The 56,102-nt window shown below is 64.7% G+C and carries 53 protein-coding genes (1 of these 53 running past the window's edge); 33 read left to right on the top strand and 20 right to left on the bottom strand.

From position 1 onward, the window contains the following. Nucleotides 1-74: 74 nt before the first annotated feature. From C167_RS0105620 to rpsU, 4 genes are all read right to left on the bottom strand, one after another. Complete coding sequence (locus tag C167_RS0105620; RefSeq protein WP_017517282.1) at nt 75-3,809, bottom strand: bifunctional diguanylate cyclase/phosphodiesterase; 3,735 nt, start codon at nt 3,807-3,809, stop codon at nt 75-77. A gap of 104 nt (nt 3,810-3,913) precedes the next feature. Continuing rightward, the gene (rpoD, locus tag C167_RS0105625) at nt 3,914-5,767 is read right to left on the bottom strand and encodes an RNA polymerase sigma factor RpoD (RefSeq protein WP_026078826.1); all 1,854 of its coding nucleotides are present in this window, start codon (nt 5,765-5,767) and stop codon (nt 3,914-3,916) included. Nucleotides 5,768-5,845: 78 nt separating this feature from the next. Beyond that, nucleotides 5,846-7,879 carry a DNA primase gene (gene dnaG, locus C167_RS0105630; RefSeq protein ID WP_017517284.1) on the bottom strand — a complete coding sequence of 678 codons (2,034 nt, stop codon included), beginning with the start codon at nt 7,877-7,879 and terminating at the stop codon, nt 5,846-5,848. 202 nt (nt 7,880-8,081) lie between these two features. Beyond that, the gene (gene rpsU, locus C167_RS0105635; RefSeq protein ID WP_003085057.1) at nt 8,082-8,297 is read right to left on the bottom strand and encodes a 30S ribosomal protein S21; all 216 of its coding nucleotides are present in this window, start codon (nt 8,295-8,297) and stop codon (nt 8,082-8,084) included. Between the two features lie 200 nt (nt 8,298-8,497). On the opposite strand from rpsU, the gene tsaD reads away from it, so the two are divergent. Further along, nucleotides 8,498-9,523, top strand: coding sequence for a tRNA (adenosine(37)-N6)-threonylcarbamoyltransferase complex transferase subunit TsaD (gene tsaD, locus C167_RS0105640; RefSeq protein ID WP_017517285.1), 1,026 nt, complete (start codon nt 8,498-8,500; stop codon nt 9,521-9,523). 94 nt (nt 9,524-9,617) lie between these two features. Here the strand turns inward: tsaD and plsY are convergent, their stop codons facing one another. Further along, nucleotides 9,618-10,187: a glycerol-3-phosphate 1-O-acyltransferase PlsY gene (plsY, locus tag C167_RS0105645; protein ID WP_017517286.1), complete on the bottom strand. Its 570-nt coding sequence runs from the start codon at nt 10,185-10,187 to the stop codon at nt 9,618-9,620. Nucleotides 10,188-10,267: 80 nt separating this feature from the next. Between plsY and folB the strand changes: the two genes are divergently transcribed. Continuing rightward, complete coding sequence (folB, locus tag C167_RS0105650) at nt 10,268-10,621, top strand: dihydroneopterin aldolase (RefSeq protein ID WP_015475255.1); 354 nt, start codon at nt 10,268-10,270, stop codon at nt 10,619-10,621. Continuing rightward, nucleotides 10,612-11,148, top strand: coding sequence for a 2-amino-4-hydroxy-6-hydroxymethyldihydropteridine diphosphokinase (gene folK, locus C167_RS0105655; RefSeq protein ID WP_017517288.1), 537 nt, complete (start codon nt 10,612-10,614; stop codon nt 11,146-11,148). Before folB ends, folK begins: the two co-directional genes overlap by 10 nt. Nucleotides 11,149-11,251: 103 nt before the next feature. Here the strand turns inward: folK and C167_RS0105660 are convergent, their stop codons facing one another. The 12 genes from C167_RS0105660 to C167_RS0105715 form a co-directional block, all read right to left on the bottom strand. Beyond that, entirely contained in the window at nt 11,252-12,481 is a 1,230-nt protein-coding gene (locus C167_RS0105660; protein ID WP_017517289.1) for a multifunctional CCA addition/repair protein, read from the bottom strand. A gap of 175 nt (nt 12,482-12,656) precedes the next feature. Further along, nucleotides 12,657-13,166 (bottom strand): DUF4136 domain-containing protein, encoded by a 510-nt coding sequence (locus tag C167_RS0105665; RefSeq protein WP_017517290.1) that lies wholly within the window; start codon nt 13,164-13,166, stop codon nt 12,657-12,659. Between the two features lie 58 nt (nt 13,167-13,224). Next, nucleotides 13,225-14,778 (bottom strand): SpoVR family protein, encoded by a 1,554-nt coding sequence (locus C167_RS0105670; protein ID WP_017517291.1) that lies wholly within the window; start codon nt 14,776-14,778, stop codon nt 13,225-13,227. Next, the gene (locus C167_RS0105675; protein WP_017517292.1) at nt 14,775-16,046 is read right to left on the bottom strand and encodes a YeaH/YhbH family protein; all 1,272 of its coding nucleotides are present in this window, start codon (nt 16,044-16,046) and stop codon (nt 14,775-14,777) included. Before C167_RS0105675 ends, C167_RS0105670 begins: the two co-directional genes overlap by 4 nt. Before the next feature lie 103 nt (nt 16,047-16,149). Next, nucleotides 16,150-18,072: a PrkA family serine protein kinase gene (locus C167_RS0105680; RefSeq protein WP_017517293.1), complete on the bottom strand. Its 1,923-nt coding sequence runs from the start codon at nt 18,070-18,072 to the stop codon at nt 16,150-16,152. Between the two features lie 288 nt (nt 18,073-18,360). Beyond that, nucleotides 18,361-18,690 (bottom strand): thiosulfate sulfurtransferase GlpE, encoded by a 330-nt coding sequence (glpE, locus tag C167_RS0105685; RefSeq protein WP_017517294.1) that lies wholly within the window; start codon nt 18,688-18,690, stop codon nt 18,361-18,363. A gap of 42 nt (nt 18,691-18,732) precedes the next feature. After that, nucleotides 18,733-19,557, bottom strand: a complete 825-nt coding sequence (locus tag C167_RS0105690; protein WP_017517295.1) for a symmetrical bis(5'-nucleosyl)-tetraphosphatase — start codon at nt 19,555-19,557, stop codon at nt 18,733-18,735. Next, a complete protein-coding gene (gene apaG / locus C167_RS0105695; RefSeq protein WP_017517296.1) occupies nt 19,557-19,937 on the bottom strand; it encodes a Co2+/Mg2+ efflux protein ApaG in 381 nt (126 codons plus the stop codon). The genes C167_RS0105690 and apaG overlap by 1 nt, the downstream gene beginning before the upstream one ends. Further along, nucleotides 19,934-20,761, bottom strand: a complete 828-nt coding sequence (gene rsmA / locus C167_RS0105700) for a 16S rRNA (adenine(1518)-N(6)/adenine(1519)-N(6))-dimethyltransferase RsmA (protein WP_017517297.1) — start codon at nt 20,759-20,761, stop codon at nt 19,934-19,936. The genes apaG and rsmA overlap by 4 nt, the downstream gene beginning before the upstream one ends. Nucleotides 20,762-20,877: 116 nt before the next feature. Continuing rightward, on the bottom strand, nt 20,878-21,879 hold the full coding sequence (gene pdxA, locus C167_RS0105705) for a 4-hydroxythreonine-4-phosphate dehydrogenase PdxA (protein WP_017517298.1): 1,002 nt from the start codon (nt 21,877-21,879) through the stop codon (nt 20,878-20,880). 130 nt (nt 21,880-22,009) lie between these two features. Continuing rightward, nucleotides 22,010-23,302, bottom strand: coding sequence for a peptidylprolyl isomerase (locus C167_RS0105710; RefSeq protein ID WP_026078827.1), 1,293 nt, complete (start codon nt 23,300-23,302; stop codon nt 22,010-22,012). Further along, nucleotides 23,283-26,051, bottom strand: coding sequence for an LPS-assembly protein LptD (locus C167_RS0105715; RefSeq protein WP_026078828.1), 2,769 nt, complete (start codon nt 26,049-26,051; stop codon nt 23,283-23,285). The genes C167_RS0105710 and C167_RS0105715 overlap by 20 nt, the downstream gene beginning before the upstream one ends. 129 nt (nt 26,052-26,180) lie before the next feature. Here C167_RS0105715 and C167_RS0105720 point away from each other — a divergent pair, with 129 nt between their 5' ends. The 3 genes from C167_RS0105720 to C167_RS0105730 are packed head-to-tail and all read left to right on the top strand — an operon-like array spanning nt 26,181 to nt 28,640. Next, nucleotides 26,181-27,203: an aminoglycoside phosphotransferase family protein gene (locus tag C167_RS0105720; protein WP_017517301.1), complete on the top strand. Its 1,023-nt coding sequence runs from the start codon at nt 26,181-26,183 to the stop codon at nt 27,201-27,203. Then, nucleotides 27,200-27,874, top strand: coding sequence for an N-acetylmuramate alpha-1-phosphate uridylyltransferase MurU (gene murU / locus C167_RS0105725; protein ID WP_017517302.1), 675 nt, complete (start codon nt 27,200-27,202; stop codon nt 27,872-27,874). Before C167_RS0105720 ends, murU begins: the two co-directional genes overlap by 4 nt. Nucleotide 27,875: 1 nt before the next feature. Next, a complete protein-coding gene (locus C167_RS0105730) occupies nt 27,876-28,640 on the top strand; it encodes a DnaJ domain-containing protein (RefSeq protein WP_017517303.1) in 765 nt (254 codons plus the stop codon). Here the strand turns inward: C167_RS0105730 and C167_RS0105735 are convergent, their stop codons facing one another. Next, entirely contained in the window at nt 28,641-29,690 is a 1,050-nt protein-coding gene (locus tag C167_RS0105735; protein ID WP_017517304.1) for an alpha/beta hydrolase family protein, read from the bottom strand. A gap of 154 nt (nt 29,691-29,844) precedes the next feature. Between C167_RS0105735 and C167_RS0105740 the strand changes: the two genes are divergently transcribed. The 10 genes from C167_RS0105740 to trpE all read left to right on the top strand — a co-directional run bounded on the left by C167_RS0105740 (nt 29,845) and on the right by trpE (nt 42,196). After that, nucleotides 29,845-32,256: a PAS domain-containing sensor histidine kinase gene (locus C167_RS0105740; protein WP_017517305.1), complete on the top strand. Its 2,412-nt coding sequence runs from the start codon at nt 29,845-29,847 to the stop codon at nt 32,254-32,256. A 39-nt stretch (nt 32,257-32,295) separates the two neighbouring features. Then, a complete protein-coding gene (locus C167_RS0105745) occupies nt 32,296-32,931 on the top strand; it encodes a response regulator transcription factor (RefSeq protein WP_017517306.1) in 636 nt (211 codons plus the stop codon). A 164-nt stretch (nt 32,932-33,095) separates the two neighbouring features. After that, nucleotides 33,096-34,133 carry an ABC transporter substrate-binding protein gene (locus C167_RS0105750; RefSeq protein ID WP_026078830.1) on the top strand — a complete coding sequence of 346 codons (1,038 nt, stop codon included), beginning with the start codon at nt 33,096-33,098 and terminating at the stop codon, nt 34,131-34,133. Between the two features lie 179 nt (nt 34,134-34,312). Next, complete coding sequence (locus tag C167_RS0105755) at nt 34,313-35,422, top strand: ABC transporter ATP-binding protein (protein WP_017517308.1); 1,110 nt, start codon at nt 34,313-34,315, stop codon at nt 35,420-35,422. Between the two features lie 68 nt (nt 35,423-35,490). Continuing rightward, nucleotides 35,491-36,540, top strand: coding sequence for an ABC transporter substrate-binding protein (locus tag C167_RS0105760; protein WP_017517309.1), 1,050 nt, complete (start codon nt 35,491-35,493; stop codon nt 36,538-36,540). 131 nt (nt 36,541-36,671) lie between these two features. Next, nucleotides 36,672-37,919 (top strand): ABC transporter permease, encoded by a 1,248-nt coding sequence (locus tag C167_RS0105765; protein WP_017517310.1) that lies wholly within the window; start codon nt 36,672-36,674, stop codon nt 37,917-37,919. Between the two features lie 157 nt (nt 37,920-38,076). Beyond that, the gene (locus C167_RS0105770) at nt 38,077-38,904 is read left to right on the top strand and encodes an ABC transporter permease (protein WP_017517311.1); all 828 of its coding nucleotides are present in this window, start codon (nt 38,077-38,079) and stop codon (nt 38,902-38,904) included. Between the two features lie 189 nt (nt 38,905-39,093). Further along, nucleotides 39,094-39,768, top strand: a complete 675-nt coding sequence (gene rpe, locus C167_RS0105775; protein ID WP_017517312.1) for a ribulose-phosphate 3-epimerase — start codon at nt 39,094-39,096, stop codon at nt 39,766-39,768. Beyond that, nucleotides 39,768-40,586, top strand: coding sequence for a phosphoglycolate phosphatase (locus C167_RS0105780; RefSeq protein ID WP_017517313.1), 819 nt, complete (start codon nt 39,768-39,770; stop codon nt 40,584-40,586). Before rpe ends, C167_RS0105780 begins: the two co-directional genes overlap by 1 nt. A gap of 116 nt (nt 40,587-40,702) precedes the next feature. Continuing rightward, complete coding sequence (trpE, locus tag C167_RS0105785) at nt 40,703-42,196, top strand: anthranilate synthase component I (RefSeq protein WP_017517314.1); 1,494 nt, start codon at nt 40,703-40,705, stop codon at nt 42,194-42,196. A gap of 263 nt (nt 42,197-42,459) precedes the next feature. On the opposite strand, the gene C167_RS0105790 is transcribed toward trpE, so the two are convergent. Next, a complete protein-coding gene (locus tag C167_RS0105790; RefSeq protein ID WP_017517315.1) occupies nt 42,460-42,786 on the bottom strand; it encodes a pyocin activator PrtN family protein in 327 nt (108 codons plus the stop codon). Between the two features lie 120 nt (nt 42,787-42,906). Next, nucleotides 42,907-43,677, bottom strand: coding sequence for an XRE family transcriptional regulator (locus C167_RS0105795; RefSeq protein WP_017517316.1), 771 nt, complete (start codon nt 43,675-43,677; stop codon nt 42,907-42,909). A gap of 384 nt (nt 43,678-44,061) precedes the next feature. Between C167_RS0105795 and C167_RS0105800 the strand changes: the two genes are divergently transcribed. From C167_RS0105800 to C167_RS0105885, 17 genes are all read left to right on the top strand, one after another. Further along, nucleotides 44,062-44,271: a TraR/DksA C4-type zinc finger protein gene (locus C167_RS0105800; protein WP_017517317.1), complete on the top strand. Its 210-nt coding sequence runs from the start codon at nt 44,062-44,064 to the stop codon at nt 44,269-44,271. 19 nt (nt 44,272-44,290) lie between these two features. Further along, a complete protein-coding gene (locus C167_RS0105805; protein ID WP_017517318.1) occupies nt 44,291-44,650 on the top strand; it encodes a hypothetical protein in 360 nt (119 codons plus the stop codon). A gap of 83 nt (nt 44,651-44,733) precedes the next feature. Then, nucleotides 44,734-45,207, top strand: a complete 474-nt coding sequence (locus tag C167_RS0105810) for a GNAT family N-acetyltransferase (protein ID WP_017517319.1) — start codon at nt 44,734-44,736, stop codon at nt 45,205-45,207. Between the two features lie 316 nt (nt 45,208-45,523). Continuing rightward, nucleotides 45,524-45,868, top strand: coding sequence for a phage holin family protein (locus tag C167_RS0105815; RefSeq protein ID WP_017517320.1), 345 nt, complete (start codon nt 45,524-45,526; stop codon nt 45,866-45,868). Between the two features lie 17 nt (nt 45,869-45,885). After that, nucleotides 45,886-46,416: a hypothetical protein gene (locus C167_RS0105820; RefSeq protein WP_017517321.1), complete on the top strand. Its 531-nt coding sequence runs from the start codon at nt 45,886-45,888 to the stop codon at nt 46,414-46,416. Then, on the top strand, nt 46,413-46,976 hold the full coding sequence (locus C167_RS0105825; RefSeq protein WP_017517322.1) for a phage baseplate assembly protein V: 564 nt from the start codon (nt 46,413-46,415) through the stop codon (nt 46,974-46,976). Before C167_RS0105820 ends, C167_RS0105825 begins: the two co-directional genes overlap by 4 nt. Before the next feature lie 110 nt (nt 46,977-47,086). Further along, the gene (locus tag C167_RS0105830; protein WP_017517323.1) at nt 47,087-47,413 is read left to right on the top strand and encodes a GPW/gp25 family protein; all 327 of its coding nucleotides are present in this window, start codon (nt 47,087-47,089) and stop codon (nt 47,411-47,413) included. Further along, nucleotides 47,410-48,300 (top strand): baseplate assembly protein, encoded by an 891-nt coding sequence (locus tag C167_RS0105835; RefSeq protein WP_017517324.1) that lies wholly within the window; start codon nt 47,410-47,412, stop codon nt 48,298-48,300. The genes C167_RS0105830 and C167_RS0105835 overlap by 4 nt, the downstream gene beginning before the upstream one ends. After that, nucleotides 48,293-48,907 carry a phage tail protein I gene (locus C167_RS0105840; protein WP_017517325.1) on the top strand — a complete coding sequence of 205 codons (615 nt, stop codon included), beginning with the start codon at nt 48,293-48,295 and terminating at the stop codon, nt 48,905-48,907. The genes C167_RS0105835 and C167_RS0105840 overlap by 8 nt, the downstream gene beginning before the upstream one ends. Next, on the top strand, nt 48,898-50,823 hold the full coding sequence (locus tag C167_RS0105845; RefSeq protein ID WP_017517326.1) for a phage tail protein: 1,926 nt from the start codon (nt 48,898-48,900) through the stop codon (nt 50,821-50,823). Before C167_RS0105840 ends, C167_RS0105845 begins: the two co-directional genes overlap by 10 nt. A 100-nt stretch (nt 50,824-50,923) precedes the next feature. After that, nucleotides 50,924-52,084 carry a phage tail sheath family protein gene (locus C167_RS0105850; RefSeq protein ID WP_017517327.1) on the top strand — a complete coding sequence of 387 codons (1,161 nt, stop codon included), beginning with the start codon at nt 50,924-50,926 and terminating at the stop codon, nt 52,082-52,084. A gap of 12 nt (nt 52,085-52,096) precedes the next feature. Next, the gene (locus C167_RS0105855; RefSeq protein WP_017517328.1) at nt 52,097-52,600 is read left to right on the top strand and encodes a phage major tail tube protein; all 504 of its coding nucleotides are present in this window, start codon (nt 52,097-52,099) and stop codon (nt 52,598-52,600) included. Between the two features lie 11 nt (nt 52,601-52,611). After that, the gene (locus C167_RS0105860) at nt 52,612-52,953 is read left to right on the top strand and encodes a phage tail assembly protein (RefSeq protein ID WP_017517329.1); all 342 of its coding nucleotides are present in this window, start codon (nt 52,612-52,614) and stop codon (nt 52,951-52,953) included. Nucleotides 52,954-53,088: 135 nt separating this feature from the next. Further along, complete coding sequence (locus tag C167_RS0105870; RefSeq protein ID WP_020379900.1) at nt 53,089-54,909, top strand: hypothetical protein; 1,821 nt, start codon at nt 53,089-53,091, stop codon at nt 54,907-54,909. A gap of 9 nt (nt 54,910-54,918) precedes the next feature. Further along, nucleotides 54,919-55,788, top strand: a complete 870-nt coding sequence (locus C167_RS0105875; protein WP_017517331.1) for a phage tail protein — start codon at nt 54,919-54,921, stop codon at nt 55,786-55,788. Continuing rightward, nucleotides 55,757-55,969, top strand: coding sequence for a tail protein X (locus tag C167_RS0105880; protein ID WP_026078831.1), 213 nt, complete (start codon nt 55,757-55,759; stop codon nt 55,967-55,969). Before C167_RS0105875 ends, C167_RS0105880 begins: the two co-directional genes overlap by 32 nt. Before the next feature lie 55 nt (nt 55,970-56,024). Then, nucleotides 56,025-56,102: the start of a phage late control D family protein gene (locus C167_RS0105885; protein WP_017517333.1), read on the top strand. Its footprint extends 927 nt past the window's final position; 78 of the gene's 1,005 nt are visible here — the first part of the coding sequence; its start codon is at nt 56,025-56,027; the stop codon falls past the right edge of the window.

Below are 56,102 nucleotides of genomic sequence, written 5' to 3' on the forward strand. Positions count from 1 at the left end.
TGAACCGTGGACCAAAGGATTATGAGTCCTCTGCTCTAACCAACTGAGCTATAGGCCCCCAGAAGGCGGGCGGATTATACCGGGGCGTTCTGGCTTGCGCCAACCGGGTGCAGCGGGACCAGGAAGCGGTTGGCAAAGGCGTCGGCCGGCAGCGGTGCGCTGAGGGCGTAGCCCTGGATCTGGTCGCAGCCTTCGGCTTCGAGGAAGCGCTCCTGGGCTTCGTGTTCCACGCCTTCGGCGATCACCGTGAGGTTCATGCTGCGGCCCAGGGCGATGATGGCGCGGGCGATGGCGGCGTCGTGTGGATCGTCTGGCAGGCCGTGGACGAAGGACTGGTCGATCTTCAGGGTGTCCAGGGGCAGCTGCTTGAGGTAGCTGAGCGAGGAGTAGCCGGTGCCGAAGTCGTCGATGGCCAGTTGCACACCGAGGTGCTTGAGGCTGTGCAGGATCGACAGGGCTTCCTCGGTCTGGTGCATGAGGAAGCTTTCGGTGATTTCCAACTGCAGCCGCGAGGACTGCAGGTTGTAGTGGGCGAGCAGTTCGCGGATGCGTTCGACCAGGTTGGTCTGGCGCAGCTGCGCACCGGCGAGGTTGACCGACAGCGGGCCGAAGGCGGCGTGGCTGTCCTGCCAGTGGCTCATCTGTCGACAGGCTTCGCGCAGCACCCAGTCGCCCAGCGGGAGGATCAGGCCGTTTTCCTCGGCCAGGGGGATGAAGCGGTCCGGAGAAATCGCACCGAACTGAGGATGCTTCCAGCGGATCAGCGCCTCTGCTCCTACAAGTTGCCCACTGGCGAGGGAGAGCTTGGGTTGGTAGTAGAGCTGCAGCTGGTCGCTCTCCAGGGCGCGGCGCAGTTCGTGCTCCAGGGCCATGCGCTCGGTGGCCTGGAAGGTCAGCTCGCGGGTGTAGAACTCGACGCGGTTGCGGCCCTGGGCCTTGGCCCGGTACATGGCTGCGTCGGCGTTCTTCACCAGGGTGGCGACGTCGCTGCCATCGCCGGGATAGAGGCAGATGCCGATGCTGGCGCTGACGAAGAATTCCTGTTCGCCGGCGATGAACGGCTTGCCGAAGCAGAGCAGCAGCTTGTTGGCGACATGCTCGGCGTCCAGCGCGTGGTGCAGGCCGGGCAGCAGGATGATGAACTCGTCGCCGCCCTGGCGGGCCACGGTGTCGACGTCGCGAAGCTGCTCGCGCAGGCGGGTGGCGATGGATTTCAGCAGCAGGTCGCCCACCGGGTGGCCGAGGCTGTCGTTGATGTGCTTGAAGCGGTCGAGGTCAAGGAACAGCACGGCGCCCTGTTGATGGTCTTCCTGGGCTTCCTTGAGCGAGGCGGTGAGGCGGCTCTCGAACAGCAGGCGATTGGGCAGGCCGGTGAGCGGGTCATGATGGGCCTGGTAGTCGAGACGCGCCTGGGCGTACTTGAGGGTGGAAATGTCGGCGAAGACGCCGACATAGTGCGACAGTTCGCCATCGGCGTTGCGCACGGCGCTGACGGTCAGCCACTCCGGATACAGCTCCTGGTTCTTCCGGCGGTTCCAGATTTCGCCTTGCCAGTGGCCTTCTGCGTTCAACTGGTGCCAGAGGGCGACGTAGAAGCTGCTGTCGTGCTGGCCGGAAGCGAGCAGGCGCGGCGAGCTGCCGAGGGCTTCCTGTTCGCTGTAGCCGGTGATCTCGCTGAAGGCGCGGTTGACGGCAACTATCCGCTGACGAGCGTCGGTGATCATTACACCTTCGGCGGTGCTTTCGAATACGGTCGCGGCCAGCTGGAGTTTTTCCTGCATCTGCTGGCGCTCGGTGATGTCGCGGGCGACGGTCAGCATGCAATCGTCGTTGCCGATGGTGATGCGGTGGGCGGAGAGCTCGCACAGGCGCAGGCTGCCGTCACGGGTGCGAATCTGGGCGGTGAACTCCGGTGCGCTGGGTTCATTGGCGAGGATGCCCAGTAGCCTGGTGCGGTCGGCCGGGTTGGCCCACAGGCGCAGGTCCAGGGTGGAGCGCTCGGCGGCTTCTTCGCGGCTGTAGCCGGTGATTCGGCTGAAACCCCGGTTCACCTCCACCAACCGGCCATCGCTGATACGCGAGATGAGCATGCCGTCCGGGGAGGCGTGGAAGGCCTTGGCGAATTTCTCCTCGGAGACGCGCAGTTGCTCCTGGGTTTCCTTGACCTGGGAGATATTGCGCACTACCACGACCAGCGCCGGGGTGTCGTCGAGGACGATGTGCTGGGCCGAGAGCAGCGCAGTAAAGCGCGTGCCATCGCGGCGGTTGAGCGGGATCTCGACGTTGTTCAGCGGTTCGCCCTGCAGGCGCGCCAGCATCGCCGGGCCCATGCCCGGTTCGCCCCAGATGCCCAGTTCGGTGGAAGTCTTGCCCAGCGCCTCGCTGGCGGGAATGCCGATCTGCTGCTCGAAGGTGCTGTTCACCGCCAGCAGTTGCCCGTCGACGCGGCGGGCAAGGACGATGATGTCCGGGCAGTGGTGGAACACCGAGGCGAATTTCTGCTCGGACAGGCGCAGGGCCTGCTCGGTGGACTTGGCATCGGTGATGTCAATCATCAGGCCACGCAGGATCAGGTCGTCGCCGTGGCGGATCAGCGTGACGATGTCGCGAATCCACACCATGCGCCCGTCGGCCGCGAGCATTCGGTAGTCGAAGCTGTGGTTGCGCCCGGCCTGGCTTTCGCTGAGGCAGAAATTGATCGCGTGTTCGGCGTCTTCGGGGTGCAGCGTGCGTTGCCAGAAGCCTGGCTCGAGCCAGTCCTTGATCGGATAGCCAAGCAGGCGCTGGGCATGGGGGGAGACGTAGGTGAAGCGGTTTTCCGCCAGGCGCATTTCCCAGGCAATGGCGGTCAGGCTTTCGACCAGGCCGCGGTAATGTTGTTCGCTGTCGCGCAGGGCCTGTTCGAGCTTCTCGCGGCGCTGCATTTCGCCACGCAGTCGGCGGTTCATGGTGAACAGCACCAGCAGCGTGAGGGCGGTGAGCAGGACGATGGGGACGACCACCCGCAGCACGGCGGGCCAGATACTGCGGCTATCCACCAGGCCGCCGACCCAGGGTGCCTGGAGGGTATCGATCTGCTCGGTCGTCAGGTCGGCCAGGACTTTGTCGATGAGGCCGGCGAGGATCGCCTGGCCCTTCGGCACGGCCATTGCCAGTTGGTAGCGATAGGGTGTTTCGCCGCTGATTTGCACACCGTCGAGTCTGAGTTGACGCAGATTCCAGACCGCGGAGGCGAGATCCCCGACGAACGCATCCACTTGCCCGGTGGCCAGCGCCTGCAGCCCGGCGGCGACGCTGGGCAGGGGTTGCAGGTTCAGGTCGGGGTGCTTGGCAACCAGCAGTTCATGGGCCGCGTAGTTGGCCACGACACCGACCTTGAGTCCGTACAGCTCCTTGAGACTACCGGGGGCGGGGCCGTCCTTGCGGGCAAGAATGATGATCGGGAAGTCGAGGTAGGGGCGGGTGAAAGTCAGGTAGTCGAGGCGCCTGGGGGTGGCCATGACTCCCGGCAACAGGTCGATGCGGTTGTCGCGTGCCTGCTGCAGCACTTCGCTCCAACTGGTCGGCTCGACCGGCTGCAGCTGCACCTTGAGCTGCTCGCTGATGAGCTGCACATAGCTGGCGGCGAGCCCCTGGTAGCTACCGTCGGCATCGCGGAATTCAAAGGGCGGCCAGGAGGTGTCGATGCCCAGGCGCAGGCTGGGGTGCTCCTGCAGCCAGCGCTGTTCCTCGGGCGTGAGGCTCAGGGCGAACGCCTGACCTGCCCAGAATGCAAGGCACCACAGTAGAACTGCCTGCAGACGCGGCATGAAGGGCCTCACTCCTGGGAAAGACTACGCCGAAGTGTAGACGTGGCACTTTGCCCAGTGGAAGGCCCAAAGAAAAACCCCCGGTTCTGGCCGGGGGTTTTTCGTCACTCGTCGAGGAAGGAGCGCAGATGCTCGCTTCGCGACGGGTGGCGCAGCTTGCGCAGCGCCTTGGCTTCGATCTGGCGGATCCGCTCGCGGGTTACATCGAACTGCTTACCCACTTCCTCGAGGGTATGGTCGGTATTCATGTCGATGCCGAAGCGCATGCGCAGGACCTTGGCTTCGCGAGCGGTGAGGCCGGCGAGGACTTCGCGGGTGGCTTCCTTGAGGCTCTCGCTGGTCGCCACTTCGATCGGCGACTGCATGGTGGAGTCCTCGATGAAGTCGCCCAGGTGCGAGTCTTCGTCGTCACCGATCGGCGTTTCCATGGAGATCGGTTCCTTGGCGATCTTCAGGACCTTGCGGATCTTGTCTTCCGGCATGTCCATGCGTTCGCCCAGCTCTTCCGGGGTCGGTTCGCGACCCATCTCCTGCAGCATCTGGCGGGAGATACGGTTGAGCTTGTTGATGGTCTCGATCATGTGCACCGGGATACGGATGGTGCGGGCCTGGTCGGCGATCGAGCGGGTGATCGCCTGGCGAATCCACCAGGTGGCGTAGGTCGAGAACTTGTAGCCGCGACGGTATTCGAACTTGTCCACGGCCTTCATCAGGCCGATGTTGCCTTCCTGGATCAGGTCGAGGAATTGCAGGCCGCGGTTGGTGTACTTCTTGGCGATGGAGATCACCAGACGCAGGTTCGCCTCCACCATCTCCTTCTTCGCACGACGGGCTTTCGCCTCGCCGATGGACATGGCGCGGTTGACGTCCTTGATCTCGGCAACGGTCAGCTGCGAACTGGTTTCCAGGTCGACCAGCTTCTGCTGGTTGCGCAGGATGTCGTCACGCAGGCGCTCGATCGCCTCGGCGTACTTGGGCTTGCCCTTGAGTACGGAGTCGACCCAGGCGGTGTCGGTTTCGTGGCCGGGGAACTGGCGCAGGAAGTCGGCACGCGGCATGCGGGCATCACGCACGCACAGCTGCATGATGGCGCGTTCCTGGCGACGCACGCTGTCCAGCGCATCGCGGACCTTGGCGACCAGCACGTCGAACTGCTTGGGCACGAGCTTGATCGGCATGAACAGCTCGGCCAGGGCGACCAGCTCTTCGGTTGCCTGCTTGCTGCCACGGCCATGCTTTTTCAGGGCCTTCTTGGCTTTCTCCAGTTGCTCGGAGACGGCGCCGAAACGACGGGCGGCTTCTTCCGGATCCGGACCACCGTCGCCTTCTTCTTCCTCGCTGTCGCCGTCGGACTCTTCGTCCTCTTCGTCCTTATCCTTGTCCTTGGCTTCGGCGTCGTCTTTCAGGCCGACCGGCTCGACTTCCTCGGCCGGCAGGGTGCCGTCATCCGGGTCGATGTAGCCACTGAGGACGTCCGACAGGCGGCCGCCTTCGGCGACGATGCGGTTGTACTCTTCGAGAATTCCGTCCACCGCACCCGGGAACTGGGCGATGGCGCTCATGACCTCGCGGATGCCTTCCTCGATGCGTTTGGCGATTTCGATCTCGCCTTCGCGGGTCAGCAGTTCCACGGTACCCATTTCACGCATGTACATGCGCACCGGGTCGGTCGTGCGGCCAACGTCGCTCTCTACCGCAGCGAGGGCGGCAGCAGCTTCTTCGGCGGCAGCTTCATCGGTATCGGTTTCCGCCAGCAGCAGGGCATCCGCATCCGGGGCTGTCTCGAATACGTTGATCCCCATGTCGTTGATCATGCGGATGATGTCTTCTACCTGTTCCGGATCAGAGATATCCTCCGGCAGGTGGTCGTTGACCTCCGCGTAAGTCAGGTAACCCTGCTCACGACCACGGGTGATCAACTCTTTGAGACGAGATTGCTGTTGCGCTTTTCCGGACATAACACCCTATCCACTGAAGGTCTTGGCGGGCTGAAATAAGCCGAGGATTATACCAGATTCGAGGCTTCAGACGCCAGTTCAGCTCTGGCTGCCTGTTGAAGAGGGGGTGCTGTAGTGCTCCCGCAGTAACGCTTTCTCTTCGTCGGTCAGTTCACTGGGATTCTTTCGCAGCACGCTGTGCAGGCGGGCTTCGCGGCTGCTGAGCAGCTGGTTGTGTGCAAGTGTAGTAATGGTGTCGACGAACTGCTTTTCAAGATTGCCGTCGTCGATCAGCCATTCTTTCCCCGCCAGCACCTGCAGCAGGCGCCCTTGGGGGGTTCCGTGCCAGCGCGCGATGAGGTGCATCGAGCTCTGTTTCGGATTCTTCTGCAACGCTTCGACCAGTGCGGCGAGCAGTTGCGAATAGGTTTGTCCTTCGTTGGCGAAGTGGCTCGCATCCTCGACGCTCTGCGCCAGTTGAGGATGGTGCAGCAGGGTGCGCAGCGCGGTCAGGGTCGGCGATTCGACGCTGATCTCGGTGCGTGGCTGGCGTGGCGTGAAGTCGCCTTTCCTGCCTTTGCCGTCCCATTTGCGATCGCCCTTCCAGGGCTTCTTGCCCTGTTTGGCACCGCCATTGCCGGCGGAAAATTCCTGCGGCGCTTCAAAGTAATTCGAAGCATCCTGGTAGTGACTGTCGCCATGCTCCGCGAATTGGCCGGCGAACTGGCTCATGTCGTAGTCGGCGTATTCGTGGGCGTGGTCCGAGCCGTGCGCCTGCGCCGGAGCGGGGTTATGGCTCGGCTTAGCCTGGCCGGCGAGGCCGGAGCGTGGCGCGCTGATCTGGCTGAGTGCGTCAGCGGACAGGCCGGTGATCTCGCCCAGGCGCTGGCGCATCAGCAGGCGCAGGGTGTTGCCGGGGATTTTCTCCAGCAGCGGCCCGGCCAGGGTCGCCAGGTGCGCCTTGCCTTCGAGCGTGCTGGGATCGGCTTCCTGGGTCAACTGCTGGAAGAAATAGTCCGCCAGCGGCTGGGCCTGGTGGGCGAGGCGGGCGCGGAACGCGTCCGGGCCTTCGGCGCGTACCAGGCTGTCCGGGTCTTCGCCCTCGGGCAGGAACAGGAAGCGCACCTTGCGCCCATCCTGCAGGTTGCTCAGGGCCGATTCGAGCGCGCGCCAGGCGGCGTTGCGGCCGGCCTGGTCGCCGTCAAAGCAGAAGAGGATGTTCGGCACGATGCGGAACAACCGCTTGATGTGTTCTTCGCTGGTGGCCGTGCCCAGGGTCGCGACCGCATTGCGGATACCCTGCTGGGCCAGTGCGATGACGTCCATGTAGCCTTCGACCACCATGATCTCGTCGAGATCCCGGTTGTTCTTCCTTGCCTCGTACAGGCCGTAGAGCTCCTGCCCTTTATGGAAGACCGGGGTTTCCGGCGAGTTCAGGTATTTCGGCTTGTCGTCGCCCAGTACCCGGCCGCCGAAGGCGATCACCCGCCCGCGGCTGTCGCGGATGGGGAAGATCACTCGGTCGCGGAAGCGGTCGTAGCGCTTGCCGCTGTCGGGGTTCTCCACCAGCAGGCCGGCGTCGAGCATGGCCTTGAGCTGCAGGTTGTCGCCGCCCAGGTTCTTCAGCAGGTTGTCCCAGCCCGGCGGGGCGAAGCCCAGACCGAAGTCACGGGCGATCTCGCCGGTCAGGCCGCGGCCCTTGAGGTATTCCACCGCCGCCTTGCGCGCCGGGTGGCTTCTCAGCGCCTGGCGGTAGAACTCGGCGGCACCGGCGAGCAGCGGGTAGAGCGGCGAGTCGACCGGTTGGCGCGGCTTGTTGCCCCGGCGGCCTTCCTCGCGGGGCACATCCATGCCGGCGCGCTTGGCCAGGTCTTCGACCGCCTGGACGAAGTCCAGCTGGTCGTGGTCCATGACGAAGCCGAGCGCGTTGCCGCCAGCGCCGCAGCCGAAGCAGTAGTAGAACTGCTTGTCCGGACTGACGGTGAAGGAGGGGGTCTTCTCCTTGTGGAACGGGCAGCAGGCGCTGTAGTTCTTGCCGGTCTTCTTCAACTGGATGCGCGAACTCACCACATCGAGAATATCGGTGCGGTTGAGCAGGTCATCGATGAAGGATTGTGGAATCAGGCCGGCCATAGACTCATCGGGACGCAGGGTGGACCCAAGCATAGCGCGGGGCGATGAGGCCGCGAGCGGGGCTTGAGACTAAGCATGGGGCTTGAAAAAGCAAAAACTCCGAAGTTCGCGAGCGCGAATCGGAGTTGTCGTGCCTTGAGTCAGGCACTCGCCCGGCGAGTGGGCCGGGCGATGCGGAAAGCGTGCGACGAGGCGCTGTAACTCAGTACAGGCGCTCGCGGCGGCGCTGTTCGCGCTGCACTTTCTTGGCGTGACGCTTAACAGCGGCAGCGGCCTTGCGCTTACGCTCGGCGGTCGGCTTTTCGTAGAATTCGCGGCTACGGACTTCGGCCAGTACGCCTGCTTTTTCGCAGGAGCGCTTGAAACGACGCAGAGCTACGTCGAAGGGTTCGTTCTCTTTAACTTTGACGGCGGGCATCCAGGTCGTACCTTCAATGATTACCGGAGGATTTATCGCGCTCCTGACGGTTGTTCGGAGTCGGCGGTTTTCAAGGGTTGCGGATATTAAACGTTCGGAAGGAGGAATGCAAAGCCTCCGATCGAAAAGCACTGGTCCGAAGCCCAGCCGCCGATTATGATGCGCGGCTTCAATTTTGCCCAGAGTAAAGGCTCAAACCCATGCTAGTGCTGGGGTTGGAAACCTCCTGCGACGAGACCGGCGTCGCCCTGTACGACAGCGAAAAGGGCCTGCTGGCCGACGCGCTGTTCAGCCAGATCGACCTGCACCGCGTATACGGCGGCGTGGTTCCCGAGCTGGCTTCCCGTGATCACGTCAAGCGCATGCTGCCGCTGATTCGCCAGGTGCTGGCCGAGTCTGGCCGCACCGCCCAGGACATCGACGCCATCGCCTACACCGCCGGCCCCGGCCTGGTGGGCGCGTTGCTGGTCGGCGCCTCCTGCGCGCAGGCCATGGCGTTCGCCTGGGGCATACCGGCCGTCGGCGTGCACCATATGGAAGGTCATCTGCTGGCGCCGATGCTCGAAGAGCAGCCGCCGCAGTTCCCATTCGTCGCCTTGTTGGTGTCCGGCGGCCACACCCAGCTGGTGCGGGTGGATGGCATCGGCCGTTACCAGGTGCTCGGCGAGTCGGTGGACGACGCGGCCGGCGAAGCCTTCGACAAGACCGCCAAGCTGCTGGGCCTGGCCTATCCCGGCGGACCGGAGATCGCGCGCCTGGCCGCGAGCGGCACGGCGGGTCGCTTCGTCTTCCCACGGCCGATGACTGACCGCCCGGGCCTGGATTTCAGCTTCAGCGGCCTCAAGACCTTTGCCCTCAATACCTGGCAGCGCTGCGTGGCCGAAGGTGACGACAGCGAACAGACCCGCTGCGACATCGCCTTGGCGTTCCAGACGGCAGTGGTCGAGACCCTGACCATCAAGTGCAAGCGCGCGCTCAAGCAGACTCACCTCAAGAGCCTGGTAATCGCCGGGGGCGTCAGTGCCAACCAGGCGCTGCGCCAGCACCTGGAAAAGATGCTCGGCGAGATGAAAGGCCAGGTGTTCTATGCGCGCCCGCGCTTCTGTACCGATAACGGCGCGATGATTGCCTATGCCGGCTGCCAGCGACTGCTGGCCGGGCAGCAGGACGGCCCGTCGATCGGCGTCCAGGCGCGTTGGCCAATGGAGTCGCTGCCGGCGATCTGAATAATGAAGCTGCAAACGACGCGGCACATGCTCTGAGCGGCATGGGCCGTTTTTTCGCTTGCAGCGCGGTACGTGGGCCGGGAAGCTCGCGGCTTTAGAAGTGACGCTCGCGGCCGGCGATCAGGTCGCGCAGGTTGCTGCGGTGACGCCAGACGATCAGGCCGGTAAGCACGGTCATCGGCAGCAGTGCCGAGGGCTCCTGCCAGGCCAATAGCGGCAAGGTCAGTGGCGTGGCCACCAGGGAAGCCAGCGAGCTGGTGCGCGACAGCTTGAAGGTCACCAGCCAGGCCGCTGCTGCGAGCAGGGCCGCCGGCGGGTACAGTGCCAGCAGCATGCCGGCAGCGGTGGCGACGCCCTTGCCGCCACGGAAGTTGAAATACAGCGGGTAGAGGTGACCGATCACCGCTGCCAGCCCGACCCAGGCCTGTTCCACGTCGGACAGGCCGATCATCCGGGCGATGAGTACCGGCAACAGCCCCTTGGCGAGATCGCCGAGCAGGGTGAGGATGGCGATCTTCCTGCCGGCCAGGCGCAGCATGTTGGTAGCGCCGGGGTTGCCCGAGCCACTGGCGCGCGGGTCGGCGGTGCCGAACAGGCGACTGAGGAGTACCGCGAAGGACAGTGATCCGAGCAGGTAGGCGAGGATCGCCAAGAACCAGAACATGGTTTCCACCGGAGACGAGGTCGTTTCCGATTCTAACGGGGCGCCGGCCGCTTGTCGTGTCGCCTTGGAGCATGCAGTCAGTGGACAGAGTTTTCATCGAGGGGCTGGAAGTGGACACCGTGATCGGCGTCTACGACTGGGAGCGGGGTATCCGGCAGTGCCTGCGCCTGGACTTGACGCTGGGTTGGGATAACCGCCCGGCGGCGGCCGACGACGACATCGCCAAGGCCCTGGACTACGCCGTGCTCTCCGAGCGGGTCATGGCGTTCGCCCGTGATGCGCACTTTCAGCTGGTGGAAACCTTTGCCGAGCGCCTGGCCGAGTTGCTGATGGCGGAGTTCGGCATTCAGTGGCTGCGCCTGAAAGTCACCAAGCCCGGCGCCGTTGCGGCCGCCATCGGCGTGGGTGTGGAGATCGAACGCGGATGCCGCTGACCACGGTCTACCTGGGGCTTGGCAGCAACTTCGAGCGTGAGCGCCACTTGCTCGCCGGGTTGGAGGCGCTGGATGGCTTCCTCGAGGACATCCGCTGTTCGCCGGTGTTCGAGAGCGAGCCGGTGGGCATTCGCAGCGGCCCCTTCTACAACTTCGTGATTGTCGCCCGCACCGACCTGCCGCTGGCGGAGCTGAGCCTGCGCCTGAAGCATATCGAGGCGGACAATGGCCGTTATGCACCAGAGCGCAAGGGCCTGCCGCTGGACATCGACGTGCTGCTGTATGGCGACCTGCACGGCGAATTCGACGGCCTGACGCTGCCGCGCGCCGAGGTGCTGAAGAATGCCTTCGTGCTCTGGCCGCTGGCGTTGCTGGCTTCGCAGGTACAGCACCCAGGCGTGCAGCGTTCGTTTGCCGAGCTGTGGGCGAATTCTCAGATCGAGCAGAAACTCTGGCCGGTGCGGTTCCGCTGGCGCGGTGTTGAGCTGACGCCGGCGGCATTGATCGAGGCGCATCCGGCGCCTTAGGGCTTATCTGTAGGAGCGAGCTTGCTCGCGAACGGAGCTTACCGGCTACTCCAGCGCTGGGCGGTTCGCGAGCAAGCTCGCTCCTACAAGTCCTGCTGTTGTTTCAGGCGGTGTTGCCTTCCTTGTAGGCCTTCAGGGCATTCAGACGCTCGCGCTTGAGCGCTTCGCCCAGCTCGGCGCCCTTGTATCCCTTTTCCAGCAGTGGCTGCACCGCGACCTCGCGGGCGGCCTGCGCTGCGCCGCGCAGGTAATCGGCCTGAGGATAAGCACGATCCTCCAGCCCGTGCCGGCCACGGGCGTCCATTTCGCTGGCGGCAAGAAACTCCTCGAAGCGTTGCGGCCGGCGGTAGACGTCGAAGGACTGCAGCAGCTCCAGGAGGGTGTTCGGTCGCAATTCCAACGCGCGGTGGCAGTGGGTGTGGTACTCGCCCACCAGGCGCGCCAGCTCCTGGCAGTCCCGCGGGACCTTGAAGCGTGCGTTGATCGCATCGATCAGCGGGAGGCCCAGATGTTCGTGGGCATGATGCCTGGGCCACTCTTGCTCGCGGGTCTTGCCCTTGCCGACGTCGTGCACCAGGCAGGCCCAGCGCACGCTCAGCGGCTGCTCGTATTTCGCACACTCACGCAATACGGCCAGCACGTGCTCTCCGGTATCCACTTCCGGGTGGTGCTGCGGCGGTTGCGGCACGCCGAACAGCGCGTCGACTTCCGGCATCAGCACGGCCAGGGCGCCACAGTCGCGCAGCACCTGGATGAACACGTCGGGGCGGGTTTCCATCAGGGCGCGGGAGATTTCCTTCCAGCTGCGTTCGGCGGTCAGCGCTTGCAGCTCGCCCGACTCGGACAGCTCGCGCATCAGCGCCAGGGTTTCCGGGGCCACGGAAAAGCCCAGCGGGGCGTAGCGCGCGGCAAAGCGAGCGACGCGCAGCACGCGTAGCGGGTCTTCGGCGAAGGCTGGCGAAACGTGGCGCAGCAGACGGGCTTCGAGGTCTTGCTGGCCGTGGTAGGGGTCGATCACCTGGCCGTCGTTGTCCTCGGCCATGGCGTTGATGGTCAGGTCGCGGCGGATCAGGTCTTCTTCCAGTGTGACGTCGGGGCTGGCGTAGAAGGTGAAGCCGCCGTAGCCGCGCCCGCTTTTGCGTTCGGTGCGGGCAAGGGCGTATTCCTCGCCGGTCTTGGGGTGGAGGAATACCGGGAAGTCTGCGCCGACCGGGCGGTAGCCCTGGGCGAGCATCTCGTCGGCGCTGGCACCGACCACCACCCAGTCGGTGTCGCTGAAGGGGATGCCGAGCAGGCGGTCGCGCACGGCGCCGCCCACTTTGTAGATCTGCATGAAGCTGTCTCCTGTTCTGGGGATAGCTTCGGGGTTATGGGCGTCCGCTTCAAGCTGAGGGTGCTTGGGCGGTTCGCGAGCAAGCTCGCTCCTACAGGCGCGGCCAGGGCTTTCGTGGGAGCGGACTTCGTCCGCGATAGGTCCGCATCGCGCTGGATGCCATCGCGGCGGGGGATTACGGCGCGGCGGCAGGAATCTGCTGGACGAGGGCGCCGATGGCGTCTTGTAGGAGTGTCGCGCTGGCGTGGGCGGGGCTCAGGCCGGTGCTGACGGTGCCTTCCCAGAGCGTCTGTTCCTGCGCGTCGGTCAGGCGCAGGCGCAGGGTGCCGGTTTCATCGCGCAGGCGGTGGATGGCGAGGTAGGGGCCGAGCGGATTCGGCGGCGGCGTGTCGACCTTGAACTCCAGCGGCGCATCCTGGAGTGCCAGCCAGTAATAGACGCGCAACTGCGGTGTGGCGCTTTCGCGGTAGCCGCGCTCGATCAGGCCCTGGCGCACCTGGGCGTTGATCAACGGATAACGGCTGCGGTAGGGCAGTGCATCGACGGCGTTTTCCGGTGGCATCAGCTGGAAATCGCGCAGCCCCGCCAGGCGCGCATCGGCGGGATGCGCGATCTGGGCGTGGGGGACAGGGTTGCTGCAGGTCGCGACAGCAAGGCAGAGCAGGAGAATGGCGAACAGTCGCATGGCGGTCTCCAGCGGGGTTGCCGCCATGCTTGTCGCGCCCACTGCGTCGGTCAACCGATCAAATGGGTGGGATGATCAGGTCGAGACGCGGGTAGCCCTCCTCGCTGTCGCGTTCACCCTTTGGGGGCATATGGAAGGTATTGACGATGTTCTCGCCCTGAAGGGTTTCCAGGTGGATGTCGAAGCCCCACAGGCGGTGCAGGTGCTTGAGCACGTCGTCGGTGGATTCGCCCAGGGGTTTGCGGTCGTGCTGCTGGTGGCGCAGGGTCAGCGAGCGGTCGCCACGGCGGTCCACGTCCCATATCTGGACGTTCGGTTCGCGGTTGCCGAGGTTGTACTGGGCGGCCAGGGTTTCGCGGATCTTGCGGTAGCCGTCATCGTCGTGGATGGCGTCGACCAGCATGTCGTCCTTCTGGTCGTCGTCGAGGATGCTGAACAGCTTGAACTCGCGGATCACCTTGGGCGAGAGGAACTGCAGGACGAAGCTCTCGTCCTTGAAGCTCTTCATGGCGAACTTGATGGTGGCCAGCCAGTCGCTGCCGGCGATGTCGGGGAACCAGCGCTTGTCTTCCTCGGTGGGGTTCTCGCAGATGCGGCGGATATCGCGGTACATGGCGAAACCCAGCGCATAGGGGTTGATGCCGCTGTAGTAGGGGCTGTCGAAGCCGGGTTGGTAGACGACGCTGGTGTGGTACTGCAGGAACTCCATCATGAAGCCGTCGCTGACCAGGCCTTCGTCATAGAGGTCGTTGATCAGGGTGTAGTGCCAGAAGGTCGCCCAGCCCTCGTTCATGACCTGGGTCTGGCGCTGCGGGTAGAAGTACTGCGCGACCTTGCGCACGATGCGTACCACCTCGCGTTGCCAGGGTTCGAGCAGCGGGGCGTTCTTCTCGATGAAGTAGAGGATGTTTTCCTGCGGCTCGCTCGGGTAGCGGGCCAGGCCTTGCTCCTTGTCCTTGCCGCTTGCCTTGGGGATGGTCCGCCAGAGGTCGTTGACCTGGCGCTGGATCTGCTCCTCGCGCTCCTTCTGGCGCTGCTTCTCTTCCTCGGCAGAGATCGGGTAGGGCCGCTTGTAGCGGTCCACGCCGTAGTTCATGAGGGCGTGGCAGGAGTCCAGCAGGTCCTCCACCGCATCGATGCCGTAGCGCTCCTCGCACTTGTTGATGTAGGACTTGGCGAACACCAGGTAGTCGATGATCGAGGTGGCGTCAGTCCAGGTGCGGAACAGGTAGTTGCCCTTGAAGAAGCTGTTGTGCCCGTAGCAGGCGTGGGCGATCACCAGCGCCTGCATGCACTGGGTGTTTTCTTCCATCAGGTAGGCGATGCACGGATCGGAGTTGATCACGATCTCGTAGGCGAGGCCCATCTGGCCGCGCTTGTAGTTCTTTTCCGTGCTGAGGAAGTGCTTGCCATAGGACCAGTGGTTGTAACCGATGGGCATGCCGACCGAGGCGTAGGCATCCATCATCTGCTCGGCGGTGATCACCTCGATCTGGTTGGGGTAGGTGTCCAGCGCGTAGCGCTCGGCGAGACGGCTGATCTCGCGGTCGTATTGCTGGATCAGCTCGAAGGTCCACTCCGAGCCGGTGGCGATGGGCTGACGCTTGCTCATGCGACGAGCCTCCTCTGGAACAGCTCGCGGAACACCGGGTAGATGTCCGAGGCGGAGACGATCTGCTGCTGGGAAAAACTGTCCTCGAAGGTTTCGCGGATCTTGTCGTACTCGAACCACAGCGCCTGGTGTTCGCGGGGGGTGATCTCGACGTAGGTGTAGTACTGGACGAACGGCATGATCTGCTTCATCAGGATGTCGCGGCAGACCGGCGAGTCGTCGTTCCAGTTGTCGCCGTCCGACGCCTGGGCGGCATAGATGTTCCATTCGTTGGTGGGATAGCGCTCGACCATCACCTCCTGCATCAGTTTCAGGGCGCTGGAGACGATGGTCCCGCCGGTCTCGCGGGAATAGAAGAATTCTTCCTCGTCCACTTCGCGGGCGCTGGTGTGGTGGCGGATGAACACCACCTCGATCTTCTCGTAGTTCCGCTTGAGGAACAGGTACAGAAGGATGAAGAAGCGTTTGGCGATGTCCTTGGTGGCCTGGGTCATGGAGCCGGAGACGTCCATCAGGCAGAACATCACGGCCTTCGAAGTCGGGTTGGGCTGCTTCACCAGCAGGTTGTACTTGAGGTCGAAGGTGTCGAGGAACGGTACCTTGTCGATGCGCGCGCGCATGGCGGCGACCTTCTGTTCCAGTTCCTGAATATCGCCGAGGTTGTCCGGTTCCTCGCGCTTCAGGCGATCCAGTTCCGCCAATGCCGCGCGCAATTTGCCGCGGGTGGAGCCGGACAGGGCGATGCGCCGCGCGTGGGCCGAGCGCAGGGTGCGGACGATGTTGATGCGCGAGGGGTTACCCTCGTTGCTGATGCCGGCGCGCACGGTCTTGAAGGTATCGCTGCCGGTGAGGTGGCGCTTGACCAGGTTGGGCAGTTCCAGGTCCTCGAACATGAAGTCGAGGAACTCCTCCTGGGTGATCTGGAAGACGAAATCGTCCATCCCGTCGCCCTGGTTGCTCGCCTTGCCGGCGCCGCGGCCACCGCCGCCGCCCTGGGGGCGCGGGATATGTTCGCCGGTGGTGAATTCCTTGTTGCCGGGGTGGATTACCGTCTGGCGGCCGCCACGGCCATGGTGCAGGACCGGCTCGTCGATATCGCGGCCAGGAATACTGATCTGCTCACCGTGTTCCATGTCGGTGATGGAGCGGCGGCTGACGGCCTCTTCGACGGCCTTCTTGATGTGTTCACGGTAACGCCGCAGGAAGCGCTGGCGGTTCACCGTGCTCTTGTTCTTGCCGTTCAGACGCCGGTCGATGACGTAGCTCATGAATGCTCCTCAGGGCCTGCTGCGCAGCGGCGTGGAGCCGCCACGGACAGGTCCGAATGCGACGGCGACCGGCGCGGCGGAATACCGCCGCGCCGATGGCAGACTACTGCGACTTGCGAACCCGCAGATACCATTCCGACAACAGGCGCACCTGCTTCTCGGTGTAGCCGCGCTCGACCATGCGTTTGACGAAGTCGTTGTGCTTCTGCTGATCCTCCTTGCTCGCCTTGGCGTTGAAGCTGATGACCGGCAGCAGGTCCTCGGTGTTGGAGAACATTTTCTTCTCGATCACCACTCGCAGCTTCTCGTACGACAGCCAGCTGGGATTCTTGCCGTTGTTGCCGGCGCGGGCGCGCAGCACGAAGTTGACGATCTCGTTGCGGAAATCCTTCGGGTTGCTGATGCCGGCCGGTTTCTCGATCTTCTCCAGTTCCTCGTTGAGGGCGGCGCGGTTGAGGATTTCGCCGGTTTCCGGGTCGCGATATTCCTGGTCCTGGATCCAGAAGTCGGCGTACAGCACGTAGCGGTCGAAGATGTTCTGGCCGTACTCGCTGTAGGACTCCAGGTACGCGGTCTGGATTTCCTTGCCGATGAACTCGACGTAGCGCGGTGCCAGGTATTCCTTCAGGAAGCGCAGGTAGCGCTCGCGGGTCTCCGGCGGGAACTGCTCCTGCTCGATCTGCTGCTCCAGCACATAGAGCAGGTGTACCGGGTTGGCGGCGACTTCATGCGGGTCGAAGTTGAACACCTTGGAGAGGATCTTGAAGGCGAAGCGGGTGGAAAGCCCGGACATGCCTTCGTCGACGCCTGCGGTATCGCGGTACTCCTGGATCGACTTGGCCTTGGGATCGGTGTCCTTGAGGTTCTCGCCGTCGTAGACGCGCATCTTCGAGTAGATGTTGGAGTTCTCCGGCTCCTTCAGGCGCGACAGCACGGAGAACTGCGAGAGCATCTTCAGGGTGTCCGGCGCGCAATGGGCGTGTGCCAGGGAGCTGTTGATCAGCAACTTGTCATAGATCTTGATCTCGTCGGAGACGCGCAGGCAGTACGGCACCTTGACGATGTAGATCCGGTCGATGAAGGCCTCGTTGTTCTTGTTGTTGCGGAAGCTGTGCCACTCCGATTCGTTGGAGTGGGCGAGGATGATGCCGCTGTAGGGCAGCGAACCGAGGCCTTCGGTGCTGTTGTAGTTGCCTTCCTGGGTCGCGGTGAGCAAGGGGTGCAGGACCTTGATCGGCGCCTTGAACATCTCGACGAATTCCATCAGGCCCTGGTTGGCCCGGCACAGCGCGCCCGAGTAGCTGTAGGCGTCGGCGTCGTTCTGCGGGAATTCTTCCAGCTTGCGGATATCCACCTTGCCGACCAGCGCGGAGATGTCCTGGTTGTTCTCGTCCCCCGGCTCGGTCTTGGCGATGGCGATCTGGTTGAGGATCGAGGGATGCAGCTTGACCACGCGGAACTGGCTGATGTCGCCGCCGAATTCGTTGAGGCGCTTGGTCGCCCAGGGCGACATCACCGAGCGCAGGTAGCGCCGCGGGATGCCGTAGTCCTCTTCGAGGATTGCGCCGTCTTCGTCCGGGTTGAACAGCCCCAGGGGCGATTCGAACACCGGCGAGCCCTTGATGGCATAAAAGGGCACGTGCTCCATCAGTTGCTTGAGCTTTTCGGCAAGGGAGGATTTACCGCCGCCGACCGGGCCCAGCAGGTAAAGGATCTGTTTCTTCTCTTCCAGACCTTGGGCGGCGTGGCGGAAGAAGGAGACGATCTGGTCGATGCACTCTTCCATGCCATGGAAGTCGGCAAAGGCCGGATAGCGGCGGATCACCTTGTTGGAGAAGATTCGCGACAGGCGGGAATCGACGGATGTGTCGAGTAGTTCAGGCTCGCCGATGGCCATCAGCATCCGCTCGGCGGCGGTGGCGTAGGCAATCTTGTCCTGCTTGCAGATGTCCAGGTACTCCTGGAGGGAGTATTCCTCTTGGCGGGTCGCTTCGAAGCGTTCCTGGAAGTGACTGAAAATGCTCATGACGTCTCCTCGCTCGATGCATGGAGCCGGCGCCGGATCGGTCTGTGCGGGTGCGGTCGGGCTGCCAGCGCTGCCGGCGAGAATCCCCCAGAACTCCAACGGAACCTGGCCTCTGCCCTGATCCGCCCCCAATGGTCACTGCCGATTAGCCGGAAGCCGGTGTGCCGGCTCTCCCTTTTTTGGATGGCCTGAGGGAAAGGATAGTTCGTTCTTTGATGTGTAAAGGACGAAAGCGCGAGAAGTTACAGATTTTTTGAAGGGGCTATTCCGCCCCTTTCGTAGGGGCTTTCAGTCAGCTTCGCCAGTGCTGGTATGCGCGGGATAGACGCTGCGCCACAGTTCGAAGCCGCCGTCGAGGCTGTAGACCTCGGAGAAACCCTGCTGGATGAAATAGGCCGCCGCGCTCTGGCTGGAGTTGCCGTGGTAACAGACCACGACCAGCGGTGCGTCCATGTCGGATTCGCGGATGAAATCGGCCACCGAGTGGTTGTCGATGTGTCGGGAGCCGCTGATGTGGCCCGACGCATAGCTTTGCGGGTCGCGGATGTCGACGACCTGGGCGCCGCTTTCGCGCAGTTGCTGGGCCTGGTCGGGGGCGATGCGCTTGAAGTCGCTCATGGGGTTACCTCGCAAGGCGCGGAGCCTTTGGCCCCGCTGCATTCATTCTGGTTTATCGGCGCAGCTGCAGTGGATGCGCTCGAGGGTATCGACGTTCATCAGCGTCATGCTGCCGCCCCACACACAGCCGGTGTCGAGGGCGAACAGGCCGGGGACGTCACACCGGCCTTCCAGTGCGGCCCAGTGGCCGAAGATGATCTTGCGCCCGGCGGCCTTGCGCTCGGCGTAGCTGAACCAGGGGGCGTAGCCGGGCGGCGCGGTGTCCAGGCCTTCCTTGGATTTCAGGTCGAGCTTGCCGTCGGGCGTGCAGAAGCGCATGCGCGTGAAGTAGTTGGTGATCACCCGCAGGCGTCCGATGCCGTGGAGCTTCTTGTCCCACTTGGCCGGCTCGTTGCCATACATGCCGTCGAGGAACATCGGCAGCTGGGTGTCGTCGCGCAGGGCCTTCTCGACCTCGGCGGCGCGCAGCAGCGCCTTCTCGATGGTCCATTGCGGCGGAATGCCGGCATGCACCAGGGTGATGTCGCGCTGCGAATCGTGGTGGATCAATGGCATCCGCCGCAGCCATTCGATCAGCTGCGGGCAGTCCGGCGCCTCGACGATCTCGCGCAGGGTGTCATTCTTCTTCAGGCGCTCGGCGTTGTAAGCCACGGCGATCAAGTGGAGGTCGTGGTTGCCGAGCACGCAGACCAGCGAATCGCGCATGGCATAAAGGAAGCGCAGAGTCTCCAGCGACGCCGGGCCGCGGTTGACCAGGTCGCCGACCAGCCAGAGCTTGTCCTGAGCAGGGTCGAACTTTACCTGCTCGAGCAAGCACTTGAGCGGTTCCAGGCAGCCCTGCAGGTCGCCGACGGCGTAGGTGGCCATCAGTGCAGCGCACCCGGTACGGCAAGGCGGAATGCCGGTATCTCGGCGTCGAAGTGGTGCCCGTCGGTGGCGACCATCTGGTAGCTGCCGTGCATGCTGCCGACCTTGGTCGCCATCACGGTGCCGCTGGTGTAGGTGTGGCTGGCGCCCGGTTCGATCAGCGGCTTCTCGCCGACGACGCCGGCGCCGCGCACTTCCTGCACGTGGCCGTCACCGTCGGTGATGATCCAGTGACGCGTCAGCAGCTTGGCGGCGAGCTCGCCGTGGTTGTGGAGGGTCACGGTGTAGGCGAACACGTAGCGCTGCTGCTCCGGCTGGGACTGCTCGGGCAGGTGGCGGGTGGTGACGCTGACGCTGACCTGATAGCGCGGATCGCTCATGCGGACGGCTCTTGTTCGGCTTCCGGGTGGGTGTCGCTGTAGCGGTTGGCCAGGCTCACGAAGTCGGCGACGCTCAGCTGTTCGGGGCGCAGGGTCGGATCGACTCCGGCGGCTTCGATGTCCTCGACGCTCATCAGCGTACGCAGGGTGTTGCGCAGCGTCTTGCGGCGCTGGTTGAAGGCTTCGCGGACGATGCGTTCCAGCACGCGATGGTCCTTGGCCGGATGGGGCGGCTCGGCGTAGGGCACCAGGCGCACAATGGCCGATTCGACCTTCGGCGGCGGGTTGAACGCGCCGGGGCCGACGGTGAACAGGTAATCCACGCGGCAGAAGTACTGCACCATGATCGACAGGCGGCCCCAGTCGCCGTTGCCCGGCTCGGCTGCCAGACGCTCCACCACTTCCTTCTGCAGCATGAAGTGCATGTCCTGGATCAGCGAGGCGTGGTCCAGGAGGTGGAAGATCAGCGGGGTGGAGATGTTGTAGGGCAGGTTGCCGACGACGCGCAGCTTGTCCTCGGGGGCGGCGACGAGGCTGGAGAAGTCGAACTTCATGGCATCGCCCTGGTGCAGGCTGAAGTTGGGCTTCAGGCCGAAGCGATATTTCAGCTGGGGAATCAGGTCGAGGTCGAGTTCGATCACGTCGAGCTTCGCGTTGCTGTCCACCAGGCCCTCGGTCAGGGCGCCCTGGCCCGGGCCGATTTCCAGCAGGTGCTGGCCTTCCTTGGCGGCGATGGCGCGCAGGATCTTGTGAATCACCCCGGCGTCATGCAGGAAGTTCTGCCCAAAGCGTTTACGGGCGCGGTGCTGGAAGAGTTCGGACATCGAAGGCTCCGGAGAGCAGCCGGGCGCTGGTGGCGGCCGGCTGGAGGCGGAAAAACCATCAGTTTACCAGCCCGGCGCGGCCAGCACGAAACGCTGGCCGAACGGAGTGCCCGGGATCAGCGCGCACCGGCGCCGGCTTCGGCCATCTGGTAGGCCGTTTCCAGGGCGACCTGCAGGCTGCCGCTATCGATCCGACCCGTGCCGGCCAGATCCAGCGCAGTGCCGTGATCCACCGAAGTGCGGATGATCGGCAGGCCCAGCGTCACGTTCACCGCCGCACCGAAACCCTTGTACTTGAGCACCGGCAGCCCCTGGTCATGGTACATCGCCAGCACGGCGTCGCAGTGCTCCAGGTGCTTGGGGGTGAACAGTGTATCGGCCGGCAGCGGGCCGATCAGTTGCATGCCCTCGGTGCGTAGGCGCTCCAGGGTGGGTTCGATGATGTCGATTTCCTCGCTGCCCAGGTGGCCGCCTTCGCCGGCATGGGGGTTCAGGCCGCAGACCAGGATGCGCGGGTTGGCGATGCCGAACTTGTCGCGCAGGTCGGCATGCAGGATGCGGGTGACGCGCTCCAGGCGATTGGCTGTGATGGCGTCGGCGATCTGTCGCAACGGCAGGTGGGTGGTTACCAGCGCCACACGCAGGCCGCGGGTGGCGAGCATCATCACCACCTGGGCGGTATGAGTGAGGTCGGCGAGGAATTCGGTGTGGCCGGAGAAGGCGATGCCGGCTTCGTTGATCACGCCCTTGTGTACCGGGGCGGTGATCATTCCGGCGAAGTGCCCGTCCAGGCAGCCCTGGCCGGCCCGGGTCAGGGTTTCCAGCACATAGGCGGCATTGGCCGGGTTCAGCTCGCCCGGCTCGACGGCGGCTGCCAGCGGGGTGTCCCAGACAAACAGGGTGCCGGCCGGTGCGGCGGCGCGTGGCCACTGGCCGGGGCGGACGTCCTGCAGGTCGATGTTCAGCCCCAGCAAAGCGGCGCGCTGTTCCAGCAGTTCACGGCTGGCAACGGCGACCAGCGGGTGCGGCTGCGCTTTTCGGGCAAGCAACAGGCAGAGGTCGGGGCCGATGCCGGCGGGCTCGCCAGGGGTGAGGGCGAAAAGGTGGGAAGTGCTCATCGGGGATTCTCGAATCGGGATTTGCAGCGAAGGGCTCTACTCTACGACGAAGCCCTTGTTCTTCGAAGCTTTCGGCGGGCAAAAAGAAACCCGGCCAAGGCCGGGTTTCTTCTGGAGCGTCTGGCGCTGCTTACTGCTTGATCTCGACGTAGGCTTCGTCGCGGATCTGGCGCAGCCAGGCCTGCAGCTCCTCGTCGTACTTGCGTGCGCGGAGGGTCTGGGCGGCTTGTTGTTCGCGGAACTTGTCGCTGCTGTCGGTGGCGCGACGGCCAAGGACTTCCAGCACGTGCCAGCCGAACGGCGAGCGGAAGGGCTTGGTGACCTGGCCTTGCGGCGCGTTGTTCATCACCTCGCGGAATTCCGGTACCAGGGATTCCGGGTCGACCCAGTTGAGGTCGCCACCGTTGAGCTTGGAGCCCGGGTCTTCGGAATACTTCTTCGCCAGATCGCCGAAGCTTTCGCCAGCCTGGATGCGCTCGTAGAGCTTCTCGGCCAGGCGCTGGGTCTCTTCTTCGCTGCGAATTTCGCTGGGCTTGAGCAGGATGTGGCGGACGTGGACTTCGTCACGCAGCATCTTGCTGCCACCGCGCTTCTCTTCCAGCTTGAGGATGATGAAGCCACCGGGGCCACGCAGGGGCTCGGTGACGTCGCCCACAGCGAGGCTACCGACCATGGTGTCGAACGGGGAGGGCAGCTGGGCGGCCTTGCGCCAGCCGATCTCACCGCCCTCCAGGGCGTTGTCGCCGGCGGAACGGGCGACGGCCATCTGGTTGAAGTCGGCGCCCTGCTTGAGTTGCTGGTACATCTCGGCAGCTTGGCGGGCAGCGGCCTGGACGGTTTCAGGCGAGGCGCTGTCCGGAACCGGGATCACGATATTGGCCAGGCGATACTCTTCCGAGAGCTGGATCTTGCCCAGGTCCGAAGCCAGGAAGTTCTGCACTTCCTGCTCGCTGACCTGGATGCGCTCGGCAACGCGGCGCTGGCGCACACGGCTGATGATCATTTCGCGGCGCACCTGCTCGCGGGCCTCGTCATAGGACAGGCCGTCGTGGGCGAGGGCGGCGCGGAACTGCTCCAGGCTCATGTTGTTGCGCTGGGCAATGGTGCCCATGGCCTGGTTCAGCTCTTCGTCGGTGATGCGAACGCCGGAGCGGTCGCCGATCTGCAGCTGGATGTTCTCGATGATCAGACGCTCGAGCACCTGCTGGGTCAGCACGTGCTCGGGCGGCAGCGGCGCACCACGCTTCTGGATGGTTGCACGGACTTCGCGCAGGCGCTGGTCCAGCTGGCTCTGCATCACCACGTCGTTATCGACGATGGCGACCACGCGGTCCAGCGGAACCACTTCGGCGTGCACGACGGAACTTGCCAACAGCGCGCCCAGCATCAGCGGGCGCAGGGCCTTACATAGCATTGTCTTCACGTTGACGATAACCCTGGATACCTTGGTCGAGGAAGCCTTCCACCTGGTTGCCAACCACGCCGCCAAGGCCTTTCAAGATGATTTGAAGGAATACACCGCGGTCGGCCTTGGACGTGGAGGTCACGAATTCCTCATCGTCGTAGTCGACCCAGTAGCGATTGATCAGGCGCAGCTTCCAGCAGCAGCTGTCGTACTCGAAGCCACCGAATGCTTCCAGTGTGCGGCTCTGGTTGTAGTCGAACTGCCAGCGGCCGATGGCGGCCCACTGCGGCAGGACCGGCCAGATGAACGAGAAGTCGTGCTGTTCGATCTTGTACTCGTCGCTGCCGTACTCGAACTGCCCGGTGTTGGGGTTGAAGCGCTTGCTGTCGGCGCGGTAGCGGTAGCCAGCGTTCAGCACCTTGCGAGGATCGGCTTCGGGCTGATAGTGGAACATCAGGTTGCCGTTGTCGGTGTGGTGCGTGTTCGGGTTCCAGTTGAAGTCCGAGCTGGCGTACCAGTCGTGGTTGAAGCGGTAGATGCCGGTGAGTGCGTACGGCGAGCGCCAGGTATCGGCGTCCGGGTTCTTCGCGCCGCTGGCACGCAGATCGTCTTCGGTCAGGCCCGGCAACTGTACGCGGCGGTCGCTGAAGTAGTAGATCTGGCCGGCGGCGATGTAGGCGCGCTCAAAGCCGTCGTCCTCGATGAAGCGCGAACCCAGGCCGAGGGACAGCTGGTTGGCGTCGCCAATGCGGTCACGACCAGTGAAGCGGTTCTCACGCCAGAGCGAGTCGTAGCTGAAGGTGAACTCGCCGGTATCGAAGGTCGGCAGGTTGTCCTGGTCCTTGTACGGGACGTACAGGTACATCGCACGCGGTTCCAGGGTCTGACGGAACTTGGTGCCGGCGAAGGTGGTGTCGCGGTCGAAGTACAGGCCGGAATCCAGCTTGGCGAGGCCGAGGGAGCGGTCCGGGCTGCTGTCGTAGTCGATGTATGACGGCAGCGTGGCCTTGCCTTTGCCGTCCAGGTCCAGGTCGTACTTGGTGTACAGCGCCTTGACGGTCGGGGTCATGAAGCCCCAGCTGCGGTTCATCGGCAGGCTGATGCCCGGCTCGACGTGGAAGCGATCGCCGGTTGCGCGTGCCAGGCCCTGGATGTTGTTGTCCGGGCGTGGGTAGCGGGTCGGATCGTTCACATCGATGCGGTAGTAGCCTTCATCCAGGTCGCGGTCGAAGCGCACGGCTTCGGTGCTGTAGGTGAAGTCCAGGCCACCCGGGTTGAACGGCAGCTTGCCGTCCAGGGTGAGCTGCGGAAGACGGTCGTAAGGGGTGACGTCGGTCACGGTCGCCAGCTGGTAGGACTGCGCGTTCAGTTTGGCGGTGTAGCTGTCGCCGCGGTAAGTCAGGATGCCCTGCTGGTTGACGTAGGTCGGCGAGCCGATGCCCAGCGAGGTGTCCAGGTCCTGGAAGTAGTACGGGTCGCTGATACGCGTGTAGTCAACTTGCGCCATGAGGCGCTCATCCAGGCCACTGACGTTCTTCCAGCCGTACAGCCAACGGGTGTCGGTGTACTGCGGGAAGTCTTCGCGGTCGTCGTTCTTGTCGTTCAGGTAGGCTGCTGTGACCTGGCCTTCGCTGCTGTGGGTCAGGTAGCGGAATTCGCCTTCCATCAGCAGGCCGCGCTTGACCATGTAGTGCGGGTACAACGTGGCGTCGTAGTTGGGCGCCAGGTTGAAGTAGTACGGCGTGGTCAGCGTGAAGCCGGTGTCGGTCGAGCTGGCGAAGGAGGGCGCCAGGAAGCCGGACTGACGGCGGTTGTCGATCGGGAAATAGATGTACGGGGTGTAGAAGACCGGAATGTCCTTCACCCGCAGGGTCGCGTTGGTCGCGGTGCCGAAGCCGGTGGCCGGATTCAGCTTGATGTTGTTGCCCTTGACGACCCAGGCGTTGCTGCCGGGTTCGCAGCGGGTGTAGGTGCCGTCCTTGAGCTGGATGATCGCGTCTTCCTGGCGCTTGGCGTACAGCGCGCTGCCGCGGATCTGCGCCTGGTGCATGACGTACTCGGCGTTGTCGATCTTCGCCGCGCCGTTGTCCAGTTGCAGCTCGGCGTGATCGCCGACGATCAGCGCGCCGTTGTCGCGCAGCTTGACGTTGCCGACCAGTTCGCCACGGTTCTCGGCCTGGTGCAGGTTGGCCTCGTCGGCCTCCACTTGCATGCTGCCTTGGCGCAGGACCACGTTACCCGCGAGGGTGGCGACCTGCTTTTCCTGCTCGTAGCGGGAAACCTTTGCCGAAACGTAGGTCGGGGCCTCGTCGTTCGGCGTCTTGTCGTTCATCCCCGGGCGGACCGGCTCGACGTAGGCGCCGCTGCAGTACGGGCCCATTTCCGCCTGCTGGGCAGGGGTGAGCTTGTCGCGGGGGATCCAGTCGAGGTGGCTGTAGTCGCTGCTGCGCGACTTCAGGCCGCGGCCGCCGGACTCGGTGACCAGTTGTTTCGGCTCTTCGCCGGCGCTGCTCGAGCCGCTCGAGGACTTCGAGCCGCTGGCAACGGCCGCGCCACCGGCGCTGACCGAGCTTGCGCCGTGCTGCGGGCGCGGTACGCTGCTGGCGCTGCTCTGCGAGGAGCAGTCCCAGGCGCCGGACGCGGAGGGCTGGCAGGCGAACTGCTCACCGGGTGCCGCGGTCACAGAGGCGAGCGGCTGCATAGCCAGCAGGCCACCGGTCACCAGTAAGGGGAATTTTCTACGGAACACGGGGAAATTCACTGCCATCTTGTTAATCCGGGCTTCCTGCGAGCCATCGGCCCAAAGCGGACCGCACGCCTCTCGATGGGCTCAAAAAGATGCTGGATAATAAAGCATGACCCGCGCAACGGCTAGGGCCGTGGAGAACCCATAAAGATGTCACAGGATGCCCGCTACCAGCAGATGATCGGCTGGTTGGACTTGAGTTTGCCCGCAGTGTTCACCGCCCAGGGCTGGGGCCCGGTGCCCGAGGCCAGCTTCACTGCGGCCAGCAGCGATGCCAGTTTCCGCCGGTATTTCCGCTGGCAGGGGGAAGGCCGCAGCCTGATCGTGATGGACGCCCCGCCCCCCCAGGAGAACGTCCGACCCTTCATCAAGGTCGCCGGCCTGCTGGCCGAGGCCGGTGTGCATGTGCCGACGATTCTCGCCCAGGACGTGGAGCAGGGCTTCCTGCTGCTCGATGATCTGGGGCGCCAGACCTACCTGGATGTGCTCACTGCGCAGAACGCCGAGGAGCTGTTCGAGGATGCCCTCGACGCCCTGGTGGCCTTCCAGCGGGTCGATGTCGCCGAGCGCTTGCCGGCCTACGACGAGGCCCTGCTGCGCCGCGAGCTGCAACTGTTCCCCGACTGGTACCTGCAGCGCCACCTCGGCGTGACCCTCGAAGGCGAGCAACTCGCCCGCTGGGAGCGCACCTGCGACCTGCTGGTGCAAAGCGCCCTGGAGCAGCCACGCGTGTTCGTGCACCGCGACTACATGCCGCGCAACCTGATGCTCAGCGAGCCGAACCCCGGCATCCTGGATTTCCAGGATGCGGTCTACGGCCCGGTGACCTACGACGTGACCTGCCTCTATAAGGATGCCTTCCTCAGTTGGCCGGAGCCGCGCGTGCACGACGGCCTCTCGCGCTACTGGCGCAAGGCCCAGGCGGCTGGTATTCCCCTGCCGGACAGTTTCGAGTCCTTCCTGCGCGCCAGCGACCTGATGGGCGCCCAGCGCCACCTGAAGGTGATCGGCATCTTCGCGCGCATCTGCCACCGCGACGGCAAGCCGCGCTACCTGGGCGACGTGCCGCGTTTCTTCCGCTACCTGGAAAGCGTGATCGCACGCCGTCCGGAGCTTGCCGACCTCGCCGCATTGCTGGCGGACCTCCCCAAAGACGAGACACACCCCGCATGAAGGCCATGATCCTCGCCGCGGGCAAGGGCGAACGCCTGCGCCCGCTCACCCTGCATACGCCCAAGCCGCTGGTGCGCGCCGGCGGCGTGCCGTTGATCGAGTATCAGCTGCGGGCGCTGCGTTGCGCGGGATTCGACCAGGTGGTGATCAACCATGCCTGGCTCGGCCAGCAGATCGAGGATCACCTGGGCGATGGCTCGGCCTTCGGCGTGAGCATCCGTTACTCGCCCGAGGGCGAACCGCTGGAAACCGGCGGCGGCATCTTCCGGGCGCTGCCGCTGCTGGGCAGCGAGGCCTTCGTCGTCGCCAACGGCGACATCTGGACCGACTTCGACTATGCCAGCCTGCACAGCGCGCTGGGCGATGACGATCTGGCGCACCTGGTGCTGGTGGATAACCCCGGCCACCACACTCGCGGCGATTTCCGTCTGAGTGGAGGCCGCGTCAGTGATTACCGCGAGGGCCAGCCGAGCCTGACCTACAGCGGTATCGCCATCCTGCGCCCCGAACTGTTCAAGGATTGTGCGCCCGGCGCCTTCAAGCTGGCGCCACTGCTGCGCCAGGCGATGGAAGCCGGCCGTGTGAGCGGCGTCCATCACCGTGGACGCTGGATCGACGTGGGCACCCACGAGCGTCTGGCCGAAGTCGAACGCCAACTGGCGGAGGGCTGAGGTGTTCTGGCCAGGCACCTTGGTGGGCGTCATCGCCGGCTGGGCGCTGGCGAGTATTCCTGGGGCGATGCTCGGTGCGCTGCTGGGCCAGGTGCTCGACCGGCGCCTGAAGAAGCGCACCTGGCGCGGGCTCTTCGAACAGTTGCGTGGCGGGCCGCAGATCAGCGATCAGGAGCTGCTTTTCCTGTTGCTCGGTCGCCTGGCCAAGAGCCGCGGCCGCGTGGTCGATGCGCACATCCAGCAGGCGCGGGCCGAGATGCAGCGCCTGCAACTGGATGACAAGGCCCGTCGCCAGGCGATCGATGCCTTCGGTCGCGGCAAGCTGGGCGGCGACTTGCTGGACGTTGGCCTGCGCCAGCGCCACGGCCGGCAGGCCACTGCGGAGGGTCTGATCCAGGCCTGCTGGCGTATGGCCTGGGCGGGCGGCACGCCGAACGCTGCGCAGAAGAACCTGCTGCTGCAGTGGGGTGAATCGCTGGGGCTTTCCCGCTCCAGGGTCCTCGCGTTGTCGGCGGGCGCCGAGCCACCCAGGCCGCCGCCCACGCCGCGCGAATCCTATACCGGCGCGCTGCGGCTGCTGGGAGTGACGCCGGAGAGCGAGCCGGAGGAGATCAAGCGTGCCTACCGCAAGCTGATCAGCCAGAACCACCCGGACAAGCTCGAAGGCATGGGGGCAAGCCCCGAGCGCATCGCTGCGGCGACCCAGAAAACCCGCGAGATCCAGGCTGCCTATCTGCTGGTGCGCCAGCGTCGCGGCTTCCGCTGATCAGGGCTGCTCGTTCGGCTCCAGGTGCATCGATAGCCAGCCGCGAATGCGCCGGTAGAGTTGGTCCTGCTCGGTGCCCAGGTCAGCGGGCAGGGCGTTCATGCCGATCTGCACGTAGTTCGGTGCCTTCTGCCGCTTGCTCGCCTGCAGACGCAGCTTGGCGGCTGCCACGTCTGGCGCCTTGTCCTTGTAATAGAAATCGCCGGTGGCGAGATTCAGCAGCGGCACGGTCTCGTCCAGTGACGGTTTGAAGTCGCGCGGCATCTCCGGCGCCACCAACAGCAGGTTCCTGATCTCGGCCGGCGCACGTTCACCCAGGTAGCGGGTTGCCCAGTAGGCGCCGGTGCCGTGACCGAGCAGCACGATGGTCTTGGGCTTGTGCTGCTGGGCCAGTTCGACGGCCGCCTGGATGCGCGCCAGTACGCGCTCGGCATGGGCCTTGCGCAGTTCCACCGGATCGGTGGGCGGCGGCGGAGCTTCGGGGCTGGCCTGGGCCGGCTCGGCGCTGCCGGTTTCGGCGGTGCTTTCCGGTGTTGGAGTCGCGCTGCCTTCACCGCCCTTCACTTCGGGTTTGCTGGTGCTGTCGGTGGCCGTGGCATCGGTGTCGGCGCTGGCCTTGTCCGGCGACTCCCTCTGGCGCGGCATGGGTGCGGTGCTTTGCGGATCGGGCAGGGTGACGGCCAGGGTCTGCCAGCCGGCGTCGGGCAACTTGCGCCGCAGCGGGCCGATCGCCACGGGCCAGTCGGCGCTTTCGCCATCGCCCGGAATCAGGATCACTGCACCCTCTGCATCGGCGGCGTTGGCCGGCAGCCAGAGGGCGAGGAAGGTTTCGTCGCCGGCCTTGAGTTCCTGGCGCTCGCTTTCGGGCAGTTGGCGCACCAGGCCGCGGGCTTCGTCCTGGCTACGCTCGGTCACTGCGGGGCGCACGGCTGCCGCTGCAGCAGGCTTTTCTTCAGCGGCTGCCTTGCTGTCTTCGCCGCTGGCGGCCAGCGGCGAAAGGCCCAGCGAGATACAGAGGGCTAGAAGTGTCGGGCGAAGCGAGTGTGGCATCGATGGTATCCCTGTCACGGCGGGCGCGGGTGCGGCCAGCCTAGCGGCTTGTCCTAGCTTTGTCAGGCGCATGGCTGCCGGGTTCAACCGGGCTTGCTGTAAGGTATGCCGGCCATTTGCTTTGACGTGATCGAATACCCGGGGTGCTGTGGGCATGAGTCGTCTGTTCTGGAAAGCCTGTCTTATCTGGCTGAGTTGCCTGCCGCTGCTGGCGGTGGCGGAACCCCCCGCGCCGCCGCTGACGCTGGACGACGCGCAGCGCGCATGGCTCGCTGAACACCCGCGGCTGCGCGTCGGCGCCGTGCTCGAAGCTCCCTACGTGCAGCAGGACCGCCGCCTGCAGCAGCTCTCCGGAGCCAACGTCGAACTGTTGGAATGGCTGGCCAAGGCGCTGGGCGTCGATCTGCAATGGCGTACCTATCCTGACCAGGCAATGCTGGAGAAAGCGGTGCGTGCCGGGGAAATCGATCTCGCCCCCGGCATCAGCCAGACGCCTTCGACCCTGCGCGACTGGCTGTTCTCCGACCCCTATCTGCGCGTGCCGCGTCTGGTCGTGGGCGATCGCGGCATGGGGACTTCGGTGGAGCTGGACGCCCTGCGCGACGGGGAATCCGTATCCGTGCGCGGGCCCGGGCCGGTGGTGGATTACCTGCGGGGGACCTATTCGGGGCTGACCCTGCAAGTCGTCGATAGCGACCGAGAAGTACTGCGCAAGGTGCTCGGCCGCGAAGCCAGCTTCGCGGTGATCGACGAGGCGCAACTGGCGCGGCTGACCCGCGAAGCCGAATTCACCGGGCTCTCGGTGGTCGCCGATATCGGCTACCCGCAATTGCTGCGCGTGGCGACGCGGCGCGGCCTGCCGGAGCTGGCCGGGATCATCGATGCCGCCCTGCGCGCGGTGCCGGCCAAGGACCTCGACCGACTCCACGAACGCTGGCTGCAACCGCTCTACCCGCGCCTGGGTTCTTCGCCCGGCTTCTGGCAGAACCTGTGCATCCTGCTCGGCCTGCTGTTGCTGTTCGCGCTAGCCGCATTGCTCTGGCTGCGCCGCCAGCACCGCGCGCTGGAATCGCGCCTGCTCGCGGCACGCCGCGATATCGAATTGCGCCAGGCCGCGGAGCAGGCGTTGCGCCTGACCCAGTTCGCCATCGACAGCAGCACCGTCGGCATCCTCTGGGTCAACTGGGACAGCCATGTGCGCTACGCCAACCGCGCCGCCGAGGAGATGCTCGGCTACCCGCCGGGTGCGGTGGTGGACCTGCCGCTGTCGGCCTTCGAGCCGACGCTGGACATGGACCGCTGGCTCAATCTCTGGCGCCGTGCACGCAATGCCGACGAGGCGCCGCTGAGCTTCGAGACCCGCTGCCTGCGTGCAGACGGCCAGTGGCTGCCGGCGGACGTTTCGCTGAGCTTCCTGCGTTTTGGCGATTCGGAGTACCTGCTGGTGTTCCTCAACGACGTCACCGAGCGCCGCCGCGCCCGCGCCGCGCTGGAGGAAAGCGAGGCGCGCCTGCAGGGCATCGCCGCCAACGTGCCGGGGCTGGTATTCCGCCTGGAGCCCAACGCGCCGGACGACGACTCCGATTTCGCCTACATCAGCTTCATCACCGGCGGCAGCGAAACCTCGCTGGGCTACTCGCCGGGCTACCTGCGCGAGAGTGGCCTGGGCATCATGGGGCTGGTGCATCCGTCCGAGCGCGAAGGCTACCTGGCGAGCCAGCTCGAAGCGGTGGAGGGCCGACGCAACTGGCTGTGGCAGGGGCGCATCCTCACCCGCAGCCACGAGCCGCGCTGGGTCGACATCAAGGCGACGGTGCGCACCCTCGACGACGGTCGTCCGGCCTGGGATGGGGTAGTCTGGGACATCACCGAACACAAGCAGATCGAACTGGAACTGCAGGATTCCCGCGCGCAGCTGCGCGAGCTGTCGGCGCACCTGGAGAGCGTGCGGGAGGAGGAGAAGGCGCGCATCGCCCGCGAAGTGCACGATGAATTGGGCCAGGTGCTCACCGTGCTCAAGCTGGAAACCTCCATGTGCGAACTGGCCTACGCCGAGCTCGACAGCGGTCTGCGCGAGCGCCTGGACAACATGAAGCGCTTGATCGCCCAGTTGTTCCAACTGGTGCGCGACGTGGCCACCGCGCTGCGCCCGCCCATCCTCGATGCCGGCATCGGCTCGGCGGTGGAATGGCAGGCACGTCGGTTCGAAGCGCGCACGCAGATTCCCTGCCTGGCGCAGGTGCCGGAGAACCCGCCGGAACTGTCGGATGCCAAGGCCATCGGGCTGTTCCGCATCCTCCAGGAGGCGCTGACCAATGTCATGCGCCATGCCCAGGCGCATACTGTGGAATTGCAGCTGAGCGTCGAAGGGCGCGAGCTGTGCCTGCGCATCGCCGATGACGGCGTGGGCTTCGACCCGAACGCCACGCGCCAGGGAGCGTCCTTCGGCCTGGTAGGCATGCGCGAGCGGGTGCTGATGTTCGGTGGCACCCTGCAGATCGACAGCCAGCCCGGGGAGGGCACCACGCTGTGGATTCGGGTGCCTCTGCGCTCGGCAGTGGCGTAAACAGGCGACAACCATAACGACAAGAATGAAACGGGAGGAATGGCGGTGATTCGAGTGCTGGTGGCGGAAGACCATACGATCGTGCGCGAGGGCATCAAGCAACTGATCGGCATGGCCAAGGACCTGCAGGTGGTGGGTGAGGCCACCAACGGCGAGCAGTTGCTCGAAACCCTGCGCCAGACGCCCTGTGAAGTGGTCCTGCTGGATATCTCCATGCCCGGCGTCAACGGCCTGGAAGCCATCCCGCGGATTCGCGCGCTGAATAGTCCGCCGGCGATCCTCATGCTGTCCATGCACGATGAAGTGCAGATGGTCGCCCGCGCGCTGAAGGTCGGCGCCGCCGGCTACGCCACCAAAGACAGCGATCCGGCACTGCTGCTCACGGCGATCCGCAAGGTGGCCAGTGGTGGTCGCTACATCGATCCCGATCTCGCCGACCGCATGGTCTTCGAAGTCGGTCTCACCGATTCCCGTCCGCCCCATGCGCTGCTTTCGGAGCGCGAGTTCTCGGTGTTCGAGCGCCTGGTGCAGGGCGAGGGCGTCAACGAAATCGCCCAGCAACTGGCGGTCAGCAGCAAGACCATCAGCACACACAAGGCGCGGCTGATGCAGAAACTCAACGCCAACTCGGTGGCGGACCTGGTGCGTTACGCCATGGAGCACAAGCTCGTCTGAGCGTCCCGCGCAGCCGCTTTGACCTGCGGCAGATCGATCGCTGAATTTTCCCTCCACTCTGTGCGACGTGTCCGATTTCTGTAACGAACCGTCTATCTAGCGGGCGTGAGGCAGGGAATGATTGCCGGCTTCATGCAGTACGTCGTGATAACAAGGAGAAGAAGATGTTGCGAGCGGTAAGGGGAGGGCTGCTGTTCGGCCTGCTGGGGAGCGCTGCGATGCCGGCGCTGGCGGACTACGTCACGGTGATTTCCTTCGGTGGCGCCAACAAGGAAGCCCAGGAGGCGGCCTTCTACAAACCGTTCAAGGAAGTGACCGGCAACGCCGTCGTCCACGGCTCCTACAACGGCGACCTGGCCAAGCTCAAGCGCATGGTGGAGATCAGCCATGTGTCCTGGGACGTGGTGGAAGTCGAGGCCCCCGAACTCGCGCGCGGCTGCGAGGAAGGGCTGTTCATGAAGCTCGATCCCAAGACCCTGGGCAACACCGCCGATTTCGTTCCCGGCGCGGTGCAGCCATGCGGTGTCGGCATCTTCGTCTGGACCACGTTGCTGGCGTACAACCAGAGCAAGCTGCAGGGTACGCCCAGCAGTTGGGCGGATTTCTGGGACACGAAGAAATTCCCCGGCAAGCGCGGCCTGCGCTGGGGCGCCAAGTACAGCCTGGAATTCGCCCTGATGGCCGACGGCGTCGCGCCCAAGGATGTCTACAAGGTGCTCGCCACCGACGAGGGTGTCGATCGCGCCTTCCGCAAGCTCGATGAGCTCAAGCCGAACATCAACTGGTGGAAGTCCGGCCAGGACCCGGTGCGTGACCTTGCCGACGGTACCGTGGTGATGAGCTCTGCCTACAACGGCCGGATCGCCGCCGCGCAGGCTGAGCAGAAGGGCTTCCGCATGGTCTGGGCCGGCGGTATCTACGACTTCGACTTCTGGGCGCTGCCCTCGGGCGTGTTCAAGAAGGAGCTGGCTGAGCAGTTCGTCAACTTCGCCGGCCAGCCGCAGCAGCAGAAGGCTTTTGCCGAAAACATTTCCTACGGTCCGACCAACCGCAAGGCCGTGGAATTGCTGGCGCCGGACGTGGCCGCCAACCTGCCCACCGCGCCGCAGAACATCGCCCATGCCGTGGGCATGGACGTAGCCTTCTGGACCGAGCATGGCGATGCGCTGGAGAAGCGCTTCCAGGCCTGGGCCAAGCGCTGATCGAGGGACTGCCGGCCACAAGCTGGTCGGCAGTCTGTTTCGCTATTTTTTGTAGGGCGATCCCTACAAAGCATCCTCTCTAAGCCTTATAGCAATCTCTCATACCGCCCGATTTGCGTGCCGGTCGAGCTTCTCTAGGCTTGATTCAACGGCATTTACAAAAAAACAAAGGTGCGGTGATGGCCGAGAATCAGGCAAACGATGTACTGGTGAGTTTCCGTGGCGTGCAGAAGAGCTACGACGGCGAATCCCTCATCGTGAAGGACCTCAATCTGGACATTCGCAAAGGCGAATTCCTGACGCTGCTGGGGCCTTCGGGTTCCGGCAAGACCACCAGCCTGATGATGCTGGCCGGTTTCGAAACGCCGACCGCCGGTGAAATCCAGCTCGCCGGGCGCGCCATCAACAACGTGCCCCCGCACAAGCGCGACATCGGCATGGTGTTCCAGAACTATGCGCTGTTCCCGCACATGACGGTGGCCGAGAACCTGGCCTTCCCGCTCTCCGTGCGCGGCATGAGCAAGACTGATGTCAGCGAGCGCGTGAAGCGCGCACTGTCGATGGTTCAGCTCGACACCTTCGCCGGCCGTTATCCCGCCCAGCTCTCCGGTGGCCAGCAGCAACGTGTGGCCCTGGCCCGCGCGCTGGTCTTCGAGCCGCAACTGGTGCTGATGGACGAACCCCTGGGTGCGCTGGATAAACAGCTGCGTGAACACATGCAGATGGAGATCAAGCACATTCACCAGCGCCTGGGCGTGACCGTGGTCTACGTGACCCACGACCAGGGCGAAGCCCTGACCATGTCCGACCGCGTGGCGGTGTTCCACCAGGGCGAGATCCAGCAGATCGCCCCGCCGGCAGAGCTCTACGAGCACCCGCGCAACTCCTTCGTCGCCAACTTCATTGGCGAGAACAACCGCATCGCCGGCCAGCTCCAGGCCCGCGATGGCGACCGCTGCACCGTGGGCCTGGCCCGTGGCGAGAAGGTCGAGGCGCTGGCGATCAACGTCGGCAACGTCGGCGACACCGTCAGCCTGTCGATACGCCCCGAGCGCGTGCGCCTGAACGGCCACAGCGAAAACTGCGTGAACCGCTTCTCCGGCCGCGTCGCCGAGTTCATCTACCTGGGTGACCACGTGCGCATTCGCCTGGAGGTCTGCGGCCGTACCGATTTCTTCGTCAAACAGCCGATCGCCGAGCTCGATCCTGCGCTCAGTGTTGGCGACGTGGTTCCGCTGGGCTGGGAAGTCGAGCACGTCCGCGCGCTCGACCCACTGTCCGCGGCGTAACAGCGCGGCCCGGCCACTCCCGGACGCATCCAAGAAAAACAAACCTGCACACTGTGGAGACAACAATAATGTCGAAGTCCTTGAAAGCATCGGGGCTCAAACTCGCAGCGCTGACCCTGGGCGTGGCCTTCGCGGCCCAGTCCATGGCCGCCACCGACCTGACCGTGGTGTCTTTCGGCGGCGCCAACAAGAACGCCCAGGTCAAGGCGTTCTACGGCCCCTACGAGAAGAGCACTGGCAACAAGATCGTCGCTGGCGAATACAACGGTGAAATGGCCAAGGTGAAGGCCATGGTCGACACCAACAGCGTCTCCTGGGACCTGGTGGAAGTCGAGTCGCCGGAACTTGCCCGCGGCTGTGACGAAGGCCTGTTCGAAACCATCGACCCGGCCATCCTCGGCAAGGCCGAAGACTACGTGCCGGGCGCCGTGACCAACTGCGGCGTCGGCTTCTTCGTCTGGTCCACCGTGCTGGCCTACAACGCCGACAAGCTCAAGACCGCTCCGACCAGCTGGGCCGACTTCTGGGACACCCAGAAATTCCCGGGCAAGCGCGGCCTGCGCAAGGGCGCCAAGTACACCCTGGAATTCGCCCTGATGGCCGACGGCGTTGCGCCCAAGGACGTCTACAAGGTGCTGGCGACCAAGGAAGGCCAGGACCGCGCCTTCAAGAAACTCGACCAGATCAAGCCGAACATCCAGTGGTGGGAAGCCGGCGCCCAGCCGCCGCAGTACCTCGCTTCCGGTGATGTGGTCATGAGCTCCGCCTACAACGGCCGCATCGCCGCCGTGCAGAAAGAGAGCAACCTGAAGATCGTCTGGAACGGCGGCATCTACGACTTCGACGCCTGGGCCATCCCCAAGGGCGCCAAGAAGGTCGACGAGAGCCTGAAGTTCATTGCCTTCTCGGTTCAGCCCGAGCAGCAGAAGACCTACTCCGAGAACATCGCCTACGGCCCGGTCAACAAGAACGCCGTACCGCTGCTGAGCAAGGACCTGCTCAAGGACATGCCGACCACCCCGGAAAACATGCAGGGCCAGGTCGGTATGGACGTGACCTTCTGGGCTGACTACGGCGAGCAACTGGAGCAGCGCTTCAACGCCTGGGCTGCCAAGTAAGACGCAGCAGTGCCAAACCGTCGCGGCCACCCGGACCGCGACGGACCGGGACCGCCGCTCCCTCTGGCGGCGGTGCCTCCTGACACCACACCTTGGCCGCTTTCGGGCGGCCTGTTTTACCGGAGTTCGCTATGGCCACCGCTGTGTCTCTGAACGAGGTCGCCGGCCCCACCCTCAAGCAGCGCCTGGCGCGCGCGGAGCGGATGAACCGTCTGAAGTCCCAGGCGCTGGTGCTGCCCCTGCTGGTCTTCCTGCTGCTGACCTTCCTGGTGCCCATCGCGGCGCTGCTTTACAAGAGCGTGAACAACCCCGAGGTCGTCGGCGCGCTGCCGCTGACCGTCAACGCCATTTCCGAATGGGACGGCAAGTCGCTGCCCTCGGACGAGGTGTACAAGGCACTGAGCGATGACCTGGTCGCCGCGCGCAAGAACCAGACCATCGGTGACCTCTCCAAGCGCCTGAACATGGAGCTGGCCGGCTACCGCAGCCTGCTGTCCAAGACCGCCCGCGCGCTGCCGTTCAAGGAGCAGCCGGCGTCGTACAAGGACGCCATGGAAGCCCTCGACGAGCGCTGGGGCGACCCGGCCTACTGGCAGGCAATCCGTCGCAACGCCAGCTCCGTCACCCCCTATTACCTGCTGGCGGCGCTCGATCACCGCATCGACGACCTGGGCGAAATCGCCCGTGCCACGCCGGACCAGTCGATCTACCTGGACATCTTCGCCCGCACCTTCTGGATGGGCGCGGTGATCACCCTGATCTGCCTGGCGCTGGCCTACCCGCTGGCCTACCTGCTGGCGATCCTGCCGACCCGCAAGTCCAACCTGCTGATGATCATGGTGCTGCTGCCGTTCTGGACCTCGATCCTGGTACGTGTCGCCGCGTGGATCGTGCTGTTGCAGTCGGGTGGCCTGATCAACGGCGCGCTGCTGAAGATGGGCCTGATCGACCAGCCGCTGCAGTTGGTGTTCAACCGCACTGGCGTGTACGTTTCCATGGTCCACATCATGCTGCCGTTCATGATCCTGCCGATCTACAGCGTGATGAAGGGCATCTCCCCCAGCTACATGCGCGCCGCGATTTCGCTGGGCTGCCATCCGTTCGCCAGCTTCTGGAAGGTGTACTTCCCGCAGACCGTCGCCGGCGTCGGCGCCGGTTGCCTGCTGGTGTTCATCCTGTCGATCGGCTACTACATCACCCCGGCGCTGCTGGGCAGCCCGAACGACCAGATGGTCAGCTACTTCGTCGCCTTCTACACCAACACCACCATCAACTGGGGCATGGCCACGGCCCTGGGCGGCCTGCTGCTGTTCGCCACCCTGGTGCTCTACGTGATCTATGGCTGGCTGGTGGGCGCGAGCCGCCTGCGTCTGGGCTGATAGAGCCTGTTCAAGACCTCGCCGAACGCAGCTCAGGCAAGGCGAGGACAGGCGAGAAAGCGCAGTTTACGCGCGGTAAATGAGCATTTTGAGCCTGTTCTCAACGCCGCATGAGCAAGTGCAGGCAGGTATGAACAGGCTCTGAGGAGATAAGAAGATGCTGAGTCCTTACATGTCCCCGGTCGAGCGCGTGTGGTTCTACACCCTGCGCATCCTCTGCGGTCTGATCCTGCTGTTCCTGGTGCTGCCGGTACTGGTCATCGTGCCGCTGTCGTTCAACTCCGGCACCTTCCTGGTCTACCCGCTGCAGGGCTTCTCTCTGCGCTGGTACGCCGACTTCTTCAACTCCGCCGAGTGGATGCGCGCGCTGACCAACAGCATCATTGTCGCCCCGGCGGCCACCGTGCTGGCGATGGTGTTCGGCACCCTGGCGTCGATCGGCCTGACCCGCGGCGAGTTCCGCGGCAAGGCGCTGATCATGAGCCTGGTGATCTCGCCGATGGTGGTGCCGGTGGTGATCATCGGCGTGGCCAGCTACCTGTTCTTCGCGCCGCTGGGCCTGGGCAACAGCTACATCTCGCTGATCATCGTCCACGCGGTGCTGGGCGTGCCCTTCGTCATCATCACCGTGTCGGCGACGCTGCAGGGCTTCAATTACAACCTGGTGCGCGCCGCCGCTAGCCTGGGTGCGCCGCCGGTGCTGACCTTCTTCAAGGTCACCCTGCCGCTGATCGCTCCGGGTGTGATCTCCGGGGCGCTGTTCGCCTTCGCCACCTCCTTCGACGAAGTGGTGGTGACCCTGTTCCTCGCCGGGCCCGAGCAGGCCACCCTGCCGCGCCAGATGTTCAGCGGCATCCGTGAGAATCTCAGCCCCACCATCGCCGCTGCGGCGACCCTGCTGATCGGCTTCTCCGTCGTGCTCCTGCTGACCCTCGAGTGGCTGCGCGGCCGCAGCGAGAAACTGCGCACCGCACCGACGTCCTGATTCACAGTGTTTCGCGGACGGTTGCGTCCCTGTGCTCACCCACGGGGGCGGGATCGGTCCGCGATTTTTTTTGCCTGCTTTCCCGCCTGATACTGCCCTTTTCGCTTCGACTATCGGCCCGATCCCCTTCGAGCCGTCCAAGCGGCTACAATGCGCGCCATCCGTGATTTCCGCCCACAGAGGTGCGCCATGCAACCCTACGCCATCGCTCCGTCGATCCTTTCCGCCGACTTTGCCCGCCTGGGCGAGGATGTGGACAAGGTGCTCGCTGCCGGTGCCGACATCGTCCACTTCGATGTGATGGACAACCACTACGTGCCGAACCTGACCATCGGCCCGATGGTCTGCACGGCCCTGCGCAAGTACGGCGTCAGCGCACCTATCGACGTGCACCTGATGGTTTCCCCGGTGGACCGCATCATCGGCGACTTCATCGAGGCCGGCGCCACCTACATCACCTTCCACCCGGAAGCCTCGCAGCACATCGACCGCTCCCTGCAACTGATCAAGGACGGCGGCTGCAAGGCCGGCCTGGTGTTCAACCCGGCCACCTCGCTGGACGCGCTGAAGTACGTGATGGACAAGATCGACATGGTCCTGCTGATGAGCGTGAACCCAGGCTTCGGCGGGCAGAAGTTCATCCCCGGCACCCTCGACAAGCTGCGCGAAGCCCGCGCGCTGATCGACGCTTCCGGCCGCGACATCCGCCTGGAGATCGACGGCGGGGTGAACGTGAAGAACATCCGCGAGATCGCCGAAGCGGGCGCCGACACCTTCGTCGCCGGCTCCGCCATCTTCAATGCACCGGACTACGCCGAGGTCATCCGCGCCATGCACGCTGAGCTGGCGCAGGCGCGCACGTGATGAGCGCTGCACAACTGCCGTTCGCCGGGCTGCCGCGTCTGGTGATGTTCGATCTGGACGGCACCCTGGTGGATTCGGTCCCCGACCTGGCCGCCGCGGTGGACAAGATGCTGCTGGCGCTCGGTCGCCAGCCGGCCGGCCTGGACGCGGTGCGTCATTGGGTCGGCAACGGCGCGCGGGTGCTGGTGCGTCGCGCCCTGGCCAATGACATCGAGCACGATGGGATCAGCGAGGAAGACACCGAGCGCGCCCTCGAGCTGTTCATGGACTTCTACGCCGATAGCCATGCCCTCACCATGGTCTACCCCGGCGTGATCGAGACCCTGAAGTGGCTGAAGAAGCGCGGCGTGGAGCTGGCGCTGATCACCAACAAGCCCGAGCGCTTCGTCGGCCCGCTGCTGGACGAAATGAAGCTGGGCAAGTTCTTCCGCTGGATCATCGGCGGCGACACCTTGCCGCAGCAGAAGCCCGACCCGGCCGCGCTGCTGTTCGTAATGAAGATGGCCGGCGTGTCGGCGGAGCAGGCGCTGTTCGTTGGCGACTCGCGCAATGACATTCTCGCTGCCAAGGCCGCCGGCGTGCGCAGCGTAGGTCTGAGCTACGGCTACAACCATGGCCGCCCCATTGCCGAGGAGACCCCGACGCTGGTGCTCGACGATCTGCGCCATCTGCTGCCTTGCTTCGATTCGGGCAAAGCGATAGTGTTGCCCGACTCCGCCTCAACTCCCGCTCAGCGAGACAGCACCGTGGAAACGGCTCCCCACACACTCTGGATGAAGGTCATCAAGGCCCTGGCCCGCTGGCGCTGGCGCGCCTGACATCCTTTGGCCGGTACGCCCGGCGTGTGTGCACCCAAGTCCGTTTCCCCCTCAGAGCCTGTTAACTGCCGGCAGACCCGCACTGCGCGAAACAGGCTCCTCTTACGAGGCTGATCATGACCCGCGAAGAATTCCAGCGCCTGGCCGCCGAAGGCTACAACCGCATTCCGCTGACCTGCGAAACCCTTGCCGACTTCGACACCCCGCTGTCGATCTACCTGAAGCTGGCCGATGGCCCCAACACCTACCTGCTCGAATCCGTGCAGGGCGGCGAGAAGTGGGGGCGCTACTCGATCATCGGCCTGCACAGCCGCACCGTGCTGCGAGTGTACGGCCACCAGGCGAGCATCAAGGTCGACGACGTCGAGACCGAGAGCTTCGAATGCGCCGACCCGCTGGCCTTCGTCGAGGCGTTCAAGGAACGCTACCGCGTACCGACCATTGCCGGTCTGCCGCGCTTCAACGGCGGCCTGGTCGGCTACTTCGGCTACGACTGCGTGCGTTACGTCGAGCAGCGGCTGGCGCAGTGCCCGAACCCGGACCCGCTGAACAATCCTGACATCCTGCTGATGGTCTCCGATGCGGTCGTCGTGTTCGACAACCTCGCCGGCAAGATGCACGCGATCGTCCTCGCCGACCCTGCGCAGGCCGGTGCCTACGACAAGGGCCTGGCCCAGCTGGAAGAACTGCTGGAGCGCCTGCGCCAGCCGATCACCCCGCGTCGCGGCCTGGACTTCAGTGCCGTGAATGCCCCGGAGCCGCAGTTCCGCGCCAGCTTCACCCGCGAGGACTACGAGCGCGCCGTCGGTACCATCAAGGAATACATCCTGGCCGGCGACTGCATGCAGGTCGTACCGTCGCAGCGCATGTCCATTGACTTCAGTGCGGCGCCCATCGACCTGTACCGCGCGCTGCGCTGCTTCAACCCGACGCCCTACATGTACTTCTTCAACTTCGGCGACTTCCATGTTGTCGGCAGCTCGCCGGAAGTGCTGGTGCGCGTCGAGGACGGTGAAGTCACCGTGCGCCCCATCGCCGGCACCCGCCCGCGTGGCACGACCGAAGAGGCCGACCGCGCGCTGGAAGAGGACCTGCTCTCCGACGCCAAGGAAATCGCCGAGCACCTGATGCTCATCGACCTGGGACGCAACGATGTCGGCCGCGTCTCGCAGACCGGCAGCGTGAAGGTCACTGAGCAGATGGTGATCGAGCGCTACTCCAACGTCATGCACATCGTTTCCAACGTCAACGGCCAGCTCAAGCCCGAGCTTTCGGCGATGGACGCGCTGCGCGCCATCCTGCCAGCCGGCACCCTGTCCGGCGCGCCGAAGATTCGCGCGATGGAAATCATCGATGAACTGGAACCGGTCAAGCGCGGCGTCTACGGCGGCGCCGTGGGTTACCTCGCCTGGAACGGCAACATGGACACCGCCATCGCCATCCGCACCGCGGTGATCAAGAACGGCGAACTCCACGTCCAGGCCGGCGGCGGCATCGTCGCCGACTCGGTGCCGGCGGCAGAATGGGAAGAGACCATCAACAAGCGCCGCGCGATGTTCCGTGCCGTGGCGCTGGCGGAGCACACCGCCAAGGTGCACGGCAAGGGTTGAGTCGCTGACTCGATAGGAAAGCCCCGCTTCGGCGGGGCTTTTTGTTGGGGCCCTGCGCTAATCAACAGGTTCAGGTGGACAGAAGAGTTTTCGCTGGCAGTGTAAGGCTCTCTCTCGCTTCAGGGAGAGGGCTGGGGAGGGGGTGCTAGGCCCAACTCGGGTACTCGGGTTGACGCCATTCCCCCTCCCTCACCCTCCCCCTGAAGGGAGAGGGGACCGTCCGGTGCGGGAGCTGGCTCTGGTGTCTGCCGGCGGCTCTATGGTTACCCCGCCTGCCGCGCCTCCACCACCTGCAGGCTTGCCCTGCGCCGGGCCAGCGCGGCGTCCGCCTGCTGCGAGCGCTCCTCCACATAGGCGGCCAGGTGGTCCACTGCCACGTATTGCATCGCCTTGTGGCTGTCGTCCAGCGTGGTGACCGGCAGGGCGATGCGCCCGCAGGACAGTGCCTTGCTGAAATTCTCCCGGTTCAGGTTGCGGAACCAGCGTTCGCGCACCTGCTCCAGCGGCACCAGGACATCCCCGAAAATCTGATAGACCAGGCTCACCGTCTCCGGGCGGGGGGCGGGGCGGACATCTGCGGTCGACTGCATGGGACTCTCCTGTTCCGATGGTGGTGGCGACAAGAGAAATATAGCAAAGGTTGTATTTGTCTTCAATCAGCACGCAGGAAAAACCCCGCCTGAGCGGGGCTTTCCTGCTGCGAACGGGGTTCAGCGAACCAGGGTCGGTGCGCGACGGTGGCGCACGGTGGACCACCAGAACACCCAGCCGATCATGCGGATCTGCCCGCTATCGAACTGCTCCGGCGGGTACTCCTCGTCAGGGTACTCGTCGCGGTTGAAGCTGCGCAGGCGGATGCCGCCGCCGGGCAGGCGATAGACGAACTTCACCCGCAGCATGCCCTCATGTTCCAGGGCGTAGATCTCGCCGTCGGTGATGTGCGTGGTGGCGGTGTCGATGCCGATCGTGGAGCCATCCATGATCAGCGGCTCCATGCTGTTGCCGGTGAGTTGGGCGCAGATCGCCGCGGCTGGATCGACCCCCGCCGCTCGCAGCGTGGCGTAGGAGAAACGCAGCTTGCGCCCCTCTATCTCGCGCACTGCGGTGCGGCCGGCGCCGGCCGCCAGTTCCACTTCCTTGTACAGGCGTAGTTCCACTTCGTCCTCGTCCAGCGGCGTATCGCTATCCCATGGGTGCAGCGGTTCCAGCCGCAACGGGCTGCCATCGGCGGGCGCCGCGGTCGGCGTGTCGACGCCTTGCATCGGTGCACCTTCGCCGGTGGCCAGCCAGGTCGGCGAGACGCCCAGGGCGCTGGCGATCTCGATCAGCTTGCGCGTGCTCTGCGCCTTGCCCGAGGTCAGCTTGTGGATGGTGTTCTGCGAAACGCCGGCGGCTTCGGCCAGGGTTTCCTGCTTGAGGTTGCGCGAGGCCATCGCCTGTTTCAGGCGCTCTGCCAGCGTCGATGAGGGTGAGTTTTCCATGGCGGCACTCTACCTCCTGGGTTGTAGCGTGTAAATAGCTTTGGTATTGACTAAATATAGCTATGGTTGTAATCATAACAGCCAGCAGCCACCGGAGAGACGAAAACCGGTTCGGCTGACGGGAAGCGAACGGCTTCCCCCTCACTGCGGCAGGGAAGCCGTGGTTTGCCTGCGCAGCAGGCTGGAGGACGCGGGTGGGCCAGGGAGGCGCTGCCCGCGTACCGGCAAGGGATGCCGTCCGATGAGTCGGTGTCCGCGACGAATAGATCGCGACTGACCACCCAGGCGGCCGAAGGCTCGGCGACCACGGAGGGTACGTCGCCAGGAGGACCTTCATGAATCAACCACCCAAACACACAGGCACCGGTATTGCGGAGGTGCGCCATGGCTGACATCGCCGACTACGCCAATGACCTGATGCTGGAGCGCATCGAGGACATGCTGCACAGCCGCCGCTCCTCGGCGGCCATCAGCTCCGCCGAGTACTGCGAGGATTGCGGCGACGCCATCCCGCCGGCGCGCCGCCTGGCCGCGCCGGGTTGCACCCGCTGCATCGACTGCCAGGCAATCGACGAACTGGAGCGGCGGCACTGAGCCGCCAGGGAGACACGCCGTGATCAAACCCATCGACGAAATGCTCAAGCTCTGGGCCGAAGAGATGCACAACCCGGGCAGTGCAGGCGGCGGTTATGCCGGCGGTAACCTGCTGGCGATGATGATGGCCAACAAGGGCGAGATGATTCGTGGCACACGGGGTAGCAAGGTGATCCTCGACCGCGTCGCGGAACTGGACCTGATCATCAACCACCTGCCTGACGAGCAGAAGGACGTGATCACCGAGCACTACCTCAATCGCGACAGCGAGGCTTCGCAGAAGTACCGGCACTGCCGCTGCAGCCGCAATACCTTCTACCTGCGCCTGCATGTGGCGCACCAGAGCATCCAGTCGCGGCTGATGCGCCGCGCCGCCTGACCTTTTCCTTTCTTTCCCCGAAGCCCGGCCTTGCGCCGGGCTTCGTGCTTCCCATGGGGTGCGTTGCGCTATGCTCGCGTCCCATGACGACACCTATCCTCATTCGCCGCGCCGAACCCGCCGACACCGATGCCATCCTGCGCATCCTCGGCGACACCTACGAAGCCACCTGGAAGCCCGAGCTGACCCCCGAGGCCATTGCGCGCTTCGAGTCCTCCGCGCATACCGCCGCTTACGTGCGCGAGCGCCTGCCGTTCTTCCAGGTCGCCTGCATCGCTGGCGACGTGGTCGGCCTGCTCGACTGGCGCAACGACTTCATCGATGCCCTGCACGTGTCCCCGTGCCATCAACGCCTGGGAGTCGGTGCCGCATTGCTGCGTCATGCCGAAACCGCCATCGCCGATGCCGGGCATGCAGGCGTGCGCCTGGAGACCGACACCTTCAACCAGCAGGCGCGTGCCTTCTATGGCAAGCACGGTTATGCGGAGGTCGATTTCTACCCTGATGAGGAATGGCACAGCGGCTTCACTACTGTGCTGATGAGCAAGGATCTCTGAAGTTTCCGACGCTGGGTTGCGGCGTTTCGACGGCACATTGCGGTGTGTCATCTGCGTATTGCAGCGCATTCCCCGAGAAGCCTTGTCCCGGCGGGAATCGAGGGGTACAAAGTAGTCATTCTTGTAAAGGTGCGTCCCCAGGGAGCACAACGCGAAACCCCGAAAAGCCCGGCCACTGAGCCGGGCTTTTTCATGCCCGCGTTTTTTCGACCCGCCGTCGCGGCGGGTGGCCGGCGAGTGCGCCGGCAGTCATCCCCGGCTGGCTGATAGCCACCGGTTTCGCCCGTTCGCGGGCGTCTTTATCCAAGGTGAGCCAATGGGCAACGAACCTCAGACCCTGGCCGACGTGCCTTTGTGGGGGCTGATCCTGCTCGCGGTCGCGGGCGGCATCAGCGGTGAAATGTGGCGCGCCGACAAGGCGGGCCTGTGTGGTTGGCGATTGCTGCGCCGGCTGGCGCTGCGTTCTGGCGCCTCGATTGTCTGTGGCATGGCGGTGATGTTCCTGGCCATGGCCTGCGGTGCTTCGCTGACCCTTGCCGCCGCCATCGGCAGCCTGACCGCAGCGGCCGGCGCGGAGATCGCCGTCGGACTTTATGAGCGCTGGGCGGCGAAGCGCCTGGGTGTGTGCGAACTGCCGCCGAGCGAGCGCGGACAAGAGTGATGCTTCAAGGAGACGACATGTCCGAACAACCTTTGACCCTGGCGCTACTGCTCGACACGGTGGAGCAGGCGCTAGCCACGCGCTTGACTGAGATCGGCGCGTTTCTGCGCGGCCCACTCAAGCAAGTGCCGGCGACACTTCCTGCGCTGGCGCTCGAGTACGCCGGCCTGCTGCCCGGCCGTGATCCGGGCAATGGGCAGACCGCACTGATCTGCCGGCTCCAGGCGCGCATTCTGGTAACCAAGGATGACGCGCAAGCCGAGGCCCTCGCGCTGCGCAGCGTCGCCTCGCTGGCTGTGCTTTTGCGCGCCCAGAACTGGGGGCTGGAACTGCAGCCGGTGAGTTTCGTCCAGGCCCAGCCGGACAGCGAGAATCCTGCGCTGGCGACGTGCCGGGTCTGGCTGGTCGAGTGGCAGCAACCGGTATTGCTCGGTGAAACGGAATGGCCCTGGGAAGACCAGCCGCCGGGGAGCCTCATGCTGGGCGTCGACCCGCAGACCGGCCCCGGCCACGAGGGCGACTACTTCGACCCGGGAGCCGTGCAATGAATCAGGATTACGTGAGTGCGGAACACGACCGCATGCTCGCCGCCCTGGTCATACCCTGTGAAGTGGTGGCCGTGGACCTGGCGGCGGCGCGAGTACGCGTGCGTTCCGGCGAATGGACCAGCGCCTGGGTGCGCTGGCACGCACAAGCGGCCGGTGCCGCGCGGCACTGGCGGGCGCCGAGCCTGGGCGAGCAGGGTGTGCTGCTCAGCCCGTCCGGAATGGCCGCCATGGGCACCTTCGTGCCGGGGCTGTTCGGCGCGGCCTCGGCACCACCGAACAATCGAGGCGAGGTAGAGAGCTGGCACTTTCCCGATGGCGCTGTACTGAGCTACGACTGGCAGGCGCATCGCTATGACCTGCAACTGCCCGCCGGCAGCGCGACGGTAAGGGTCGGTGGCACCCAGTTGGTGATCGACCCCGGCGCGGTGAACGTCACCGCCGCCAGCATCCAGCTGACCGGCCCGGTGACTATCAAGGGCGCGCTGACGGTGAACGGAAATATCAGCAGCACCGGTTCGATCATGGACACCGCCGGCAACAGCAACCACCACACCCATTGAAGTCGCTTCGACTTCCAACCCAGGCCCGCCTCGTGCGGGCCTCTGCATTTCTGGAGACCTGCCATGGGCAACTTTTCCCGTGCGCACCCTGAGCGACGGAGGGCGCGGCCATGATCGGTATGGATCGACGCAACGGCCAGCCGCTGAGCGCGCTGGCGCACCTGAAGCAATCCATCGAGGACATCCTCACTACCCCGTTGGGCAGTCGGCGCATGCGCCCCGAGTACGGCAGCCGTCTGCGGCGCATGGTAGACCTGCCGGTAACCGAAGGCTGGAAGGGCGCGGTGCAGGCTGAAGTAGCCCGTGCCATCGGCCGCTGGGAGCCGCGTCTGCGGCTGAGTTCGGTGCAGGTCGTGGCGGTGGTCGCGGGCAGCGTGTCGCTGCGCCTGCGCGGCGTCTACCTGGGCGACGAGATCGGCCTGGAGGTGGCGGCATGAGCTTGATCGACCTGTCCCAACTGCCCGCCCCCGAGGTCGTCGAGGTCCTCGACTACGAGACGCTCTACGAAGAACTACTGGCGGATTTCCGCAGCGCCATGGGCGAAGGCTGGACCGCAGCGCTGGAGTCCGATCCGGTGGTCAAGCTGTTGGAGCTGGCGGCCTATCGCGAACTGCTGCTGCGTGCGCGGATCAACGATGCCGCCCGTGCGGTGATGCTCGGTTATGCGACCCAGGGTGACCTGGACCAATTGGCCGCCGGCTACAACGTCAAGCGCCTGGTAATCCAGGAGGCCGACGCCACCACGTCGCCGCCGACCCCGGCCGTGCTCGAGGGGGACGACTCGCTGCGCAACCGCACGCAACTGGCCTTCGACCAGCTCTCGGTCGCCGGCCCGCGCAATGCGTACGTGGCCTTCGCGCTCGGCGCCGATGGACGTATCGCCGACGTTTCGGCGATCAGCCCGCAGCCGTGCGAGGCGCTGGTCAGTGTGTTGTCTTCCGAAGGCAATGGCGCTGCCTCCGCCGACCTGCTGGATGCGGTGCGCCGCGCGCTGAACGATGAGGACGTGCGCCCGGTGGGCGATCGCCTCACCGTGCAGTCTGCCGCCATCGTGCCCTATCAGGTCGACGCGGTGCTCTACATCTATCCGGGCCCGGAGGCCGAGTTGATCCAGCAGGCCGCCGAGGCGTCGCTGCAGACCTATATCGCCACGCAGCGCCGCATCGGCCGCGACATCCGCCGCAGCGCGCTGTTCGCCGCGCTGCATGTGGCAGGCGTGCAGCGTGTCGAGCTGGCCAAACCGGCTGCCGACGTAGTGCTCGACTCCACCCAGGCGGCGTACTGCAGCGGCTACCAGATCCGCGTGGGAGGTTCGGATGAGTAGCCGCCTGCTGCCGATCAACTCGACGCCGCTGGAGCGTGCCCTGGCCGACGTGCAGGTCGCCGATTTGCCGGTCCCCCTGCGTGAGCTGATGGACCCGCAACGCTGCCCGGTGGCCTTGCTGCCGTACCTCGCCTGGGCCTGGTCGGTGGACCGCTGGGACCCGGCCTGGAGCGAGACGGTCAAGCGCAAGGCGGTGGCCGCGGCGTTTCGCATCCACCAGCACAAGGGCACCATCGCCGCGCTGCGGCGGGTGATCGAGCCGCTGGGTTACCTGATCGAGATCATCGAGTGGTGGCAGGGCGCGCCCATGGGCGAGCCGGGCACCTTCCGCCTGCGCATCGGCGTGCTCGACAGTGGCATCAGCGAGGAAATGTACCAGGAGGTGGAGCGCCTGATCGACGACGCCAAACCGCTCACGCGGCACCTCATCGGGCTGGATATCAGCCTGGAATCCCAGGGGCGGATCACCGTCGGCTCCGGGCAATACGACGGCGACATCGTCACCGTCTACCCCTACCTCCCGGACGTGATCGAAGCGATCGGCAGCCACGGCTTGCCGGGCCGGGAACACACCATCGATAGCTTGAGTGTCTACCCATGGCAGTAACCTACTACGCACTTCTCACCACGATCGGTGCCGGCAAGCTGGCGAACGCCACCGCGCTGGGCACCACCCTGAAAATCACCCAGCTCGCGGTGGGCGATGGTGGCGGCAACGTGCCGACCCCCGACGCCAGCCGCACCCAGCTGGTCAACGAAGTCCGCCGCGCGCCGCTGAACCGCCTGAGCGTCGACCCGGCGAACAGCGCGCAGATCATCGCCGAACAGGTCATCCCCGAGGACGTGGGCGGCTGGTGGATCCGCGAGATGGGCCTGTACGACGAAGCCGGCGCCCTGATCGCCTACGCCAACTGCGCACCGTCCTACAAACCGCAACTGGCCGAAGGCAGCGGCCGCACCCAGACCGTGCGCATCGTGCTGATCGTCAGCAATGCGGCTTCGGTGGAGCTGAAGATCGACCCGAGTGTTGTGTTGGCGACGCGGGAGTATGTGGATAACTCCATCGTCACGGCGCTGAACCGGCTGGACTACAAGCAGTCGGTGCGAGCAGCGACCACGGCAAGCGTCACCCTGAGCGGCCTGCAGACGGTGGATGGTGTGGCGCTGGCCCCGGGTGACCGTGTGCTGGTGAAGAACCAGACCAATGCTGTGGACAACGGGCTGTATGTCGTCGCTACCGGCGCCTGGAAACGTGCGACCGATGCCGACGAAAACAGTGAGGTGACGCCCGGCCTCACCGTGACGGTGGAAAGCGGCACCGCGCAGACGGACAGCGTGTGGCAGTTGGTGACCGATGGGGCGATTGTCCTGGGTACTACAGCGCTGACGTTCCAGAACATTACCAATGGATTGGCGAAGCTGGCGTCGCCGGCATTTTCCGGAACGCCAACTGCGCCCAACCCGGCGCAGGGGGATCTGTCCACTCGCCTGGCGACGACTTCCTATGTCCGCAACCTGGTGACGGGAAGCATGAGCAAGTCGGTGGCGGGTGGCATCGATGTGACTCTCACAGCAGACGAGGTCGGCTATGGGATGTTGACGTTCACGGGCGCGTTGACGGCCAACATCAATGTGATTGTGCCTAACGTGTACCGGCAATGGGTGGTGCATAACCGCACCACTGGTGCGTTCAGCCTGACGCTGAAGACTGCCGCCGGCACGGGGGTGGCTGTAAGCCAGGGGCGGCAGCGCATGCTGGTCTGCAATACCGTAGATGTGTATTCGCCTGAGTTTGACTATGTCAATACGCCTCTGCTGGGGAATCCTACTGCACCAACTCAACCGCTGTTTGACGTTTCTACTCGTGTTGCGACAACTGGTTTCGTCCAGCGCGCTTTGGGTAACCTCGCGAGTGGTCGATCGATTAGTTCAGGGGCGCAACTAACTCCAGCTGACTGTGGTTCGTGCATTGGCCTTGGCGGGCAAAATACTTACACAGTGACTCTCCCCGATGTTGCTGAAGTAGCGGTTGGTTCATCTATTTTAATGCACTGCCGCGCCTTAACTCCCATCACAGTCGCCAGCAAGAGTGGAAGCCAGATATCTCCTGACGGAAACATCGTTGGCAGCATTAAACTCTTGGGCGGGGAGAGTGCTCGATTTGTCTGTGAGAGCGGTGTGTGGGCGGTACATGGAACAGGGGCCCTGCGATACTCCGCTGGGATGCAAGCTTCGCTATCTGCTACTGGATATCAAAAATTGCCGAGCGGCGTGATTCTGCAGTGGGGAACTGTCACTACCGGTAGCAATGGTATCGGTTCGTTAGTTTTTCCAATGGCCTTTCCGACAACTTGTTGCAGTATTCAACTGACAGGCTGGACTGCGGGCGCTTCGGCTGCCGGAGCCGCATCGCTGGGTACATTCTCTAATACAGGAGCAACCGTCTACGGAATGATGGTTAGTCCAAGCGCGGGCACTGGGCCCATCGCTCTGGCTATGCACTGGTTCGCGGTCGGATTCTAATACTGCCGATCCATATACAGCTTTTACCCCTCTGCATCTAGCAGCTAGGGAATACCACCCAACCGCCTCCCGGCGGTTTTTTTATGTCTGGAGAAAACCTATGAGCTTCTTTCACGGCGTCACCGTGACCAATGTCGACGTCGGTGCGCGCACCATTGCGCTGCCGTCGTCCTCGATCATCGGCCTGGTGGATACCTTCACCCCCGAGGCCAAGCTGACCGCGCAGGCCGATGTGCCGGTGCTGCTCACCAACCTGCGTGAAGCGGCTGCCGCGTTCGGTACCGCGTCGGCGATCTACAAGTCCTGCACCGCCATCTTCACCCAGTCCGCCGCGGTGGTCGTGGCGGTGGGCGTGGCCAAGGTCGAGGATGCGGCACAGCTGACCTCCGCGATCATCGGCACCGTCACCGAAGCCGGCCAGCGGACCGGCCTGCAGGCGCTGCTCGATGGCAAGTCGCGCTTCAACGCCCAGCCGCGCCTGCTGATCGCGCCGAAGCATTCCGCCACCCAGGCGGTCGCCACCGCCATGGGCGCACTGGCCGAGAAGCTGCGCGCCATCGCCATCGTCGATGGCCCGAACACCACCGACGAGGCGGCCATCGCCTACGCCGGCGAGTTCGGCAGCAAGCGCATCTACCTGGTCGACCCGGGCGTGCAGTACTGGGATACCGCCAGCAGCGCCACCGTCAACGCGCCGGCCTCCGCCAACGCCGCCGCGCTGTTCGCCTGGACCGACAGCCAGTACGGCTTCTGGTCCTCGCCGTCGAACAAGGAACTGCTCGGCATCACCGGTACCGGCCGTCCCATCGAGTTTCTCGACGGCGACGAGACCTGCCGCGCCAACCTGCTCAACAACGCCAACATCACCACCGTCATCCGTGACGACGGCTATCGCCTGTGGGGCAACCGTACCCTCTCCAGCGACGCCAAGTGGGCCTTCGTGACCCGCGTGCGGACCATGGACATGGTGATGGACGCGATCCTCGCCGGGCACAAGTGGGCGGTCGACCGCGGCATCACCAAGACCTACGTGAAGGACGTCACCGAGGGCCTGCAGGCCTTCATGCGCGACCTGAAGAACCAGGGCGCGGTGATCGACTTCGAGGTCTACGCCGACCCGGACCTCAACACCGCCAGCCAACTGGCCCAGGGCAAGGTGTACTGGAACATCCGCTTCACCGACGTACCGCCGGCCGAGAACCCCAACTTCCGCGTCGAGGTGACCGATCAGTGGCTCACCGAAGTCCTGGACGCAGCTTAAGGAGAACCCCAGATGATTCCGCAGATCCTCACCAACACCAACCTGTTCGTCGACGGCGTCAGCTTTGCCGGTGACGTGCCCTCCCTGACCCTGCCTGCCCTCAAGGTGAAGACCCAGGAGTACCGCGCCGGCGGCATGGACGCCCCGATCCTGCTCGACATGGGCCTGGAGGCCATGGAAGCCAAGTTCACCACCAACGGCGCGCGCCGCGAGGCTATGAAGTTCTTCGGCCTGAGCGACCAGGGTTCGTTCAATGGCACCTTCCGCGGCTCCTTCAAGACCCAGAAGGGCGGCACCGTGCCGGTGGTCGCCACCGTGCGCGGCCTGCTCAAGGAAGTCGATCCGGGCGAGTGGAAGGCCAATGAGCTGGCCGCCTGCACCTACAGCGTGGCGGTCACCTACTACAAGCTGGAAATCGAAGGCCGCGAGATGTTCGAGATCGACCCGGTCAATTCCGTGCGCAAGATCAACGGCGTCGATCAGCTCGCCGCGCTGCGCGCTGACCTGGGCGCCTGAGGAGAATCCTGATGCAAGACTCCGTCAAACAGCCCGCGTGGCTGAGCCTGTCCGAGGACGCGGCCGTGGTGAAACTGTCCCGCCCGACCTCCTGCAACGGCGTCGAGGTCGACGCCCTCACCCTGCGTGCGCCCACCGTGCGCGATATCCGCCTGGCCAGCAAGGTCGCCAGCGACGACGAGGAGCGCGAACTGCAATTGTTCGCCTCGCTGGCGCAGGTGAGCCGCCAGGACCTGGAGGGGCTCAAGCTCAGCGATTACCAGCGCCTGCAGCACGCCTACTTTCGCCTGGTGCGAGAGGACGCGGATGAGCTTCGCGCGGATGCGCCAGTTGGCGCGGCGGCTGGCGGCTGAGTCGGGCTTCACGGCCGGCGAACTGGAACGCATGACCCTCAGCGACCTGCGTTGGTGGCTGGGGGATGAGACGGGCTAGTTCGTTCGTGGGGAGGCACCGTGCTCCGGTGCCTCCTGTCCTCAGAGGGGAGTGAAATGAACATGAGTGAAAGCCCAGGGGTGACGCTAGTCCTCGGCCCCGAATTGGGAGAAGCATTGGGGCGGTCGCTTGGCGAGACGTTGAAGAACTCGCTCGGTCTGGCCGTCGCCGATGCCTTGCTGCGCCTGGAGAGTGCACGCGCGGGTCGTGCCACGGAGCGAGCAGGCGGCGCACCGACGACCCTGGATCTGCATCAATCGTGGCGCGACGGGGCGCAAAGCGGGGACCAGCTGGCTCAGCAGACACTTGAAGCCCTCCGAGAAATTGCCGCGCTGCTTCGTCAGCCGGGAGCCGTAGCGACGCGACCCGTGACGGGACCGCTCGGCAGCACCACAATTGCCTTGCCTCCCGTAGCGTACGAGTGGTCCAAGAAGGAATCCGCGATTCCCGAGGCCTTCTCCGGTCCCAGGGAGGCCGCGGTATTCGGACTTCGCAATGCGCTCCAGTACGAGCAGCGCATTCAGGAAATTGCCGTCAGGGGGGGCTTGGTGCCGGGCAAGGCATCCGAGGCCCTGGTGGCGAAACAGGTCGAAGCGGCTGCCAGGGGCAGCGGCGTGGACGCCAGCGCTGCGCTGGACATGGTCCGACTGATGATGAATGCCGGACTCACGCTCGAGCGGAGCCTGCAGTATCTGCCAGCGGCGACAAAGCTTCAGTACGGCAAGGCACTGACATCTGAAGCTGTGGTGGGCCTAGTCACGAATATCCTGCAGCAGGGCAACGGCGATGCGGCGGACGTGGAGCGGGGCCTGGGCGTGATTTCCTGGCGCGCCCAGCAGGAAGGCGTGTCCGTCGAGCAGTTGGTCCGCCGATTGGACGCCGGGCAGGACGTACGCTCCTGGAAGCAGGTTCTGCAGCGTCCCGAGCAGATGCGGGTCGATCCGGGCGTGGAGTTGCAGAGCGCAGTCGATGCGCGACGCAATACCGTGCAGGGGCGGCGTAACGCTGCGGAGAATGCCCTGGGCGGCATGCTCCAGGCCGGCGGGAGCGTTAGCCTGAGGACAATGGACGCGGGGTTGCCGTTGGCCACAGGCGTTGCCGCAGGTTTGACTCGGGCAGCCTCCCTGGATGGCGCGCGAATGGCTCTGGCAACGCTTCAGTTCGGTCTGGCGCAGGAGCTGGTTGCCGACTTTGCTGCGGAGTTGGGCTACGAAAGACAAGCACAGGGCATTCGTTCGCTGGATTTGGGTCCGCTGCGATCTCCTGGAACATTGATCGATTATTTTCGGGAGCGCCTGGCGGGTGAGAAGTCGTCGCCCAATGCTTCGGCGACAGCGCGCCTGCCATCGCTCGGGCAGGCTCTGAGCCAGACTCTGCAGCACCAGACGCTTGTTCAGATCAGCCCTGACTCTCCCCGGGAGTCGTTGCCTGATCGTTGGCGTGCTATGGGGGAAGCCGTTGGTGCTCCGGCAGATTCTCCGGCGGTGGGACCCTCGGTCGGAAGCGTCGTAGGTGGAGGGCTGCTCGCCGCCTTGGTGTTTTCCCCGGTGGGCAGTCTGATCGGGGCCACCCTCGGCATCCTGGCGAGCCAGGACGCTGGTGACGACGGGGCGGCGGCTAAATCGGGCACATCCCGCGACGCGGGGCAAGCGCTGGTGCAACCATCACCGCGCGATTCCGGCCCTGTCAGCGGTGCCTTGGCCCCAGACCGGGCGCAGAACTGGACCTTCGCCCCGCAGATCAGCATCAACGTATCCGGCAACCTCAACGATCCCAACCAGCTGGCCAATGACCTGCTGCCAAGGTTGCGGCAGCTGCTGGCGGACTTCTCTCTGGAACGGCAGCGTGATGCGCTGTTCGATCCGGTCGTGGTTTAAGGAGGCGATATGGCGTATTGGGAGCAAATGCAGAACGGCCTGTCGCAGCTGGCCCGGGCTGCCGAGGATGGCCGCCGCGACCTGGACACGGTGATCGCGCCGGTCAACGGCGCGGTCAGTGACATCCGCGGGGCGGCCGGCGAACTGGAAGGTTTGCCGGGTGTTTCGCCGGAGATGGCGGGCAAGGTTCAGCGCGCGATGCAGGGCATCGAGCGCGCGCAGGTCAAGGTCAACAAGGTGGTCAACACCTACAACAGCGCTACGCGAGCCTTGAAGGGCATCGATGAACGCATGCAGGGGCTGGGCGAACAGGTGGACCGGGCCAGGAAGGCGGTGGACAAGGTCATCGGCAAGGTCGGTGATTCGCTGGGTTCGATACTGCCCAGTTCGGTACTGGCGCCCAAGCCTTCGCCCGGTGATTTCATGTGCGCGATCCCCCAGCCGCATCTGCTGGTCATGACGGTGTTGGGTTCGCAGACCCAGTTCTACTTCAATATCGACACGGTACCGTTCGAGTCGGCGACACGTACCAGCCAGCTCACCTGGAAGGACCAGGCGCGGCTAGGCCGCCGGGGGGCGTTGCAGTATGTCGGCGTTGGTTCGGAGACGCTGTCGCTGAAGGGAACGATCATGCCGGCCTTGTCGCGGGTCTCGGGCAAGCGCGTGGGATGGGAGAACCCGAACCTGTTGCGCGAAATCGCCTTGAGCGGCAAGCCGGTGAGCCTGATCAGTGGCTATGGGGATCCCCTGGGAACCTGGTGCCTGACCAAGGTCATCGAAACGCAAAGTGCTCTGCTCACCAATGGGGCCCCGCGCAATCAAGCCTTCGAACTGGAGTTCAGCCGCTATGGCGACGACAACGATGTATCGCAGCAGTAATGGCGACGTCCTGGATCAGCTCTGCTATCAGCGTTACGGCCACCTCAGGGGTTGCGTGGAAGCTGTGCTCAATGCCAATCCGGGCCTGGCCGACGAGCCGCAACCATTGCGTGCCGGCGTGCTGATCCGCATGCCCGACCTGGCGGTGCCGGACAACCCGCAGGTCCGCTTGTGGGATTGATTCGGCTGTTCCATCCAGGCCCCGCAAGCGCGGGGCTTTTTCATTCGGGTGACCTATGAAACCTGTCTTTCGCATCGTCGCCGATGGGCGCGACATCACGGCACAGGTCAATGACCGCGTGCTCGATTTGGAA

The sequence above is a fragment of the Pseudomonas nitroreducens TX1 genome (assembly GCF_000313755.1).
Lineage (GTDB): Bacteria > Pseudomonadota > Gammaproteobacteria > Pseudomonadales > Pseudomonadaceae > Pseudomonas > Pseudomonas nitroreducens_A.

What these genes read in the sequence shown, in the direction of transcription:
- C167_RS0105620 (WP_017517282.1), bottom strand. Translation starts at nt 3,809, where the DNA reads ATGCCGCGTCTGCAGGCAGTTCTACTGTGGTGCCTTGCATTCTGGGCA.
- rpoD (WP_026078826.1), bottom strand. Translation starts at nt 5,767, where the DNA reads ATGTCCGGAAAAGCGCAACAGCAATCTCGTCTCAAAGAGTTGATCACC.
- dnaG (WP_017517284.1), bottom strand. Translation starts at nt 7,879, where the DNA reads ATGGCCGGCCTGATTCCACAATCCTTCATCGATGACCTGCTCAACCGC.
- rpsU (WP_003085057.1), bottom strand. Translation starts at nt 8,297, where the DNA reads ATGCCCGCCGTCAAAGTTAAAGAGAACGAACCCTTCGACGTAGCTCTG.
- tsaD (WP_017517285.1), top strand. Translation starts at nt 8,498, where the DNA reads ATGCTAGTGCTGGGGTTGGAAACCTCCTGCGACGAGACCGGCGTCGCC.
- plsY (WP_017517286.1), bottom strand. Translation starts at nt 10,187, where the DNA reads ATGTTCTGGTTCTTGGCGATCCTCGCCTACCTGCTCGGATCACTGTCC.
- folK (WP_017517288.1), top strand. Translation starts at nt 10,612, where the DNA reads ATGCCGCTGACCACGGTCTACCTGGGGCTTGGCAGCAACTTCGAGCGT.
- C167_RS0105660 (WP_017517289.1), bottom strand. Translation starts at nt 12,481, where the DNA reads ATGCAGATCTACAAAGTGGGCGGCGCCGTGCGCGACCGCCTGCTCGGC.
- C167_RS0105665 (WP_017517290.1), bottom strand. Translation starts at nt 13,166, where the DNA reads ATGCGACTGTTCGCCATTCTCCTGCTCTGCCTTGCTGTCGCGACCTGC.
- C167_RS0105670 (WP_017517291.1), bottom strand. Translation starts at nt 14,778, where the DNA reads ATGAGCAAGCGTCAGCCCATCGCCACCGGCTCGGAGTGGACCTTCGAG.
- C167_RS0105675 (WP_017517292.1), bottom strand. Translation starts at nt 16,046, where the DNA reads ATGAGCTACGTCATCGACCGGCGTCTGAACGGCAAGAACAAGAGCACG.
- C167_RS0105680 (WP_017517293.1), bottom strand. Translation starts at nt 18,072, where the DNA reads ATGAGCATTTTCAGTCACTTCCAGGAACGCTTCGAAGCGACCCGCCAA.
- glpE (WP_017517294.1), bottom strand. Translation starts at nt 18,690, where the DNA reads ATGAGCGACTTCAAGCGCATCGCCCCCGACCAGGCCCAGCAACTGCGC.
- C167_RS0105690 (WP_017517295.1), bottom strand. Translation starts at nt 19,557, where the DNA reads ATGGCCACCTACGCCGTCGGCGACCTGCAGGGCTGCCTGGAACCGCTC.
- apaG (WP_017517296.1), bottom strand. Translation starts at nt 19,937, where the DNA reads ATGAGCGATCCGCGCTATCAGGTCAGCGTCAGCGTCACCACCCGCCAC.
- rsmA (WP_017517297.1), bottom strand. Translation starts at nt 20,761, where the DNA reads ATGTCCGAACTCTTCCAGCACCGCGCCCGTAAACGCTTTGGGCAGAAC.
- pdxA (WP_017517298.1), bottom strand. Translation starts at nt 21,879, where the DNA reads ATGAGCACTTCCCACCTTTTCGCCCTCACCCCTGGCGAGCCCGCCGGC.
- C167_RS0105715 (WP_026078828.1), bottom strand. Translation starts at nt 26,051, where the DNA reads ATGGCAGTGAATTTCCCCGTGTTCCGTAGAAAATTCCCCTTACTGGTG.
- C167_RS0105720 (WP_017517301.1), top strand. Translation starts at nt 26,181, where the DNA reads ATGTCACAGGATGCCCGCTACCAGCAGATGATCGGCTGGTTGGACTTG.
- murU (WP_017517302.1), top strand. Translation starts at nt 27,200, where the DNA reads ATGAAGGCCATGATCCTCGCCGCGGGCAAGGGCGAACGCCTGCGCCCG.
- C167_RS0105735 (WP_017517304.1), bottom strand. Translation starts at nt 29,690, where the DNA reads ATGCCACACTCGCTTCGCCCGACACTTCTAGCCCTCTGTATCTCGCTG.
- C167_RS0105740 (WP_017517305.1), top strand. Translation starts at nt 29,845, where the DNA reads ATGAGTCGTCTGTTCTGGAAAGCCTGTCTTATCTGGCTGAGTTGCCTG.
- C167_RS0105745 (WP_017517306.1), top strand. Translation starts at nt 32,296, where the DNA reads ATGGCGGTGATTCGAGTGCTGGTGGCGGAAGACCATACGATCGTGCGC.
- C167_RS0105750 (WP_026078830.1), top strand. Translation starts at nt 33,096, where the DNA reads ATGTTGCGAGCGGTAAGGGGAGGGCTGCTGTTCGGCCTGCTGGGGAGC.
- C167_RS0105755 (WP_017517308.1), top strand. Translation starts at nt 34,313, where the DNA reads ATGGCCGAGAATCAGGCAAACGATGTACTGGTGAGTTTCCGTGGCGTG.
- C167_RS0105760 (WP_017517309.1), top strand. Translation starts at nt 35,491, where the DNA reads ATGTCGAAGTCCTTGAAAGCATCGGGGCTCAAACTCGCAGCGCTGACC.
- C167_RS0105765 (WP_017517310.1), top strand. Translation starts at nt 36,672, where the DNA reads ATGGCCACCGCTGTGTCTCTGAACGAGGTCGCCGGCCCCACCCTCAAG.
- C167_RS0105770 (WP_017517311.1), top strand. Translation starts at nt 38,077, where the DNA reads ATGCTGAGTCCTTACATGTCCCCGGTCGAGCGCGTGTGGTTCTACACC.
- rpe (WP_017517312.1), top strand. Translation starts at nt 39,094, where the DNA reads ATGCAACCCTACGCCATCGCTCCGTCGATCCTTTCCGCCGACTTTGCC.
- C167_RS0105780 (WP_017517313.1), top strand. Translation starts at nt 39,768, where the DNA reads ATGAGCGCTGCACAACTGCCGTTCGCCGGGCTGCCGCGTCTGGTGATG.
- trpE (WP_017517314.1), top strand. Translation starts at nt 40,703, where the DNA reads ATGACCCGCGAAGAATTCCAGCGCCTGGCCGCCGAAGGCTACAACCGC.
- C167_RS0105790 (WP_017517315.1), bottom strand. Translation starts at nt 42,786, where the DNA reads ATGCAGTCGACCGCAGATGTCCGCCCCGCCCCCCGCCCGGAGACGGTG.
- C167_RS0105795 (WP_017517316.1), bottom strand. Translation starts at nt 43,677, where the DNA reads ATGGAAAACTCACCCTCATCGACGCTGGCAGAGCGCCTGAAACAGGCG.
- C167_RS0105800 (WP_017517317.1), top strand. Translation starts at nt 44,062, where the DNA reads ATGGCTGACATCGCCGACTACGCCAATGACCTGATGCTGGAGCGCATC.
- C167_RS0105810 (WP_017517319.1), top strand. Translation starts at nt 44,734, where the DNA reads ATGACGACACCTATCCTCATTCGCCGCGCCGAACCCGCCGACACCGAT.
- C167_RS0105815 (WP_017517320.1), top strand. Translation starts at nt 45,524, where the DNA reads ATGGGCAACGAACCTCAGACCCTGGCCGACGTGCCTTTGTGGGGGCTG.
- C167_RS0105820 (WP_017517321.1), top strand. Translation starts at nt 45,886, where the DNA reads ATGTCCGAACAACCTTTGACCCTGGCGCTACTGCTCGACACGGTGGAG.
- C167_RS0105825 (WP_017517322.1), top strand. Translation starts at nt 46,413, where the DNA reads ATGAATCAGGATTACGTGAGTGCGGAACACGACCGCATGCTCGCCGCC.
- C167_RS0105830 (WP_017517323.1), top strand. Translation starts at nt 47,087, where the DNA reads ATGATCGGTATGGATCGACGCAACGGCCAGCCGCTGAGCGCGCTGGCG.
- C167_RS0105835 (WP_017517324.1), top strand. Translation starts at nt 47,410, where the DNA reads ATGAGCTTGATCGACCTGTCCCAACTGCCCGCCCCCGAGGTCGTCGAG.
- C167_RS0105840 (WP_017517325.1), top strand. Translation starts at nt 48,293, where the DNA reads ATGAGTAGCCGCCTGCTGCCGATCAACTCGACGCCGCTGGAGCGTGCC.
- C167_RS0105845 (WP_017517326.1), top strand. Translation starts at nt 48,898, where the DNA reads ATGGCAGTAACCTACTACGCACTTCTCACCACGATCGGTGCCGGCAAG.
- C167_RS0105850 (WP_017517327.1), top strand. Translation starts at nt 50,924, where the DNA reads ATGAGCTTCTTTCACGGCGTCACCGTGACCAATGTCGACGTCGGTGCG.
- C167_RS0105855 (WP_017517328.1), top strand. Translation starts at nt 52,097, where the DNA reads ATGATTCCGCAGATCCTCACCAACACCAACCTGTTCGTCGACGGCGTC.
- C167_RS0105860 (WP_017517329.1), top strand. Translation starts at nt 52,612, where the DNA reads ATGCAAGACTCCGTCAAACAGCCCGCGTGGCTGAGCCTGTCCGAGGAC.
- C167_RS0105870 (WP_020379900.1), top strand. Translation starts at nt 53,089, where the DNA reads ATGAACATGAGTGAAAGCCCAGGGGTGACGCTAGTCCTCGGCCCCGAA.
- C167_RS0105875 (WP_017517331.1), top strand. Translation starts at nt 54,919, where the DNA reads ATGGCGTATTGGGAGCAAATGCAGAACGGCCTGTCGCAGCTGGCCCGG.
- C167_RS0105880 (WP_026078831.1), top strand. Translation starts at nt 55,757, where the DNA reads ATGGCGACGACAACGATGTATCGCAGCAGTAATGGCGACGTCCTGGAT.